Here is a 55159-nt window from a genome sequence, read left to right as displayed (position 1 = left end):
GTCGAACAAGACCGCGATCGACGCGACGAAGTCGGACTGCGCGTTGCGGCATGTGAATCACAGCTGCGCGCCGAATGCGGTGCTGCGGATCCGGCAGGGGCGCGCGGAGTTCTATGCGATGCGGGACATCGCGTCCGGCGAGGAGATCTGCGCGGACTACGGCGAGAGCCATCACGACGGCAAGCTGCGTTGCCGGTGCGGGGCGCCGAATTGCAAGGGGCGGTTGTAAGACCCTCACCCCAGCCCTCTCCCGCGCAGCGGGAGAGGGGGCCACGCCAGCCACTCCGGCCACGCTAGTCACGCCGGTCACTCCGGCCGCGCCGGCCACTCCGGCCGCGTCAGCCACTCCGGTCGTGCCAGCCACGCCAGCCCCAGCCACGCCAGGCGCGCTAGCCACGCCATTGACTCCCTCTCCCGCTGGCGGGAGAGGGCAGGGGTGAGGGTCTTCGGGCTCGTCGAGCCCGCGAAGCTCAGTGCTTCGAATCGTTGGCGGCCAGGTCCGCCATCGCGTCCTTGAGCGCGCGCTGCTGCATCCAGAACAGGCGCAGGTCCTGCACGGTGAACAGCATGTCGTCGATCAGCGCGTTCTGGTCGATGCCGTCGGCTTCCTCGTAGGCGCCTTCGATGTACTCGGCGCGCGGCGTCGAACCTTCTTCCAGCGTCACGGCCTCGATCGCCTCGAGCATCAGCTTGAGGTCCTCGGACGCGTCGCCGTCCGGCAGGCGCCAGTCGCTCTCGGCGTCGTCGACGGCTTGCAGGAAGCCCTGCGCCCACATCGCGCCCGGCTCGGGCAGGCGGTCCAGCAGCTCGGCCGTCAGCGCGCCCTGCGCCAGCAGCTCGGCCTTGGTCTCCTCGTCGAACTCGGAGATCAGCGGCACCAGGTGCATCTGCTCGGGCGCTTCCAGCAGCGGCTCGGGATCGACGCTGTCGCCGATCTCGTTCCAGCGCACATGCAGCGCGTCCATGAAGGCATCGGTCTGGTCGTTCTCTTCCAGGGCGGCGGGCCAGTCCTCGCCGAACAGCGCGTCCATGGCCTGGATCGGGGCCGCGTCCGACGGGCCGACACGCAGCGCGGTGAGGTAGCCGTCCAGCGTGTCCAGCGTGATCGCGGGCGCGTCCTGGTCGGCGGCGCCGGCCAGCAGTGCCAGCAGCTCGCCCAGTCGCTGCGCGTTCTCCACGTCCAGCGTCACGCCCATGTCGTCATCGGCCATCGGGGTGTCAGTCATTCGTTACTCCAGTTCAAGAAGGACAAGGGCCCGAGGGCCCTTGTCGCGGGCCCGAACCGGGCCCAGATCATCACGCCGCCCTGTGACGGGGCGGCGTCGTTCCATTCATTCGCTCAGACGCGCTCGCCCACCCAGGCCTGCACGCTGGCCAGGGCCGCGGGCAGGGCCTTGGCGTCGGTGCCGCCGGCCATCGCCAGGTCCGGCTTGCCGCCGCCCTTGCCGCCGACCTGCTGCGCCACGAAGTTCACCAGCTCGCCGGCCTTGACCTTGCCGATCGAATCGGCGGTCACGCCCGCGGCCAACTGGACCTTGTCGCCGTCCACGGCCGCCAGCACGATGGCCGCCGTCTTCAGCTTGTCCTTGAGCTTGTCCATGGTCTCGCGCAGGGTCTTGGCATCGGCGCCGACCAGCGTGGCGGCCAGCACCTTCAGGCCCTTGACGTCGACCGCCTGCGACAGCAGCTCGTCACCCTGCGCCGACGCCAGTTTGCTCTTGGCGGCGGTCAGTTCCTTCTCCAGCGAGCGGACCTGCTCCAGCACCGCCTGCACGCGCAGCTCGACCTCGGTCGGCGCGGCCTTCAGCGTGCCGGCGACGGCGCTCAGCGTCGTCTCCAGCGACTGCAGGTAGTGCAGGGCGTTGTCGCCGGTCACGGCCTCGACGCGGCGGATGCCGGCGGCGACGCCGCTCTCGGCGACGATCTTGAACAGGCCGATGTCCCCGGTGCGATGCACGTGGGTGCCACCGCACAGTTCCTTCGAGGACCCGATGCTCAGCACGCGCACCGTGTCGCCGTACTTCTCGCCGAACAGCATCATCGCGCCGCTCTTCTGGGCGTCGTCCAGCGCCATCACCTGCGCTTGCGCGTCGGCGTTGGCCAGGATCTCGGCGTTGACGATGGCCTCGACCTTGCGGATCTCCTCGGCCGTCATCGGCGCGGTGTGCGCGAAGTCGAAGCGGGTGCGCTCGGCGTTGACCAGCGAGCCCTTCTGCTGAACGTGGGCGCCCAGCACCTCGCGCAGCGCCTTGTGCATCAGGTGGGTCGCGCTGTGGTTGCGGACCGTCCTGGCGCGACGCTCGGCGTCGACCTTGGCCGTGAACACGTCGCCGACCTTGATCGTGCCCTCGACGACCTGACCGTGGTGGCCGAACACGTCGGCCTGGATCTTCAGGGTGTCGTCGACGACCACGCGGGTCGTCGCATTGCGGAACTCGCCCGCGTCGCCGACCTGGCCGCCGCTCTCGGCATAGAACGGGGTGTTGTCGAGCACGACCACCACGTCATCGCCCGCGTTGGCGCTCGGCACCGCGCTGCCGTCGACGTAGAGCGCGACGACCTTCGCGTCCTCGCGCGCCAGCTGGTCATAGCCGTGGAAAGTGGTGGCCGAGCCGGTGTACTCCAGGCCCTGCGCCATCTTGAACTTGCCGGCCTGACGGCCGCGGTTCTTCTGCTCTTCCAGCAGGCGGTTGAACTCGACCTCGTCGACGGTCACGCCGCGCTCGCGGCAGACGTCGGCGGTCAGGTCGACCGGGAAGCCGTAGGTGTCGTGCAGCTTGAAGGCGGTCTCGCCATCGATCTGCTTCGCGCCGCCGGCCAGCGCCGATTCCAGCAGTTCCATGCCGGTGGCGATGGTCTTGAAGAAGCGCTCCTCTTCCTGCTTCAGGACCTCGGTGACGCGCGCCTCTTCACGGCGCAGCTCCGGATAGGCCTCGCCCATTTCCTTGCTCAGCGCGGCGACCAGCTTGTGGAAGAACGGGGTGCGGGCGCCCAGCTTGTAGCCGTGGCGGATCGCGCGGCGGGCGATGCGGCGCAGCACGTAGCCGCGGCCGGCGTTGCCCGGGATCACGCCGTCGACGACGGTGAAGGAACAGGCGCGGATGTGGTCCGCGATGACCTTCAGCGACGGGGAGTCCTTGTCGCAGTCGCCGGTGCCCGGCGTGGCCGCGTCGACGTCCCGCTTGGCCGCGGCCAGCAGGTTCACGAACAGGTCGATCTCGTAGTTCGAGTGCACATGCTGCAGCACGGCCGCCAGGCGCTCCAGGCCCATGCCGGTGTCGACGCTGGGTTTCGGGAGCTTGTGCATCACGCCGTCTTCAGTCCGGTTGAACTGCATGAAGACGTTGTTCCAGATCTCGATGTAGCGGTCGCCGTCCTCGTTCGGCGAACCGGGAGGGCCGCCGGCCACGTCCGGACCGTGGTCGTAGAAGATCTCGGTGCAGGGGCCGCAGGGGCCCGTGTCGCCCATCATCCAGAAGTTGTCGGACATGTAGCGGCCGCCCTTGTTGTCGCCGATGCGCACGATGCGCTCGGCGGGCACGCCGACCTGCTGGTTCCAGATCTCGTAGGCCTCGTCGTCCTCCGAGTAGACGGTGACCCAGAGCTTGTCCGCCGGCAGCTTGAAGTGCACGGTCAGCAGCTCCCAGGCGAAGCCGATGGCGTCCTTCTTGAAGTAGTCGCCGAAGCTGAAGTTGCCCAGCATCTCGAAGAAGGTGTGATGGCGGGCGGTGTAGCCGACGTTGTCCAGGTCGTTGTGCTTGCCGCCGGCGCGGATGCACTTCTGCGCGGTCGTGGCGCGGGAGTACGAGCGCTTGTCGAAGCCCAGGAACACGTCCTTGAACTGGTTCATGCCCGCGTTTGTGAACAGCAGCGTCGGGTCGTCGCCGGGCACGACCGGGCTCGAGGCGACGATCTGGTGACCCTTGGATTCGAAGAACTTCAGGAAGGTGTTGCGGATCTCAGCGGCTTTCATGCCTGTCCTTTTGTAGCCAAACGCTTGATTTCGCGAAGCTTTCGATTATAGGAGCGCGCCTCCGGACTCCCCGCGCGCGAACCCGGTGTCACACCCGTCACGTGGCATTGACGCCAACGCCAGTAGGATCGCGCGCCGGGTTTCGCCCCGACGAGGCCGCCCGGGCACCCCGGGTGCCCCGGAGGGGAGAACCGAACCGAACCGCCCCGTTTCCGGAGACCGACGATGGACACCAAGACCTCCCCGCTGACGCAGCTCAAGGATCCGAGCCTGCTCAAGACCGACGCGCTGATCAATGGGGAGTGGGTCGGCGGCTCGGCCCGCTTCGACATCGACGACCCCGCCACCGGCGCGGTGCTGACGCATGTGGCCAACCTGGGCGGTTCGGAGGCCGACGCGGCGATCACCGCCGCCCATGCCGCCTGGCCGGCCTGGCGGGCGAAGACCGCCAAGGAGCGCGCGGCCATCCTGATGCGCTGGTATCACCTCATGATCCAGCACGCCGACGACCTGGCCCGCATCCTGACGGCCGAGCAGGGCAAGCCGCTGGCCGAGGCGCGCGGCGAAATCGTCTACGGGGCCAGCTTCGTCGAGTGGTTCGCCGAGGAGGCCAAGCGCGTGCGCGGCGAGACCGTGCCCACGACCGACGCGACCAAGCGCTACCAGGTGATCAAGCAGCCGGTGGGCGTGTGCGCGGCCATCACGCCCTGGAATTTCCCGCTGGCGATGATCACCCGCAAGGTCGCGCCGGCCTTGGCCGCGGGCTGCCCCGTGGTGATCAAGCCGGCCGAGCAGACCCCGCTGACCGCCCTGGCCGCGGCCGAGCTGGCGCAGCGCGCCGGCATGCCGGCGGGTGTGCTGAACGTGATCACGGGGGACTCGGAGCGCTCGATCGCCATCGGGAAGGTGCTGTGCGAGAGCCCGGTGGTGCGCCACCTGTCCTTCACGGGCTCGACCGAGGTCGGCCGTCTCCTGATGGCGCAGAGCGCGCCCACGATCAAGAAGCTGTCGCTGGAGCTGGGCGGCAACGCGCCGTTCCTGGTCTTCGACGACGCGGACCTGGACAGCGCCGTCGAGGGCGCGATCGCCAGCAAGTACCGCAACGCGGGCCAGACCTGCGTGTGCGCGAACCGGCTCTACGTGCAGGCGGGCGTGTACGACGCCTTCGTCGCCAAGCTGGCGGAGAAGGTGGCGACGCTCAAGGTCGGCAACGGCTTCGAGGCCGGCGTGACGCAAGGCCCGCTGATCGACGACGCGGCCCTGGCCAAGGTCGAGCGCCATGTGGCCGACGCGGTGGAGAAGGGGGCCAAGGTGCTGATCGGCGGCGCCAAGCTGCACGACCGCTTCTTCCAGCCGACGGTGCTGTCCGACGCCAGCGCCGAGATGCTGTGCGCCCGCGAGGAGACCTTCGGCCCGGTCGCGCCGGTGTTCCGCTTCACGACCGAGGCCGAGGGCATCGCCATGGCCAACGCCACCGAGTTCGGCCTGGCGAGCTACTTCTTCAGCCGCGACATCGGCCGCATCTACCGCGTGGCGGAAGGGCTGGAGTCGGGCATGGTAGGCATCAACACAGGACTGATCTCGACGGCCGAGGTGCCCTTCGGCGGCGTCAAGCAGTCCGGCCTGGGCCGCGAGGGCGGCCATCAGGGCATCGACGAGTACGTCGAGACCAAGTACCTGTGCATCGGGGACGTCCACCGCTGATCCCCGGCCCCGGGCTCAGCGCGTCGGGGCGGTCGTCAGCGCCGGGCCGACGTAGGTCCAGAAGGAGTTGCTGGCGGTCGTCGTCGGGAAGTACCAGTACCTTCCGTCCGAGCCGGTGGCGCGGAGCTCGTAGACCTCCAGTGGCATGCCCGGCTTGTACGGGTTCAGGTAGCGGAAGCGGTCCCCGATCGCGGCCTTCCGATCGTTGGCGCCCCAGGATTTGAGCGCGGCGATGCGGCCGTTGGCGGCCAGGGCCTCGGTCTTGTCCAGGCCGAGGTAGACCCAGTGGAGGTTGTTGCTCCGGTCGATGGGGAAGTACCAGTAGCGTCCGTCGCCGCCCAGGCCCTGCAGGCTGAAGTACTCGGTCTGGCGGCTGTAGGGATTGCGGTACTCGTAGACCGTTCCCAACGTGCCCTTGCGGTCATTGCTGCCCCAGGTCTGCACGCGGTCGTCGACGATCGTGAGGTCCGGGAAGTGCGACTTGACGCAGGCCGCGTAGTCGCCGGGGGTCAAGGCCGAGTGCGGCGTCTGGTAGCCCACCAGCTTGCAGGCATAGCTGCGCCCCTCCGGATTCGCGGGGACCCAGCTGTAGTCCTGTTCCCAGTAGGTGGGCGTGGCGCCCGCGCCGCCCTCGTCGAACTGCTTCATGCCCTTGCAGCCCAGCACCTCGTCCGCCGGGACCGGCACCTTGAAGTGGGCCGCGAACGAACGGTAGTAGCTGATCCGGTTCAGCGATTGCGCCACCTCCACCGAGCCACCGCATTCGACGCCGCCGTTGATGATCTGCGTGGTCACGCCGAAGCCCGGCTTGAGGCCGTTCTGCAGGTCGCGCGCGTTGGGCTGCCAGGTGCCGTCGACGACGAACAGCATCGGCGGCTTGGGCGGCTGCGGGTACATGTAGAAGAAGACGGCGCTGGCCAGGTTCAGCCAGGTGTCGGCGACGCGCTCCGGCTGGTCCAGCAGCGTGCGCACGGTCCCGAACATCGCCAGCGAGAAGGGCCCGTAGTTGTAGTTGTAGGACAGCTGCTTGGCGCCGCGGCCGAAGTAGCTCTTGTACTCGCCGTTGCCGAAGGTGCCGCAGGGCCAGGTCTTGCCTTGCCAGGTGCCGGGATTGCACTCGCCGTTGTAGCCGCCGCGCATGTCCTCGGTCCAGCCCATCTCGCGCACCCAGCGCAGGCCCTGGCGCCATTCCGGCTCGGGCCGGTAGCTCTCGTGCGCGCCGGTCTCCTGGGCGAAGTGGGCGAACATCGTCGCCAGCGCCTTGCGGCAGATCGCGTCGGCGTCACGGCCGTCGGCATAGTCGCCGCAGACCGCGGGGAACTTCCCGATCGCGCGCAGGAAGCCCCCGTAGGTGTACTCCGGGGCGCGCAGCGGGAACAGGAACTCCCAGTCGGCCTGGGACATCAGGCGCTCGACGCGCTGGACGTTGGCGGGGTTGGCGGCGCGGTTCGGGACGATGGCCTCGACCTGGTCGTTGGGCCGGGTCGCGATGGCCCGCTTGATCGCCGTCATGACCGGGCCGCTGGTGAGGCGGGCCTCGTCGGCGGTCAGCACGGACTGCTTCAGCACGTAGCCGCCGGCGGGGGCGTCGGCGGCGGTGGCAGGCCCCGCGACCGCGAGCAGGCCGCAGAGCGACAGGACCGTCGGCCGCAGCGCGCGCGCGACGGTGGAGGAGGGCGAGCGGGACATGGGGGAGCTCCGGAATGAAAGAAGCCGGCATGCTTCCGTCACGGCCCGGAAACCGCCATGCCGCCGATCTGCAGGAGTGGGCGGGGCGAATCGCATCAAGAGGTGGGTCATTCCCAGTCCTTGGTCAGACTTGTCGGTGGCTCGGTCTCAGGACCCTGGCAAGGCGGCCATCCGCTCGGCCAGGTAGTCCAGGAAGCAGCTGATGCGCGAGGCCAGCGCGGTGTTGCGGTAATAGACCGCGTGCACCGGCTGGCGGGTGTCGACGGTGTGGGAGGCCAGCACCTGCACCAGCGTCCCGTCGGCCCGGTCCTGCGCCGTCATGAAGTCCGACAGCGACACCAGCCCCTGGCCCGCGATCGCGAGCTGCCGCAGGGTCTCGCCGCTGGAGGCGCTCAGCGTCGCGGCGATGGCATAGCCCTCGCCGCCGGACCAGCGCAACGGCCAGGTGTTGAGGCTCTCCGGCGCGGTGAAGCCCAGCAGCTGATGGGCGCTCAACTGCTCGACCCGGGTCGGCCGGCCGTGCGCGGCCAGGTAGGCCGGGCTCGCCAGCACCTTGAGGCGGAAGCTGCCCAGCGGCCGCGCGTGCAGCGAGGAATCGGCCAGCGTGCCGATGCGCAGCGCGACATCGGTGCGCTGTTCCAGCAGGTCGATGATCTGGTCGCTGCTGTTGAGCTCCAGCTCGATCTGCGGGAAGCGCTCGCGGAAACCGCCGATCAGCGGCACCAGCACATGCAGCATGAAGGGGGAGGCGGCATTGATGCGCAGCCGCCCGGCCGGCTGGTCGCGGCGCAGCGCGAGCTGCTCTTCCGCCTCCTCGACCGATGCGAGGACCTTGCGCGCGCGGGACAGGAAGAACTGGCCCTCCTCGGTCAGCTCCAGCCGGCGCGTCGAGCGCCGCATCAGCGTCGTGCCCAGCTTCTGCTCGAGCCGGCTCAGCGCGCGGCTGACGGCGGAGACCGTCTGCCCGAGCTGCTCCGACGCGGCGCTGATGGAGCCCGCGTCCACGATGGCGGCGAGGACGGCGAGCTCGTCGAGGGTGCTCTTCATCGCATGGCTCCGTTTCTGTGCGGGGGGCTGTCTCGGCCCTGTTGCTGGGATCGCCGCATCATATTTGCGTTGAAGGCAAGAATCATTTGGTCAGTCGAGGCTTTTTCCGCAAGTCGCGAATGCGCACACTGGCGCCCATCGCCACCTCACCGCAGGAATCCTCATCATGCCCATCGCCCTGTGGGCGCTGACCGTCAGCGCCTTCGCCATCGGGACCACCGAATTCGTCATCGTGGGCCTGATCCCCACCATGGCCGCCGACCTGGGCGTGAGCCTGCCGTCGGCGGGCCTGCTGGTCTCGCTCTACGCCCTGGGCGTCGCCATCGGCGCGCCGGTGCTCACCGCGCTGTCGGGCCGCTGGCCGCGCAAGCAGCTGCTGCTCGCGCTGATGCTGCTGTTCACCGCCGGCAACCTGCTGGCGTGGCTCGCGCCGGGCTACGGCGCGCTGGTGGTCGCCCGCGTGCTGACCGGGCTGGCGCACGGCGTGTTCTTCTCCATCGGCTCGACCATCGCCACCAGCCTGGTCCCGCGCGAGAAGGCCGCCAGCGCCATCGCCACCATGTTCTCCGGCCTGACCGTCGCCCTGGTGACCGGCGTGCCGCTGGGCACCTTCGTGGGCCAGCACTTCGGCTGGCGCGCCACCTTCCTGGCCGTCGCCGCGCTGGGCCTGGTCGCCTTCGTCGCCAGCCTCGTCTTCGTGCCGCGCAAGCTGGCCCAGCCCGCGCCCGCCAGCCTGCTGCACCAGCTGGAGCCGCTGCGCCAGCCGCGCCTGCTGCTGGTCTACGCGATGACGGCCGTCGGCTACGGCGGTTCCTTCATCGCCTTCACCTACCTCGCGCCCATCCTCCAGCAGATCAGCGGCATCTCCGCCAACGGCGTCAGCCTGGTGCTGCTGGTCTACGGCGTGTCGGTCGCCGTGGGCAATGTCTGGGGCGGCAAGCTCGCGGACCGGCGCGGCCCCGTCGGCGCGCTCAAGCTGATCTTCCTGGGCCTGGCCGCCGTGCTGTTCGTGCTCAGCGTCACCGCGCACTCGCCGATCGCCGCCGTGCTGACGGTGCTGGCCTGGGGCGCCTTCGCCTTCGGCAACGTGCCCGGCCTGCAGGTCTACGTCGTGCAGCAGGCCGAGGCGCATGCGCCCAAGGCGGTCGACGTCGCCTCGGGCCTGAACATCGCCGCCTTCAACGTCGGCATCGCGGCCGGCGCCTGGGGGGGCGGCCTGATCGTCGAGCACCTGGGCCTGATCCACACCCCCTGGATCGGCGCGATCGTCGTGCTGGGCGCCTTCGCGTTGACCGTGCTGGCCGGCCGCCTGGACCGCCGCCATCCGCTGCCCAAGCGCGCGGCCGGCGCGGCGCCGATCGCCGTCGGCCACTGAGCGCCCTCGCTTCCCCCCGTGCGGCGCCACCGCGCGCCGCCTCCCACGTCCTGATGTCTCCCTGGAGTTCCCGATGAACCACACCTCCACCGCCCCCCGCGCCGATGTCGGCATCCCGATGACCGCGCTGGGCCTGGGCACCTTCCGCCTGCAGGGCCGGACCGTGATCGACGCCGTCAGGAGCGGCCTGCGACTGGGCTACCGCCACATCGACACGGCGCAGATCTACGGCAACGAGGCCGAGGTCGGCCAGGCCATCGCCGAGAGCGGCGTGCCGCGTGAACAGATCTTCGTCACGACCAAGATCTGGATCGAGTCGCTGAGCGCCGACCGCCTGATCCCCAGCCTGCGCGAGAGCCTGCGCAAGCTGCGCATGGACGCCGTCGACCTGACGCTGATCCACTGGCCCTCGCCGGGCAACGCGGTGGCGCTGAAGGAGACGCTGGACGCGCTGATCGAGGCCCGGCAACTGGGGCTGACGCGCGCGATCGGTCTGTCGAACTTCACCGTCGCGCAGATGCGGGAAGCGGTGGCGCTGGTCGGTGCCGGCGAGCTGGCGACCAACCAGGTCGAGATCCACCCGTTCCTGCAGAACCGCGCCGTCGTCGAGGCCGCGAGGTCGCTGGGCCTGCACCTGACCGCCTACATGCCGCTGGCCTACGGCAAGGTCATGACCGAGCCGGTGATGCTGGACATCGCCGCCAAGCACGGCACGTCGGCCGCGAACGTGTCGCTGGCCTGGCTGTTGCAGCAGGGCTTCTCCGTGATCCCCTCGTCGACCCGGCCGGCCAACCAGGCGGCCAACCTGGACGCCCCGCGCCTGCGCCTGGACGATGCGGACATGGCCCGCATCGCCACGCTGGACCGCGGCGAGCGCCTGGCCAATCCGGACTTCGCGCCGGCCTGGGACTGAGCGCGCCCACGGACGTCCGCGCCCGAGCGGGCGTCCACCGCGCGCGGTGATGCCGGCGCGGTGATGCGTCGCGCCGACGAGCCTCCGCGGGTGGAGGCTCTTCATCTCCTCATTTGTGGAACGGTCATTCCAATAACGGCTACAGTCGCGGCCATGGCAAGACCCAAGCTGTTCGATCCCGACGAGGCGCTGGACGCCGCAGTGGCCGTGTTCCGCGATCACGGCTATGCCGGCGCGTCCGCGGAGATGCTCACCGAGGCCATGCAGATCGGGAAGCAGAGCCTCTACAACACCTTCGGCGGCAAGTGGCCGCTGTACTGCCGCGCGCTCGAGCGCTACGCGCAGACCGAGACCACCGCGCACATCACGGCGCTTCAGGGCGGCGACAGCGCGATGGCCGGCATCGAACGGATGATGAAGCGCGTCGTGACGCAGGCGCGCCTGCCTTGTCTGGGCGTGAGCTGCGTCGCCGAGTTCGGCAGCGACAGCGAAGGCAGCCCCGAGCTGGCCCGCATCCGCGAGGCGGGCGGTCGCGCCATGCGGGCGCTGCTGGTCGAGAAGATCCGGCAGGCGCAGGTCGACGGCGAGCTGGCCGGGACGCTGGAGGCGCATCACGCGATGGCCTTCCTGATCGCCAACATCGCCGCGCTGCGGCTGGCCGCGCGCGGCGGCGCCGGCGACACCGAACTGCGCGCGATGGCGCGGCTGTCGCTGCAGGCGCTCAAGTAATTCTTCCGCGGGGTGCCTTGGTGGCGCCCCTTCTTTTTCTCTATTGTGGAACGATTGTTCAAGTAAAGGAGCCCACGATGAAAGCCATGGTGATGACCCGGCCCGGCGGACCGGAAGTGATGGACTGGCTGGCACGTCCCGACCCCGTGCCGGGGCCGGGACAGGTGCTGGTCGAGGTGGCGGCCGCCGGTGTCAACTTCATGGACATCGGCGTGCGGCGCGGCGGCTTCTGGTCCGAGTTCGCCTACCCGAAGCCGCTGGGCGTCGAGGGCGCGGGGCGGGTGCTGGCGGTGGGCGAGGGCGTGCGGGACCTCGTGCCGGGCCGGCGCGTGGCCTGGGTGTACGCGCCGGGCAGCTACGCGGACAAGCTGCTGGTCCCGGCGGCCTCCCTGGTGCCACTGCCGGACGCGATCGACGACCGCACCGCGGCGGCCGTGATGATGCAGGGCCTGACCGCCAGCCATTTCGCGACCGAGTTCCATCCGATCCAGCCGGGCGAGATCGCGCTGGTCCATGCGGCGGCCGGCGGGCTGGGGCTGCTGCTCACGCAGATCATCAAGCTGCGCGGCGGGACGGTGATCGGTCGCGTGTCCTCCGCGGACAAGGTCCGGGCCGCCCAGGCCGCGGGCGCGGACCACGTGATCGTCGACCGGGAGGGCCGTTTCGCCGACGAGGTCATCCGACGCTCCGACGGCGGCGTGCACGTGGTCTACGACGGCTCGGGCCCGGCGACCTTCCAGGGTTCGATGGACGCCTTGCGGCCGGCGGGCACCTTCGCCTGGTTCGGCCCCGTGCTGGGCGGCCCGGCGCCGATCGACGTGATGGCGCTGCCGCGCAGCATCAAGCTCGGCTATCCCGTCTTCATGGACCACGTGCGCACCACGCAGCGATTGCGTGAGCGCTCGCGGCAGCTGTTCGACTGGATCGAGGCGGGGCAGCTGCAGGTGCGGGTCGGGGGCGAGTTCCCGCTCGGCGAGGTCGCCCGCGCCCACGAGGCGATGGAGAGCCGGACCACGATCGGCAAGCTCTTGCTGATTCCCTGAACCGGGACGGCCACCGGCTTGCGGCGGGGCGGTCGGGCGGCGACGATCGTGCGGCGTGAAGTTTTTCTCGCTCGACACGAGTGGTGACAGGTCGCGGCGACGCGAATCGGCTTACAAGGCGAAGCCTTCGCATCCCGACCGTCCCATGTTCCTGCTCCGCCCCCGCTCGAAACCCGCCGCCGACTCGCAGGAGCCCGTGATGGATCCGATCGACCCCACCCCTGGCGCCGAGGCCACGCCCCAGACGGACGCCGGGCTGCCCGACGGATCGGCGGTTGCCCCGGCGACGGCCGAGGGCGAAGGCGACGACCGCGCGGGGGCCGCCGGGTCGGCCACGACCGGTCAAGCCACCGAGGCGGGAGAGTTGCCCGCCGAACGCGAGATCGAGCGCCGCAGCACGCCTCGTCGCGGGGTGCCGCTGGGCCCGGCCTTCCGGGCCGCGTTCACCTGGATGGGGAAGTCGCGCGACTTCATCCTGGACGACCTGTCGCTGGGCGGTGTCGGCATGCGGGCGCCGTTGGAGTTCGGCCGGGGCATCCATCCGGGCCAGACCCTGCGCCAGGTGCGCCTGACGCTGGATGTGCACGGGGAACTGGTCGTCGACCTGCACGTGCGGTCGCGCCGGGGCTTCCGGTCCTTCCTGGCGGGCGAGCAAGCCTACCTGGGCTGCCAGTTCGGCACCCTCGGTCCGCGGGAGCAGGCCGAGCTGCAACGCGTGCTCGCGCTGCTGGATCCGGCGCGATACGGGCAATAGGGGAGCAGGGCAGCAGGCCGCGGAACGAGCGGACGCGGCCGGATCGTCGGCGGGCGACGTCGGTCGGATCAGGGTGGGGGCGTGGACGCGACGACCGGGAACCGGTCGGTGGAGCGGGCGAAGGGAGTCGAACCCTCGTCATTGGCTTGGGAAGCCAAGGTAATAGCCGTTATACGACGCCCGCTTCGGACATCCGCCGCGGCCATCTCGGCGCGGGGACGGGCCGCAGTGTAGCGCGGGCGGACGCCGGTTCCGGCGACGTCGCGCACCCTCGCGCGGGCGGCCAGCGACCCTGGCGACCGTCAGGCTGTCAGAAACGTGTTGGAATGCTGAACATTCCCTGAACGCCTGTGCCCCGGACCCGTCGCGCGACCGCCACGACCCCGGACCGGCCGGCGTTTCCGTCGTTCCTGCCGAGCAGGCGATCGGCGGCGCGATCGCCGCGTCTCGCCCCGTCGCCGCCGTCCCGCCGCACCCGCCCATGTCCGCCGCTCCGCCCATCGATGCCTCCGACCTCTCCGCCGAGTCGCTGCCGCCCGGCGTCCATACCGGCTGGGCCCTGCTGGCGCTGGCCATCGGCGGCTTCGCCATCGGCACGACCGAGTTCGCGGCCATGAGTCTGGTTCCGTTCTTCGCGCCCGACCTGGGCATCGACGCCCCCACCGCCGGCCACGTGATCAGCGCCTACGCGCTGGGCGTGGTGGTGGGCGCGCCGCTGCTGGCGGTGCTGGGCGCCCGCGTGCCGCGCCGCACGCTGCTGATCCTGCTGATGCTGGCCTTCGCCGTGGGCAACGTGCTCAGCGCGATCGCGCCCAGCTACCACGCGATGCTGCTGTTCCGCTTCCTGAGCGGCCTGCCGCATGGGGCCTACTTCGGCGTCGGCGCGCTGGTGGCGGCCTCGATGGTCGCGCCGGAGCGGCGCTCCCGCGCGGTCAGCTTCATGATGCTGGGCCTGACGGTGGCCACCATCGTCGGCGTGCCGCTGGCCAACGCGCTGGGGCAGTGGGCCGGGTGGCGCTGGGGCTTCGGCGTCGTCGCCGTGCTGGCGCTGACGACCGCGGCGCTGGTGGCGATGCATGCGCCGCGCGACCGCGTCCAGCCCGGCGCCAGTGCGATGCGCGAGCTCGGCGCGCTGGGCCGGCGCCAGGTCTGGCTGACGCTGGGCATCGCGACCATCGGCTTCGGCGGCATGTTCGCCGTCTACACCTACCTGGGCTCGACGTTGATCGAGGTCACCGGCACCGGCCCCGGCATGCTGCCGGTGGTGCTGAGCGTGTTCGGCATGGGCATGACGGCGGGCACCATCGCCGCCGCCTGGGCGGCGGACCGCGCGTTGATGACCACCGTCGGCGGGCTGCTGCTGTGGAGCGCCGCCTCGCTGGCGCTGTATCCGTTCGCGGCGGGTCACCTGGGCACGCTGATCCCGGTGGTCTTCCTGATCGGCTGCGGCGGCGGGCTGGGCACCGTGCTGCAGACCCGGCTGATGGACGTCGCCGGCGAGGCGCAGACCCTGGCCGCCGCGCTCAACCACTCGGCCTTCAACGCGGCCAACGCGCTGGGGCCCTGGCTGGGCGGGATGGCGATCGCCGCCGGGCTGGGCTGGACCTCGACCGGCTGGGTCGGGGTGGTGCTGGCCTTCGGCGGACTGGCCTTCTGGGGCGTGTCACTGGCGGTGGACCGGCGCGCGCGCGGGACTTCCCTCAACCGGCGATAATCCGCGGCTTTGCGGCGCATCTCCGGGGCCATCCCGGAACCAGCGGGCCGCGCGTGTCCGACGCCGAGGGGCGTCCTCTGGAGAGATTCACATGGCCGACTGGCTGCCGCCGACGCGTTACTGGGTGCTGGCGATCTTCATCGCCTCGGCGCTCTATGCCCACTTCCGGGGCCGCGTCCGATTCAAGCTGTCGCGCGCGCTGACCGACTTCACCGTGCTGATCTCCCCGATCAACGCGGTCATGTACCTGTTCTCGCGCGCCCCGGCGACGCCCTACATCAAGACCGACCAGTTCCAGGAGCTGCAGCTGCTGCGCGACAACTGGCAGGTCATCCGCGACGAGGCCCTGCGTTTGAACGACGAGGGCTACATCAAGGCGGCCTCGGGCTACAACGACATCGGCTTCAACTCGTTCTTCCGCACCGGGTGGAAGCGCTTCTACCTGAAGTGGTACGACCGGGACATGGACTCGGCGCAGCAGCTGTGCCCGCAGACGGTGGCGCTGCTCAAGCGCATCCCGACGGTGAAGGCGGCGATGTTCGCGTCGCTGCCCCCCGGTGCGCGCCTGGTGCGGCACCGAGATCCGTACGCGGGGTCGCTCCGGTATCACCTGGGGCTGACGACGCCCAACGATCCGGGCTGCTACATCGACGTCGACGGCCAGCAGTACCACTGGCGCGACGGCGAGGACGTGATCTTCGACGAGACCTTCATCCATTACGCCGAGAACACCACGCAGCAGCAGCGCGTGATCCTGTTCTGCGACGTGGAGCGGCCGCTGTTCTTCGCGCCGACGCGCTGGCTGAACCGCTGGTTCGGGAAGCTGGTGATGACCGCCGCGGCGACGCAGAACCTGGAGAGCGAGCCCATCGGCGGACTCAACAAGTTCTTCTATCACGCCTACAAGGTGCGGCTGTTCTTCAAGGCGTTCAAGGCGAAGAGCCGCACGGGCTACTACATCACCAAGTGGGTGCTGATCCTGGGCATCCTGGCGGCGATCTTCATCTGACGGGGACGACGCCCGTCACAACGACAACTGGCTCCCTGCGGGAGCCAGTTGTCGTTTGGGGGCTTGTCGCCTTCGCGGCCGAGGGCCCTTGGCCCCACGGCCGCTCGGCGACCCGGCGGCTTGGTGAATCCGACCCAGCGACCGGCTGTCAGGGAGCGAAGCAAGGCGGTGGCCCGGTCCGGGCGGAGCAAGGCGGTGGCCTGGTGCGGGCGGAGCAAACCGGTGGCCCGGTGCGGGCGGAGCGAGCCGATGGCCCGGTGCGGGCGGAGCGAGCCGATGGCTTGGTGGATCAGACCTGGTCGCCGGCTTGAGCCACGGCAGAGATGGCGCCGGTCAGACGGGGGCAGTCTCTTTCTCGAGTTGCGCGGCCAGCGCGCCGGCCTGCGGGCCGAAGGCGTAGGCGTCCATGCCCAGGCAGCCGAAGGTGACGCCCTCGTGCAGGCGCAGCGGGGCGTCCTCGCGGCCACCGGCGCCGGCGGCGACGTACCAGGGCAGCAGGTGCTCGTCGGTCGGATGCATCAGCACCGCGCCCGGGGCCTGACGGCGGTAGTCGGCCAGGGCGTCCCAGTCGCGGGCCGCGGAGCGCTCCGCCATCCAGCCGCGGAAGGCGGCCGATTCGGGCATCTCGGGCGACTTCTCCTCGGGCCGCTGGCCGGCGCCGTTCGGGCGGAACAGCAAGCGCAGGTTGTGGGTGATGCTGCCGGTCGCCAGGATCAGCACCCCCTCGCGCGACAGGGCCGCCATCCGCTCGCCCAGCGCCATCAGCGTGGCCGGCGAGGCCTGCGGGTCGAAGGCCAGCGGCACGACGGGGACGTCGGCCTCGGGATAGATGTAGCGCAGCGCGGTCCAGATGCCGTGATCCAGGCCGCCGTGGTCGATGACCGGCACGCCCAGCGCCGCGCCGACGGCCGCGGCGAGCGCCGGATCGCCGGACGCGTCGTAGCGCAGCTGGTAGAGCGCGGGCGGGAAGCCGCCGAAGTCGTAGATCGCCTCGTGCCGGGCGCCGCCCAGCAGCACCGACTCGCGCGCGGTCGTGTGGGCGGAGACGGCGAGCACCGCCTTCGGCCGGCCCCAGCCGGCGTCCAGCGCGTCGCCCAGGCGCCGCATGAAGCGGCCGGCGTCGCCCGGCTCCAGCGCGATCATCGGGGAGCCGTGCGAGACGAACAGGGGAGGGAGGACGGAGTTCATGACGACCATTGGACGCCGCGCCCCGCGCGCCATCGTCAAAACCGCTTGCACGGACTGTTCAAGCCGACTGCACGACGGCATGACCTCCCGGCAGCCGGGCACGCGCTTCGCTACAGTCCGCGCATGAGCGCGCATTCCACCCCCTCGTCCGCAGGCCCGACGCAAGCGACCACCCCCAGCCGGCCCGCGGCCGACGCGCCCCGCCGGCGCCCGCCCTCGCTGTGGCGCCAGAGCGCGCTCCAGACCTGGCGCGACGCCCGCGCCGGTGAGCTCCATCTGCTGGTCCTGGCCCTGATGCTGGCGGTGGCGGCGGTCTGCGCCGTGGCCTTCCTGTCGGACCGCCTCGACCAGGGGCTGCGCCGCGACGCCGCTCAGCTGCTGGGGGGCGACGCGGTCGTCGCCAGCGACCAGCCCACGCCCGCCGCGGTGAAGGACCTGGCCGCCAGGCTCCACCTGCGCACCGTGGACACGCTCAATTTCCCCAGCATGGCGCGCGCCAACGAGGACCAGGGCGGCGGCAGCCGGCTGGTGGCGGTCAAGGCCGTGGGCGCCAGCTATCCGCTGCGCGGCGCGCTGTCGCTGAAGGACGGCCGTCAGGTGGGCGCGCCGGAGGCGGGCACCGTGTGGGCGGATGCCGGGGTGCTCAGCGCGCTGGGCCTGAAGGTGGGCGATCCGCTGCTGCTGGGCGACAGCACGCTGCGCATCGCCGGCGAGATCGCCAACGAGCCGGACCGCGGCGCGGGCTTCCTGAACTTCGCCCCGCGCGTGATGCTGGCGCAGTCGGACCTGGCCGCGACCGGCCTGGTCCAGCCCGCCAGCCGCATCACCTACCGCTACGCGGTGATCGGCGCCGAACTCGCGGTGAAGCAGTTCAACGCCGAGACCACCCAGCAGATGAAGTCCGGCAACTGGCGCGGCGTGCGTCTGGAATCGCTGGAGACCGGCCGGCCCGAGATGCGCCAGACGCTGGACCGCGCGACCAAGTTCCTGAACCTGGTGGCCCTGCTGGCCGCCTTGCTGGCGGCGATCGCCGTCGCGCTGGCCGCTCGCGAGTTCGCCAATCGCCATCTGGACGACTGCGCCATGCTGCGCGTGCTCGGCCAGCCGCAGCGCCGGCTGGCCTGGGTGTTCACGCTGGAGTTCGCCGGTGTCGGCTTCATCGCCAGCGCCATCGGCGTGCTGCTGGGCTTCCTGCTGCATTACGGCTTCATCGCGCTGCTGGCGGGGCTGATCTCGGTGGACCTGCCGGCGGCCGGCATCTGGCCGGTGCTGCTGGGCCTGGGCATGGGCATGAGCCTGCTGCTGGGCTTCGGCCTGCCCCCCGTGCTGCAGCTGGCCTCGGTGCCGCCGCTGCGCGTGATCCGGCGCGAGCTGGGCCGGCCCAAGCTGGGCTCGCTGGCGGTGCTGGTCGCCGGCGTCGCCGGCTTCGCCGCGGTGCTGACCGCGCTATCGGCCGACTGGCGCCTGGGCCTGATCGCCACGGGCGGTTTCGCCGTGGCGCTGGGCCTCTTCGCGCTGCTGGCCTACGGCGCGGTGATCGCGCTGCGCAAGCTGGTCCCGCAGGCCGGCGCGCCGCGCTGGCTGCTGCTGGCCACGCGACAGGTCGCGGCCCGGCCCGCGTTCGCGGTGCTGCAGGTGGGTTCGCTGTCGCTGGGCCTGCTGGCCCTGGCGCTGCTGGTGCTGCTGCGCACCGACCTGATCACCAGCTGGCGCGCCGCCACGCCGGCCAACGCCCCCGACCGCTTCGTCATCAACATCCAGCCGGACCAGGCCCAGGGCTTTCGCGCGGACCTCGACCAGGCGGGCGTCAAGGACTACGACTGGTACCCGATGATCCGCGGCCGCCTGGTCGCGATCAACGGCACCGCGGTGCGCGCCAGCCAGTTCACCGAGGAACGCGCCCAGCGTCTGGTCGAACGCGAGTTCAACCTCAGCCACAGCGGCACGCTGCCCTCGCACAACCAGCTTTCCGGTGGCGCCTGGACGCCCGAGGAGAAGGACGGCGTCAGCGTCGAGCAGGGCCTGGCCGACCAACTGGGCCTGAAGCTCGGCGACCGCATCAAGTTCGACATCGCCGGCATGCTGATCGAGTCGAGGATCACCTCGCTGCGCAAGGTGGACTGGGGCTCGATGCGGGTCAACTTCTTCGTGCTCTATCCGCGCGCCGACATGCCGGAACTGCCGGTGAGCTACATCTCCGCCTACCGATCGCCAGCGGGGCAGGGCGCGCCGGCCGCGCTGGATCGCAAGCTGGTCAACGAGTTCCCCAACCTGACCATGATCGACGTCTCCGCCGAGCTGGCGCAGGTGCAGGGCGTGCTCGAGCAGGTGATCATGGCCGTGCAGCTGCTGTTCGCGGTCGCGCTCGCGCTGGGCGTGGTCGTGCTGCTGGTGGCCGCGGTCGGCTCACGCGACGCGCGTACCCGCGAGTTCGCGCTGATGCGGGCCTTCGGCGCGTCGAGCAAGCTGATGGCCTCGGTGCAGCGGGCGGAGCTGCTGGGGCTGGGGGCGCTCGCGGGCCTGCTGGCCGGTGGCGCGGCGCAGGCGCTGGGCTGGGCGCTGACGCATTACGCCTTCGAGTTCGAATGGCAGTTCAAGCCCTGGGTGCTGATCGGCACCACGATCGGCGGCGCCGTGCTGGCGCAGCTCGCCGGCTGGTGGGCGCTGCGCGGGGTGCTGCAGCGTCCCGTGGTGCAGACGCTGCGCGAGGCCGACACGAACTGAGGTCGCCCCCATGGCCGCGCTGAGAGGCCGTGTTTGACGGCTCGCGGCTGCGTCGCGGCATCGGGCCGTGGGCCCGGGCCTCGTGGTCGCGGGGACAAGACCTGACCCTCGCGACCCGGGGCGGCGAGGGCCCGGCCACTCAGCCCGTCAGAACGTTTCCCAGTCGCCGTCGTCCGCCTTGGGGGCGGGCGCGGGCGATGGGGCGGGCGTCGGCCTTGGCGCGGGCGACGTGGCGGACACGGACACGGGGGCCGACGAGGCTCCCGCGGCGGCGGTCACGGGCTTGGCCGCGGGACGCGGGCCGGCCTTCATCGTGTAGGCCTTGGGCTTGTCCTCGGACTTCGCGGCCGAGGCCGAGGCGCCTGCGCCCGAGCCGGCCGTGGTGCTCGCCGACTTGGCCGCGGCGCTGGTCTTGGCGGCCGCATGCCGGACCGTCGACGCCGCCGAGGCGGACGCGCTGTCGTTGCCCAGCCGGAACACCGACACGATCTCGGTCAGCCGATGGGCCTGGTCCTTGAGGCTCTCCGCCGCGGCGGCCGATTCCTCGACGAGCGCGGCGTTCTGCTGCGTCATGCGGTCCAGCTGCGTCACCGCGTCGTTGACCTGCGCGATGCCGCCGCTCTGTTCGGTGGACGCGGCGGTGATCTCGCCGATGATGTCCGTCACCCGCTGCACGCTGTGCACGATGTCGTTCATCGACGCGCCCGCCGCCTCGACCAGGCGCGAGCCGGTCTCCACGCGATCGACGCTGGCGCCGATCAGCGCCTTGATCTCCTTCGCCGCCTCGGCGCTGCGCTGCGCCAGGGTGCGGACCTCGCCGGCCACGACCGCGAAGCCGCGCCCCTGCTCGCCGGCCCGCGCGGCTTCCACCGCCGCGTTCAGCGCCAGGATGTTGGTCTGGAAGGCGATGCCGTCGATGACACCGATGATGTCGTTGATCTTCTTGGAGCTGGCGTTGATCTCGTCCATGGTCGAGACCACCTGGCTCACCACCTCGCCGCCCTTGGCCGCCGCGCTCGACGCGCTGGACGCGAGCTGGTTGGCGGTCTGCGCGGCGTCGGCCGTCTGACGCACGGTGGCGGTCAGCTCCTCCATCGAGGAGGCCGCCTGCTGCAGGTTGGACGCGGTCTGCTCGGTGCGCTGCGACAGGTCCTGCGCGCCGATGGCGATCTCGCTGGAGGCGGTCGAGATCGAGTTGCTGGCCGATCGCACGTCCAGCAGGATGCGCTGGATCTTCTCCGCGAAGACATTGAAGGAGGCCGCGATGCGGCCGACCTCGTCGCGCCCGCCGGCCGGGAGACGCTGCGTCAGGTCGCCGTCGCCGGCGCTGATGTCGTCCAGCGCGGCGCGCACCTGGTCCACGCCCCGCAGCATCGCGGTGATGGTGCCGGTCATCGCCAGCGCGGCGATGGCCATCATGATCAGCGCGGTGATCACGGCGGTGCGCAGCAGCGCGCTCAGCGAGGCCAGCGCCTCGTCCTTGCGCGCCGCGACGAAGAGCTGCCAGTCGGTGTCGGGCACCGGCGTGCCGCTGATCAGGAACTTGTTGTCGCCGACTTTGGCCTCGACCCAGCCCGCCTTCGGATCGAGCGCGTCCTTGAGGGCGGCCGCGGTCAGCTGCTCGGACACGGCGCTGGCGTCCTTGAGCGCGAGCGAGGCGTCCGGATGCGCGACCACCTTGCCGTCCTTGGACAGCAGGAAGGCGAAGCCGTTGGGCGTGGGCTTGATCGCCTTGACCGTGGCGACCACGTCGTCCAGGAACACGTCGGAGGCGATCACCGCCTTGGTCCCGCCGCCGCTCTTGTCGGCCGTCGCGAAGGTCACGACCAGTCGGCCCTTGGACGCGTCCATGTAGGGCGCCGTCAGCACCACGCCGGAGGCCTGCGCCGCGCCGGTGTACCAGGGGCGGCTGGTGGGGTCGTAATCGGCGGGGAGGTTCTGCGGGACGTTGAAGACGATCTTCTTGTCGGCGAAGCCGACGTAGGCCGCCTCCAGCCGCCCGGATTTCTGCGCCTGCTGGAGCAGGGGCACCGGATCCGCCGCGCTCACCGCGGGCTGCAGCGCCAGCACGATGTCGCGCTGCGTGCGGACCCACTGGTGGATCGCGTCGGCGCGCGCCGCGGCCAATTCGTCCAGCGCGTCCGAGACCTGCTGCTCGGTATGACCGCGCACGGTCAGGTAGTTGGCCACCGTGATCGCCAGCAGCGTCAACGCGACGATGCCGACACCCAGCGAGATCAATCGTGTCTTGATCGAGTCGAACATGAACCGGACCTCCGAAGTGGCTTGCTCCGGGCAAGGGGCGTCCGCTCATGAACGGGGACGCTCCGCTCGCCGACTCCCTTTGGGACTCCGACTACTGCTACTGCTACTGCTGCTGCCCAAGTGAAAACGCCCGGCGATGCCGGGCGTTTCATTCGATCAGGCGGCGGTCATCGCATCCATCAGACCCATGTCCGCGCTGGACATGAGGCCCTCGATGTCGATGAGGATCAGCATGCGCTCGGCGACGGCGCCGATGCCCATGATGAAGCTGGTGTTGACCGTGCTGGAGCTCAGCTCCGGCGCCGGACGGATCACGTCGCGGTTGAGCTCGAGCACGTCGGACACCGAGTCCACCACCGCGCCGACGACGCGGTTCTTGACGTTCAGCACGATCACGACGGTGAAGCTGTTGTACTCGGCCGTGGCGCAGCCCAGCTTCAGACGCAGGTCGACGATGGGGACGATCACGCCGCGCAGGTTGACGACGCCCTTGATGAAGTCGGGCGCGTTGGCGATGCGGGTGGGCTGCTCGTAGGAACGGATCTCCTGGACCTTCAGGATGTCGATGCCGTATTCCTCCTGGCCCAGGCGGAAGGTCAGGTATTCGCCGCTCGCGGGCGCGGCGCTGGCGGCGCCTTGGGGGACCAGGGCACCGGAGCCTGCTTGCACGACTTGCGTGCCGGGTTGTTGGACGATTTCCATGTGTGACCTCTTGAGCGGCGGATTAGAAGGTTTCCCAGTCGCCGTCGGCGGCGGTGGTTGCCGGAACCGCCGGCGCGGGAGTGAAGGGGGCGGGCGCCGCCTTGGGCGCGACCGTGGATTTTGCGGCGAAGCCGGTCGTCGCGGCCGACTTGACGGCGCTCTTGGCGCCCGTCTTCGTGACCGGCTTGACGGACTTGGCCGCGGCCTTCACCGGCTTGGGGGCCGGCGCGGCGACGGCGGCCGGCTTGGGCGTCGACACCGGCGCGGTCGTCGGCTTCACGGCGGCGAGTTGCGGCTCGGTCTTCGCGGCCGGCTTGGCGGCGCCCGTGGACGCGAACAGCGCCGAGCTCGTCGCGGCGTTGCCGCCCACGCGGAAGCGGTCGACCACCGAGCCCAGGCGCTCGGCCTGGTCCTTCAGGCTCTCGGCGGCGGCGGCGGATTGCTCCACCAGCGCGGCGTTCTGCTGGGTCATCTGGTCCAGGTTGCTGACGCCCTGGTTGACCTGGCTGATGCCGTCGCTCTGCTCGCTGGAGGCGGCGGTGATCTCGCCGATGATGTCGGTCACGCGCTGCACGCTGGCGACGATGTCGCTCATGGTCGTGCCCGCTTCCTGCACCAGGCGCGAGCCGGTCTCGACCCGCTCGACGCTGGCGCCGATCAGGGTCTTGATCTCGCGCGCGGCCTCGGCGCTGCGCTGGGCCAGCGAGCGCACCTCGCCCGCCACCACCGCGAAGCCGCGGCCCTGTTCACCGGCGCGCGCGGCCTCGACCGCGGCGTTCAGCGCCAGGATGTTGGTCTGGAAGGCGATGCCATCGATCGTGCCGATGATGTCGCTGATGCGCTTGGAGCTGGTGTTGATCTCGTCCATCGTCGAGACCACCTGGCTCACCACGTCGCCGCCCTTGGCCGCCGCGCCGGAGGCGGAGGAGGCCAGCTGGTTGGCGGTGCGGGCGCTGTCGGCGGTCTGCTTGACGGTACCGGTCAGTTGCACCAGCGAGGAGGCGGCCTCCTGCAGGTTCGACGCGGTCTGCTCGGTCCGGCTGGACAGGTCCTGGTTGCCGGAGGCGATCTCCACCGACGCGGTGCGGATCGAATCGGCGGCGGTGCGCAGCTGGCCGACCATGGCCTGCAGCGCCTCCTGCATGCGATGCAGCGAGCGCATCAGCTTGGACGCCTCGTCCACGCCCTCGACCGGCTTCATCGCGCGCGACAGGTCGCCCTCGGCGATCGCGGCGGCCAGGGCCTCGGCCTCGGCCAGCGGGGCGCAGATGGTCTGCATGTTCAGCAGGGTCAGCGGCACCACGATCACGGCGGCGAAGACCAGGACCAGCACGAAGGTGGTCAGCACGCCGCCTTGCGTGCTCTCGATGCCCTTGCGCATGTCCTCGGACTGCGCTTCCAGGCGCTTGCTCAGTTCGTCGAGCTGCTTCTCGGCCTCGACCACCTGGTCCTTGGCGGGTTGCAGCAGGCGGTCGGCCACGGCGGCGTGGTCGTAGGCGCCGGACTCCAGCTGGGTGACGACGTTCGCGGCCTTGGCGGCGTAGGTCTCCAGCGCGGCCTGCAGCTTCTTGATCGCGTCCTGGTCGTCGGCCGAGCTCAGCTTGGCCAGTTCGCCCAGTTCGTCGGAAGCCTTCTTGCGGGCGGCGTCCCACTTGGCGTGGCGCTCCTTCACCACCTCGGGCTTCTCGTAGTTGATGATCATGTCCTTCTCATGGACACGCAGTTTTCCCATCGTGTTCGTGAGATCGCTGATCAGGTTGCCGCGCGCGGTGGACTTCTCCAGGAACTCCTGGGTCTGGCCCCGCATCGACTGCATGCCGAACAGGCCGACGCTGCCGACGATCAGCAGCAGGATCAGCACGATGGCGATGGCGCCGATCATGCGGGTGCGGATGCTGAACTGACGCATCAGTGCACTGAAATTCATGTTGACCTCTCATGCCCGGGGCGCCGGCCTCCTCGGCCGGCGCGCCCTCAGATTCGACGGATGCTCAATGCCGCGAGCGGCGCACCAGACTGCCCACGTCCAGGATCAGCGCGACGCGGCCGTCGCCCATGATCGTGGCGCCCGACACGTCGGTGACCTTGCGGTAGTTCGCCTCGAGGTTCTTCACCACGACCTGCTGCTGCCCCAGCAGCTCGTCGACCAGCAGGGCGACGCGGCCGCCCTCCGCCTCGACGACGACCATGATCGAGCTGACATGCTCGAAGTCGAAGCGAGGCACGTTGAAGACCTGCTCAAGCTCCACGACGGGCATGTACTCGTCGCGGACCTCGACCACGCGGCCGGAGCCGCCCACGGTCTTGATGGTGTCGGACTGGACCTGGAAGGACTCGACCACCGAGGACAGCGGCAGGATGTAGACCTCTTCGCCCACGCCCACGCTCATGCCGTCCATGATGGCCAGCGTCAGCGGCAGGCGGACCGAGACCTTCATCCCGTAGCCCTCGGCGGAGTCGATCTCCACCGTGCCGCCCAGCGAGGTGATGTTCTTCTTGACCACGTCCATGCCCACGCCGCGGCCGGACACGTCGGTGACCTGGTCGGCCGTCGAGAAGCCCGGCGCGAAGATCAGGCCCCAGACTTCCTGGTCGGTCATCGTGTCGGGGGCGTCGATGCCCTTTTCACGCGCCTTCTTGATCAGCTTCTCGCGGTTCAGGCCGCGGCCGTCGTCGCGGACCTCGATGACGATGGAGCCGCCCTGGTGGGAGGCGACCAGCGTGATCGTGCCCTGCTCGGGCTTGCCCTTGGCGATGCGGTCGGCCGGCAGCTCGATGCCGTGGTCGCAGCTGTTGCGCACCAGGTGGGTCAGCGGGTCGGTGATCTTCTCGACCAGGCCCTTGTCCAGCTCGGTGGCTTCACCCTGGGTGACCAGCTCGACCTTCTTGCCGAGCTTGGCCGCCAGGTCGCGCAGCATGCGCGGGAAGCGGTTGAACACGACCGACATCGGAATCATGCGGATCGACATGACCGATTCCTGCAGGTCGCGCGTGTTGCGCTCCAGGTCGGCCAGGCCGGAGGCCAGCTGTTGATACAGGCCCGGATCCAGGTTGCGGCTGTTCTGCGCCAGCATGGCCTGGGTGATGACGAGCTCGCCCACCAGGTTGATCAGCTGGTCGACCTTCTCGACGGAGACGCGCAGCGTGGACTGGTCCGGGCTGGCGCCACCGGCGCGCGGCGCGACGTCGGTGCGGGCCGGGGTGGCCGGCTTGGCGGCGGGCACCGGCACGCTGGCCTTGGGCGCCTCGTCCTTCTTGGCCTCGGTGGCGTCGGCGGCGGGCACGCCCGGGGCGTCGTCGAAGAAGCCGTAGCCGGGGTCCTCGTCCTTCTTGGCCTCGGCCGGCGGCGCGCCGGGCGCGCCCTCATGGAAGCCGTAACCGTCGCCCAGCGGCAGGATCTTCACTTCCTCGCGCGAGACGTGGAAGGTGAACAGGTCCAGCAGGTCGTTGTCGCTGCTGCTGGTCAGGACCTTGAAGCGGCGCATGCCGTCGGCCGAGTTGCCGCCGTCCAGCGGCTCGATCGTGCCCAGGTCGGTGATTTCCTTGAACAGCTCGACCAGGTTGTCGGCCTGCGCGGGGTTGCTCAGCGGTCCGACCAGCAGTTCCAGCTGGCGCACCGTCGACTTCAGCGGCGCCGGGGCCGGCGTGGCCGCGGCGGGCGCCGGCGCGGGCGCGGCCTGGGGCGCCGGGGCGGGCGCGGGGCGGGTGCCGTCCAGCGTGCCCCCGTCGACCAGGGTGCGGATGCTGCTCAGCAGGTCGCTGGTGTCCACGGCGTCGGCGCCCGAGCCCTGATGGCGGGCCAGTTGCGCCTTCAGCGCGTCGCCCGACTGCAGCAGCACGTCCACCATCTGCGAGGTGGGGGCCAGCTCGTGGCGGCGCAGCTTGTCCAGCAGCGTCTCCATCTGGTGGGTCAGCTCGGCCACGTCGTTGAAGCCGAAGGTCGCCGCGCCGCCCTTGATCGAGTGCGCGCACCGGAAGATGGCATTCATCTGCTCATCGTCCGGATTGGCGACATCCAGGTTGAGGAGCAACTGCTCCATGTTGTCCAGGTTCTCGCCGGCCTCCTCGAAGAAGACTTGGTAGAACTGGCTCAGGTCAATGCCGGCGCCCAGGTTGGCGCCTTCGGAGGTCATGTCTCCCATCGATGCTCTCCCGCGCGAACTCAGCGGATCACCTTGCCGATCACTTCGATCAGCTTGGCCGGGTCGAACGGCTTGACCAGCCAGCCGGTGGCGCCCGCGGCGCGGCCGGCCTGCTTCATCTGATCGCTGGACTCGGTGGTCAGGATCAGGATGGGCGTGGTCTTGAACTTGGGGTTGTCACGCAGCTTCTTGGTCAGGCTGATGCCATCCATCCGCGGCATGTTCTGGTCGGTCAGCACCAGGTCGAAATCGCGTTGCGACGACTTTTCCCAGGCGTCCTGCCCGTCCACCGCCTCCACGACGTTGAAACCCGCATTCTTGAGGGTGAACGAGACCATCTGGCGCATGGAGGCCGAATCGTCTACGGCGAGGATCGAGGGCATTTTGAGTTCTCCGGATGACTAGCGTGTTTTCGGGTGGACCCGACAATTCTTGATGAGAGTGAGGTCGCTGCGATGACGCCGAAAGGTGTTTCCGTGACGTAAGCGTCAGAAGCGGCGTCGAGGAACGGAACAATCAGAACAACTCGATCGATCCCGCGTCCATCTCGTCCTGCGTGACGGGGTTCGGTCTCAGGGGGGCGGTCTCGACGACGGCCATGCCGTCCTCGTCGTCCCCGAAGGTGTCTCGGGCCAGTTGGTCGGAGCAGTTGCGCAGCCGTTGGCTCGTGTGCGCGATCAGCTGCGTGGACATGTCCTGGAACTGCAGCGCGGTGATCGCACCGGCCAGATGCAGCATCAGCTGCTGCAGCGCATCCTGGTCCTTGGCGTCCGGCAGGCGCTCGCGCATCTGGTCCACCAGACCGGACGCGCCGAAGAAATGCGTCGACAGCGCCTCGCAGGCGTCGTCGAGCAGCCGCTGCAGGCGCTCCAGGTCATTGTTGACCGTCATCAAATGGTCCTGCAGCTCGGCCGCGGCCAGCAGCGGCATCAGCCCGCCATCCGGCTCCACCGCTGTCTCATCGATTTGCATCTTGGCTCCAACTAGGGGCGTCCTGGTGCGTGATCACGTCTGCCCAACTCAGACGTGCGCCCGGACTTTTGCGGCTGACAAGAATCTTCGGCCTTTGCGTCGAATCTGTCGACCGGACTAACTGGTCAAAGTTGGTCCAATAACGTAGATCGACTAGGGGACACAAATTCTCGATAAGGGTAAACCCAAGACTCTACGGTTTCCAGCCTACAGAAAGCTGTGGGGTCACCTGCGTAGATGAGGGATGCGCGACAAACTTGGCATACTCGCGGCCATGCCGACTGTCCCCCTCGCCGAGCGCCGCCTGCGTTTGCTGCATATCGAAGATTCCGACCTGGATCACCAACTGATCCTGGCCCAACTGCAACGCGCCGGACTGCGCTTCGAGATCACCCGGCTGGACACGCTGCCCGACATCGAATCGGCGCTGGACCGGCCCTGGGACGCCATCATCTCGGACTACAACCTGCCCGGTTTCTCGGGCCTGGTGGTGCTGGACATCATCAAGCAGCGGCAGCTGGTGCTCCCCTTCGTCCTGGTCTCGGGCGAGATCGGCGAGGACACGGCGGTGGCCGCGATGCGCACCGGTGCGTCGGATTACCTGCTCAAGAACAACCTGGCGCGCCTCGCGCCCGCGCTGCTGCACGCGATCGAATCCTGCGAGGCGCAGCGCGCCCGGCAGGAGGCGGACCGGGAACTGCTCAAGTCCAAGCAGCAGCTGCATGAACTGGCCGGCCACCTGCAGACCAGCGTGGAGATGGAACGCGCGGCCATCGCCCGCGAGATCCACGACGACGTCGGCGGCTCGCTGACGGCGCTGAAGTTCGATCTGGCCTGGATCGCGCGGCACAGCAAGGACGAGGACGTGCAGCAGCGCGTGCAGTCCGCGCTGGAGACCGTCACCAGCGCCATCGAATCGAGCCAGCGGATCATGCACAACCTGCGTCCGGCCATCCTGGAACAGGGATTGCTGGCAGCGGTGCAGTGGCTGGCGGCGCGCTTCGAGCGCCGGACCGGCATCGCGACCGCGGTGCGGCATGTGGGCGAGCAGTTCCAGCTCCCGCCCGGCGTGCCGCTGGTGGCCTACCGCTGCGCGCAGGAGGCGCTGACCAATGTGTCCAAGCATGCCGAGGCGAGCAAGGTCGAGGTGGAGCTGAGCATGGAGGGCGGGGTGCTGACGCTGGAGATCAAGGACAACGGCCGCGGCGTGGCGCCGGGCGATCTGAGCAAGGCGCGCAGCTTCGGCATCCGCGGCCTGCGCGAGCGCGCGGCCACGGTGGGCGGCTGGGTCGACCTGAGCACGGGCCCGCAGGGGACCGCGCTGATCCTGTCGGTGCCGCTGCGGGGGGTGATCGCCGCGCTGGACTTCGACGACGAGGACGACGGGCCGTCCCCGGCCTCCCAGGGCGCCGCCTCCGACGCGGCCGGCTCGCCGGCGGTCGCCGCGCACGACCCCTCCTCGTGGGGCGACCTATGATCAAAGTCATCCTGTGCGACGACCACGCGCTGATCCGCCGTGGCATCCGGGACACGCTCTCCGACGCGCCCGACATCGAGGTGGTCGGCGAGGCCGGCGACTACGGCGAGCTGCGCAGCCTGATGCGCACGCTGCCCGCCGACAAGCAATGCGACGTGCTGGTGCTGGACATCAACATGCCGGGCCGCAGCGGCCTGGACGTGCTGCACGTGCTCAAGGACGAGGGGGCCACCACGCGGGTGCTGATCGTCTCCATGTATCCCGAGGACCAGTACGCCATTCGCGCGCTGCGGGCGGGCGCCTTCGGCTACGTGAACAAGGGCGGCGATCCGCAGCTGCTGGTGCAGGCGGTGCGCACGGTGGCGCAAGGCCGCAAGTACGTGACGCCCGAGATCGCCCAGATGCTGGTCGAGAGCCTGACCGCGCCGGCCCCCGAGCAGGCGCACCAGAAGCTGTCCGACCGGGAGTTGCAGACGCTGGTCATGATCGCCTCGGGCAAGCGCCTGTCCGACATCGCCGAGGAGCTGATGCTCAGCCCCAAGACCGTCAGCGTCTACCGCGCGCGGGTGCTGGAGAAGCTGGCGCTGTCCAACAACTCCGAGCTCACCGTCTACGCCATCCGCAACGGATTGGTCGAGAGCTGACCCTCATGACCCTCGGCCCCCGCCTCGCGCCAAGGGGCCGCCGCTCCCCGCGCCGGGGCGGAAGGCGCCTGGGCGGCCCGGAGGGAGGGTCGCCGACCCCCTGGCGCGCGCGTGCCCGGCGTGTCGAAGTCGCGGTCCGCCATTCGTCGTCACCGGGGGGCATTCACGACCACCATCCGCCATTCGTCGCAAGTCAGGATTGACGCGCGCCGGGCGCCGCGCAGAATGCGCCCCGATCCGACCGAGACCCCGCCGACCCGGCGGGGCCGCAACGCAAGGGGGCTGTCATCGATACCGCATTGTTGAAAGAGCTGCGCATCCAGGGCACGGAACGTGACGACCACGGCGGCGGACCGCCCCGATGGGTCTGGATCCTGGTGGCGGTGATCGTCGTGCTGGCCCTGCTGGCCGGCGGCGGCTGGTGGTGGTGGCGACAGTCCCAGGTGCCCGAGGTCGAGACCGCGAACGCGCAGGCGCGCGGCGGCGCGGGCGGCGGCAACGCGGTGCTGCAGGCCACCGGCTACGTGACGGCGCGCCGCTCGGCCACCGTCTCCACGCAGATCACCGGCACGCTGACCGAGGTGCTGTTCGAGGAGGGCGACCGTATCGCCAAGGGGCAGGTGCTGGCGCGTCTCGAGGACGCGGCGCTGCGCGCCTCGCTGGCGATGGCGCAGGCCAACGTCAAGAGCGCCCAGGCCAACGTGGTGGCGACGCAGGCCCAGCTCGCGCAGGCCCAGTCCGACCTCAGGCGTCAGGACGAGCTGTCCGCCAGCGGCATGACGACCAAGCAGGCCGCCGAGCAGGCGCGCACCGCCGTCAACGCCTACACCGCCCAGGTGGAGGCCCGCCGCCGCGAGGCCGACGCCGCGATGGCGCAGGCGGCCCAGGCGCAGGTCAACTTCGACTACACGATCGTGAAGGCGCCGTTCGCCGGCGTGATCACCGCCAAGGCGGCGCAGGTGGGCGAGATCGTCTCCCCGCTGTCCGCCGGCGGCGGCTTCACCCGCACCGGCGTGGGCACCATCGTCGACATGGACTCGCTGGAGATCGACGTCGACGTGAACGAGGCCTACATCGGCCAGGTCAAGGGCGACATGCCGGCCGAGGCCGTGCTGGACGCCTATCCCGACTGGCGCATCCCCGCGCACGTGATCGCGGTCGTGCCCTCGGCCGACCGCGGCAAGGCCACGGTCAAGGTGCGGGTCGCGCTGGAGCAGAAGGACCAGCGCGTCGTGCCCGACATGGGCGTGCGGGTGTCCTTCCTGGCGCCGAAGCAGACCGGCCAGGTCGCGCCGCCGCCGGGCGTGCTGGTGCCCAAGTCCGCGGTCGTGACGCGGGATGGCGCCGAGGTGGTGTTCGTCGTCGTCGGCCAGAACGCCGCGGCGCGCAAGGTGAAGCAGGGGACGCCGGTGGGCGCCCAGGCGGTGGTGCTGGACGGGCTCAAGCCCGGCGAGCCCATCGTCGTGAATCCCCCCGAGGACCTGAAGGACGGCGGTCAGATCCGTCTGGTCGCCTCGGGCAAGTAGACCGGGGGCCCCGCGCCGCGACGAGTCGGAGCGGGCGCTCATCCGGAAGTGCTGTCGAACCTGTCGATTGGGAGACCCGCCGCGCGTCGTGAGGACGTGGGGCGGGCGGGCCGCGCGCCCGCGCGGGCATGAGGCGTTTGAACCGTTGATGCGAGGAGTCACCGTGAGCAAGTTGATCGAGATCCGTGACCTGTCCAAGGTCTACACGCGAGGCAAGCAGAAGGTGGAGGTGCTGCACCACATCGATCTGGACGTGGAGCAGGGCGCCTTCCTGGCGCTGATGGGGCCCTCGGGGTCCGGCAAGACGACGCTGCTGAACCTGATCGGCGGCCTGGACCAGCCCACCGGCGGCAGCATCGCCATCGGCGGCGAGCGCATCGACCAGCTGGGCACCGCCGCGCTGGCCAAGTGGCGGGCCTCGCGGGTCGGCTTCGTGTTCCAGTTCTACAACCTGATGCCCATGCTCTCGGCGCAGCGCAACGTCGAGCTGCCCCTGCTGCTGACCAAGCTCTCCGCCGCCGAGCGCCGCAAGCGCGCGGCGATCGCGCTGCAGCTGGTGGGCCTGTCGGACCGCGCGAGCCACAAGCCGACGGAGCTCTCCGGCGGCCAGCAGCAGCGGGTGTCGATCGCGCGGGCCATCGTGTCCGACCCGACCCTGCTGGTCTGCGACGAGCCCACCGGTGACCTGGACCGCCAGTCGGCCGAGGACGTGCTGGGCCTGCTGCAGGCGCTGAACCGCGACCATGGGAAGACCATCGTCATGGTCACCCACGACCCCAAGGCGGCGGAGCGCGCCGGCCAGACGCTGCATCTGGACAAGGGCACGCTGGTCGAGCAGACCGCGCGCGTCACGGCCTGACCCCCGACGAGGCATGCCATGAAATACCTTCATCTCATCTGGGCGGCGCTGTTCCGGCGCAAGCTCAGGACGGTGCTGACGCTGGTGTCCATCATCACGGCCTTCCTGCTGTTCGGCCTGCTGGACGCGGTGCGGACCTCCTTCGACCAGGCCGGCCAGAGCGCCAACGGCGCGTCGCGGCTGCAGTCGGGCTCGCGCCTGTCCTTCATCCAGACCTTGCCGATGGCGCTGCAGCAGCGCATCCAGGCGGTCGACGGCGTGAAGCTGGTGACCTACGCCAACTGGTTCGGCGGCGCGTACCAGGACCCGCACAACCAGGTCTTCAGCTTCGCGGTCGCGCCCAACTACCTGGACATGTATCCGGAGATGGTCGTCACTGACCAGGCCCGCCAGGCCTTCGCCAGCACGCGCATCGGCGCGCTGGTGGGCGAGGGGCTGGCCCGCAAGTTCAACTGGAAGGTCGGGGACAAGATCCCGCTGCAGTCGACCATCTTCCCGGACGCCAGCGGCAGCAAGAACTGGCAGTTCGAGATCGTCGGCCTGATTCATGCGGCCGACAAGAAGACGGGCGGCTGGTACGACCAGATGTTCCTGCTGAACTGGAAGTACTTCGACGACACCACGCCCTACAACCGCGGCGCGGTCGGCTGGTACGTGACGCGGGTGAACGACGCCAACCAGGCGGACCGCGTGGCCAAGGCGATCGACGCGATCTCGGCCAACTCGGACCATGAGACTCGCACCCAGACCGAGCAGGCCGCGATGGCCTCGTGGATGAAGCAGGTGGCGGACATCGGGCTGATCGTCAGCTCGATCATGGGCGCGGTGTTCTTCACGCTGCTGCTGCTGTCGGGCAACACGATGATGCAGGCGGTGCGGGAGCGCACCGGCGAGATCGCGGTGCTCAAGACGATCGGCTTCTCGGAGCTCAGCGTGCTGATGATGGTGCTGGCGGAGTCGGTGCTGCTGCTGGTGATCGGCGGCGTGGTCGGTCTGGGGCTGGCGAGCGTCATCGGACCGGCGGTCAGCGCCGGCAGCGGCGGCGCCCTGAACCTGCCGGCCGCGGGCCCGGGCAGCTGGGCCACGGGCGTGGGGCTGATGGTGCTGTTCGGCGTGATCGTCGGCGCGCTGCCCGCAATCAACGCCATGCGCCTGAACATCACCGATGCACTGGCGGGGAGGGCCTGAACATGAAGTTCCTGAAACGACTGGGATTGCTGGTGCTGCTGGTGGTCGTGCTGGTGGCCTGGGTGATGCTGCCGTGGGCCGGCGCGCTGGGCCTGGCGGTGCTGCTGGCGCTGTGGATGCTGCTGACGCGGCGCGGGGCGCAGGCGCGCTCGGTGACCAGCGTCGGCGTGAGCACGCTGCCGCAGCGGCTGGGCTCGTCGGCGGTGATCGTCGTGGGCATCGCCGGCGTGGTCGGCGTGCTGGTGGCGCTGCTGGCGATGGCCGAGGGCTACGCGGAGACGCTGCGCAAGTCCGGCAGCGAGGACACGGCCATCGTGCTGCGCGGCGCGTCGGCGGCGGAGGTCGCGTCGGTGATGTCGCGTGACGACATCACGCAGATCGCGCAGGCGCCGGGTGTCGCGAAGTCCGCCAAGGGCGAGCCGCTGGTCTCGGCCGAGACGGTGGTCGCGGCCAACCTGCCGGTGAAGGGGACGACGACGGACGAGGAAGGCAGCGTGCAGGTGCGCGGCGTGGGCGACGAGGCCTTCGCGGTGCGGCCGCAGGTGAAGATCGTCGCGGGGCGCAAGTTCCAGCCCGGGCTCAAGGAGCTGATCGTGGGGCAGGGCGCGGCGCGTCAGTTCGAGGGCCTGGTGCCGGGCAAGCAGATCCGACTGGGCAGCCAGATGTGGACGGTGACCGGGATCTTCGCCTCGGGCGACTCGATGGAATCGGAGGTCTGGGCCGACGCGCCCGTGGTCGCCGAGACCTACCGCCGTGGCGCGAGCCGCAACTCGGTGACGGTGAAGCTGACGGACGCGAACGCGTTCAAGGGCTTCAAGGCCGCGCTGGAGGCGAATCCGCAGCTCAAGGTCGACGCGACGACGACGCTGGCCTTCTTTGCCAAGCAGTCGGAGCAGATGACCAAGATCCTGCGGGTGATCGGCATCGTGGTGGGGACGATCATGGCGATCGGCGCGGTGTTCGGGGCGCTGAACACCATGTTCGCCGCGGTCGCGACGCGGGCCCGCGAGATCGCGACGCTGCGCGCGATCGGCTTCCCGGGCCTGCCGGTGGTGGTCGCGGTGATGCTGGAGACCATGCTGCTGGCCGCGCTGGGCGGGATCATCGGCGGCGCGATCGCCTACCTGCTGTTCAACGGGCACGCGGCGTCGACGATGGCCGCCGGTTCCGTGGGCAAGCTGAGCTTCGAGTTGCGGGTGTCGGGACAGCTGCTGTGGGAGGGGCTCAAGTGGGCCCTGGCCATCGGCTTCATCGGCGGGCTGTTTCCGGCGGTGCGGGCGGCGAGCGTGCCCGTCACGACGGCGCTGCGAGAACTTTGAGGAGAGCCACCGTCCAATGCCGCGACGCATTGGGCGGTGGTGAATCACCGGCTGTTCGCGCTGTACAGCTTCAGGCGAGGGCCTCGAAGCCGGCGCATTTCCTGCCGGGTTCGTTTGGCAAGCTCCATGTTGGCCGCGACGACCTCCTTGGAGAACGAGCGTTCCACGCTGTAGTCCGCCTTGTTGCGCAAGGCCCGCATTTCCCTGAGGGCGTTGGCGATGGGGGTCGCGCCAATGCCCTCGAAGTACTTCCGGGTGAGGCCATGCGCATCGCTTTGTCTGGAGTGGACGGAGGCGATCGAGCGAGCGAAGAGAAAGACACCGTAGTAGGCGCGCGAGATCGAGGTGCGCAGTCTGGCCTGATCTTGATGTCCGCTCAGTTCTTCCGCCAGATCGACGAAGCTGTTGGGGTTGAACTTGGCCATGTGATCACCGCCTTGCCAGTCCGGGAAAGTCGCGATGATCGTCGATCACCCACACATGGTCATGAAGGGCCTTCAGCTCCGGCAACTGATCCTCGCGGGCCCAGATCAAGGCCAGTTCCCTCGACTCCAGCCTGCTCCGCTGCTTGCAGCCGTAGATGGTGAACCGCAGTTGGTAGCGGCCAGTTTCCGGATCACAGTCCACACTGGCCGTGACCGTCTTGCCGGGAGCGCATTCGTTCACCAGCTTCAGGTAGTCGCCGACGTCGGCCTCGTACAGGCGAGGGTGCTTGTCGAGAAACCAGCCGACGATGCCGGCGAACTCCCGTGTGCCTTGGGGCGCCTCGAGGTTGTAGGGCCAGTCGTTGGGGCTGCAGGCGTAGTCCCGGAGCGGCCATCTGGACCAGTCGCTCTGGTCAATCCAGCAGCCGGCGGGCACCTTGCTGTTCACCATCGTGTGAGGCTCGGGTGTCGTCATTCGAAGCATGTGTCTTCCTTTCCTTGCTTGCTCGGATGCATCCCGCATCCGTGGTCTGAGAAGGCGCTCATTCTCAGAACGGGGCTCCCGGTCGTCATGACTCGAATACGCAGAAAACGGGGGAGAAAAATGCAAACAAGAACGCCCCCGGAGGTGGGGGCGTCGAGGGGCTGAAGGGGCGCTAATTGAACGCCGACAGCAATCGCTCCAGCGCGATCTCGAAGGGCTGATGCATGAGCGGCAGGGTCGCGACCAAGCCCACCAGGCCGATGCTCACCGTCAGCGGGAAGCCGACCGAGAACACGTTCAGCTGCGGCGCCACGCGCGAGATGATGCCCAGCACCAGGTTCACGAACATCAGCATCGTGATCAGCGGCAGCGCGATCCACAGGCCCATGCGGAACACCTCAGCGCCCCACACCTGCGGCTGCGCCACGCGCAGGAACCGGAAGGGCTCGTCGCCGACGGGGAAGGCCTGGAAGCTCGCCACCAGCGAGTTGATCAGCATCAGGTGGCCGTTGATCGCCACGAACAGGAAGGCCACCATCGTGCCGAGGAAGCGCGACGACGAGGTGCCCTGCGCGCCCGTCGACGGGTCGAAGAAGCCGGCGAAGTTCAAGCCCATCTGCAGGCCGATCAGCTCGCCCGCGAACTCGAGCGACGCGAACACCAGCCGCACCGCGAAGCCCATGGACAGGCCGATCAGCAGCTGCTGCGCGACCGCCGTCAGGATCTGCGGGGCCGAGTCCAGCGGGACGGCCGGCATCGCCGGCAAGGAGGGCTGCGCGGCCACCGCGATGAACAGCGCCAGACCGATCCGCACCCGCGCCGGCACGTTGCGCTGACTGAAGACCGGCATGCCCGAGAACAGCGCCAGCGTGCGCAGGAAGGGCCACAGGATCGGACTGATCCAGGCCAGCAGTTGCGCCTCGTTGAAGGTCAGCATCGGGCGGAGATCGGGCGGGAACGGGCGTCGGCGCGGCGGCCGGGCCTCATCCCAGTGCCTGCGGAATGCTCTGCAGGGTGCGCTGGATGTACTCGACCAGCGTGGAGATCATCCAGGGGCCGGCCACCGCCAGCACCAGCACCGCCGCGACGATCTTGGGCACGAAGGACAGCGTCGATTCGTTGATCTGCGTCGCCGCCTGGAACACCGAGACCAGCACGCCGACCGCCAGCACGGTCAGCAGCAGGGGGGCCGCCACCAGCAGCAGCACGTACAGGCCCTGCTGGCCGATCGTGAAGACCTGTTGAGCATCCATCGTCTTGTCCTTTCTGTCGCCCGGCGCCGCGGCGCTACTGCGCGAACGAGGCCGCCAGCGACCCCAGCAGCAGGTTCCAGCCGTCCGCCAGCACGAACAGCATCAGCTTGAACGGGAGCGACACCAGCACCGGAGACAGCATCATCATGCCCAGGCTCATCAGCACGCTGGAGACGATCATGTCGATCACCAGGAAGGGGATGAAGATCAGGAAGGCGATCTGGAACGCCGACTTGAGCTCGCTGGTCACGAAGGCCGGGACCAGCACGCGGAAGGGGACGTTCTCCGGCGCGACATTGGGCTCGAGCTTGGCCAGCCTGGCGAAGAGCGCGACGTCGGATTGGCGCGTCTGCTTGAGCATGAAGGCGCGCATCGGCACCTGCGCCTTCTCCAGCGCGCCCTCGAAGCCGATCTGGCCCGCCTGATAGGGCTGCCAGGCCTCGGTGTAGACCCGGTCCAGGGTCGGGCTCATGACGAAGAAGGTCAGGAACAGAGACAGGCCCACGATGACCTGGTTGGGCGGGGCCGCCTGCGTGCCCAGCGCCTGGCGCAGCAGCGACAGCACGATCACGATGCGGGTGAAGCCCGTCATCATCAGCAGCACCGCGGGCAGGAAGCCCAGCGCCGTGAAGAACAGCAGCGTCTGGATGGGGACCGAGTAGCTGTTGCCGCCCGCGCCCTGGCTGATGATCAGGGGGACGTTGGCGCCATTGCCGCTCTGCTGCGCCCAGGCCGCGGCGCCCAGGCCGCCCAGGGCCACGGCGGCGAGCAGGCCCGCGGCGCGGCGCGGCCAGCGGCGCGTCGCGCGCGGGGTCGCGTCGGTGAGGGGTCCGGCGATCGGATCGCCGGGGAGGGATGTCGGGGTCGATGCCAGCATGCGCCGCTCCCGGTCAGGCCGCGGAACCGTTGCCGGGGCCATCGGCGTGCCTGCCGCCGAGGCTGCGCTTGAGCAGCGCCGAGAACGAAGGCTGCGCGGCCTGCAACGCCGCGCCGGCATCGGCCTGCGGCGGCATCACGTGCAGCGTGCGGATCTGCTGGCCGGTGATGCCCAGCACCAGCCACTGCCGGTCCGCGTCCTGGCCCACCTCGACGATCACGATGCGCTGGCTGGGCGAGATCACCAGCTGCGCGACGGTGCGCAGTTGCCCGCCCAGCGCGCCGCCGCCCAGCGGCGTGCGCTTGAGCAGCCACAGCACGATCGGGATCAAGGCCAGGATGGCCAGGAACCAGAGCAGGGGAACGAGGCTGTTGTTCATGCCGGAGTTCATGGGCGGCGATTATGACCGGCGCGAGGGGCGCCTGAACGCGAGCAGACGGAGCGCGGGCCAGGCGCCAGGCGCGGCCGGACTCCCTGTCCGGCGAGCGCGGCAACGACGCCAGCGTGCCGTGTGCGAAGTCGGTCTGGCGTCCTTCGGGGTCAGGCCTTGCTGAGGCGGCGCATCCGTTCGGAGGGGGTCACGATGTCCGTGAGGCGGATACCGAACTTGTCGTTCACGACCACCACCTCGCCCTGGGCGATCAGGTAGCCGTTGACCAGCACGTCCATCGGCTCGCCGGCCAGCGCGTCGAGCTCGACCACCGAGCCCTGCGCCAGCTGCAGGATGTTCTTGATCGGGATCCGCGTGCGACCCAGTTCAACCGTGAGCTGGACGGGGATGTCCAGGATCATGTTGATGTCGCTGCCCGGCAGGTTGCCCGGCGTCGGCGAGAAATTGGTGAAGGACGCGGGCGCGACCTGCTCGGCCGCCGGCTGCACTTCGGCGGCGACTTCGCCGCCCCCGCCGCCACCGGCCTCGGCCAGCGCCGCCGCCCATTCGGCGGCCATCGCGTCCTGTTCGTCCATCGGGGTGTTGTCAGCCATTCCGGGCTCCCAGCCAGCCGGCGTCCGGGCCGGTCAGCATCTTCTCAATCTTGATCGAATACTTGCCGTTCGAGGTGCCGTAATGGCAATCGAACACCGGCACCCCATCCACCTTGGCCTGGATGATCTGCGCCAGGTCCAGCTCGATGAAGTCGCCCGGCTTGAAGGCCAGCAGCTGCTCGACGGTCGCGGGGGCGTTGGCCAGCTCGGCCACCAGCTCGACCTCGGCCGACTGGATCTGGTGCTTGAGCAGGTTGACCCAGCGGCGATCGGGCTCCGCGGAGTCGCCCTGCGTGGTGCTGTACAGCACGTCGCGAATCGGCTCCAGCGTCGAATAGGGGACGCAGAAGTACACCGTGCCGCTGGTCTCGCCGATCTCCAGCGTGAACGAGGTGGACACGACGATCTCGCTGGGCGTGGCGATGTTGGCGAACTGCGGCTGCATCTCCGAGCGCTGGTACTCCAGCTCCAGCGGGTAGATGCCCTTCCAGGCCTTGGAGTACTCCTGGATGATGACCTCGACCAGGCGCAGGATCACGCGCTGCTCGGTGGCCGAGAAATCGCGGCCCTCGATGCGGGTGTGGAACTTGCCGATCCCGCCGAACAGCGAGTCGATGACCGCGAACACCAGCGTCGGGTCGCACACGATCAGGCCCGAGCCGCGCAGCGGCTTCACCGACACGATGTTGAAGTTGGTCGGGACCACGATCTCCCGCAGGAAGGCGCTGTACTTCTGCACCTTGATGCCGCCGATGGCGACTTCCGGGCTCTTGCGGATGAAGTTGAACAGGCCGATGCGGATGTTGCGCGCGAACCGCTCGTTGATGATCTCCATCGTGGGCATGCGCCCACGGACGATCCGTTCCTGGCTGGCGAGGTTGTACTCGCGGATGCCACCGGTCTGGACCTCCTCGGCCTCGAGCTTCTGACTCTCGCCGGTGATGCCCTGGAGCAGGGCATCGACTTCGTCTTGCGACAGGATTTGCTGATTCATCGCCTGGTCCCTTCGGGGTCCGTGGTCACTGCACGATGAAGGTGGAGAAGAGCACCTGCGTCACCGGGCTCTCGACCGGGCGCTTCTTTTTCTTCTTCTTTTTCGGCGCGTCGGCGTCCTCGTCCTCTTCGTCGTCGAGCTCGATGCCCATCGGACGCACGGACTCGCGGCGGATCTCTCGCGCCAGCTTTTCCTTGCCTTCGACGGTCAGCAGCTCGGCCGAGGTCTTGTGCGACAGCACGATCAGCACGTTGTTGCGGATCGCCGGCATGTAGGCCTTGAGCTGGTCGGCGAAGTGCGGGTCCGCGACTTCCAGCGTGATGCCGATCTGCGCGAAGCGGTCGACTTCCTTGTCGGCCAGGTTCACGGTGAAGGGGTCCAGCGGGACGAAGGTCGGCGGCGTGCCGGGCTTGGCGTGGGCCGCGGCGGCGGGTTTCTCCTCGGCCGCGCCTTCCTCGTCGTCGCCATGCGACTTCTTCTTCATCAGCAGCAGCGCGGCGACGCCGGCCAGCACCACCACCAGGACGATGGCGATGATGATGATCAGCTTCTTCTTGCCACCACCCTTGACGGCGGCGTCGTTGCCAGCGGCGGCTGTGGCCATTGGGCGCTCCTGTGAGATGCGGTCGTTGTCGATGGATCGGTGTCGAACGGGCACGAAGTCCCGGCGACTTGGCTCCCATTGTGAAGCGGCGCCCGCGCGCTCAAGCCGCGAAAAGGCGGTGGAATCCGGTCAGACTCGTCGCGGTTCGCCCGCGCCGGGCCGGGGCGCGCCAGCGGCGACGGCCTCCGGGAGCAGGAGGCCGCGCGCGACGCGCCGGCATCGCGGGGGAAGCCGGGGATCGACCGGCGATCAGGCGTACAGGTCGACCAGGCCGCGCGCCGGGGTGCGGCGCTCGGCGCGGCCGGTGGCGGCGATGCCCCCGTCGTCCTGTCCCTGGCCGCCGCGATGGCCGTTGCCCCCCGACGAGCCGTCAGCCGATCCGTCGCGCTGATTCTGGCCGCCGCTGGACTGCTGTTGGGCGAACACCCCGCCACCGCTCAGGGTCAGGCCCTGGGCCTGCAGCGCCGCCGCGAGATCCGGCAGGCTGCGTTCCAGGACCTCGCGGGTGGCGGCCTGCTGCGCATGGAAGTTCACCTGCGCCTGCTGGCCGTCCAGCTGGATGTTGATGGACACGGGGCCCATGTCGGTCGGGTTGAGCTGCAGCCGCGCCTCGTGGATGCCGTCCTTGAGCAGCAGGCTCACGCTGGCGGACAGCTCGGGCGCGAAGTCCGGGCTGTGCAGCGGCTGGTTCAGCGGCACGCTGGGCGGCTCGGCGCGGCCGGTGGCCGACGATCCGGTCGTGCCCGTGGCGCCGGGCTGCTGCGCGGCGGCCAGCATCGCGTCGAAGCCGTGCGGCGCACCGGGCGCGGCGCTCTTGCCGTCGCCCAGCGCGATCTCGTGCGCGCCCTGGCCGCTGACGGCCTGCAGCGCTTCGTCCTTGGCCCCGGCGTCCTTGCCCGCGCCGCCAGCCGCCTGGGCCAGTTCGCGCTGGAGCTGCTGGCGCTCGCGCATCGCGTCGCCGGTGGTGGGCTGATGCTTGCCGTGGGCCTGCGGGCCGCCGGGCAGGGCGTCGCCGGCGTCGGCCTCCGTGCTGTCGCCGCGGCCCTTGGCCTTGGCTTCGGTCGGCGCCTCGCCGCGCAGCATCGCCAGGATCTGCTCGCCAGGCGTCGCGGCCGCTTCCTTCGCGTCCTTCGATTCCTTGGCGACCTTCTGGTCCTTGCCTTCGCCGTCGGCGGCCTGCACGTGCTCGGCGCCCTCGGCGTCGGCCGCGGTCGCGGCCTCGGCGGTGTCCTTGGCGTCGGTCGCGTCGGTGCGCTCGGCCTGGTCCACGTTGGCGGAATGAGCCTGGGCACGGGTGCCCTCGGCCTTGTTGGCGCCATTGCGGGCCGCGGCGTTGCGCGCGGCCAGCTTGTTCTCGTCCTGCGCAGCGGTGCTCTCGGGCTCATGCTGCGGCTCGGGCGCCTTGGGGGCGTTGTCGCGCGCGTTCTGGGCCTGCTGCTGCGCCTGCTGGTTCTGGAGCTGCTGGTTCTGCAGTTGCTGCGCCTGCTGCTGCGATTGGAGCTGCTGTGCCTGCAGTTGCTGGTTCTGCTGCTGACTCTGCAGCTGCTGCGTCTTGAGCTGCTGGCTGCTCTGGTTCAGCCACTGCGCGAAGGCGGGCACGCCGTCCTTGCGGGCGGCGTTGGCGCTGGCGGCATTCGCCGCGGCGCTGGCGCCGTTCAGACTGGACGAGCCGAACAGCGGATTCTGGTTCTGGATCTGGTTCATGGCCGGGGAGGGTGCCAAGGCCGGGTCGCGCTCAGGCGACCAGGCGGGTCATCGGGTTGCCGCCGCGGGCCGCGGCACGCGCGGCTTGCTCGTCGGTGGCACGCTGTTCCTGGCGCATCTGGCTGCGCATCGCCTCGGCGCGGCGGCGCTCGATCAGCTTGCGCACCGAGGCCACGCGCAGTTCGCGCTCGCGCAGCACGTCGCGGGCGGCGGACAGGCGCTGGTCGGCGTAATCGGCGATGCCGGCCTGCTGGCCGATCGCCTGGTCCAGACGCTGGCCGAAGTTCTGGTAGCAGCCCAGCATGCTGACGGTGGTCTGGCGGGTGAATTCCTGCGTCCAGCGCGAGGTGTAGTCCGTGCGGTACTGCGAGAGCTGATCGTGCTGGCTGCGTGCCGAGCTGGCCCGGGACTGCGCTTCCTGCAGGAATCGCAAGGCTTCATCGCGCTCGGCCTCCGCGCGCTCGAGGAGAACGTTCAGGGCCTGCAGGTTGGAACTACTCATGTCGATGACCTCTCTTCACGGATGTCGGCAGCTATCACGCAAAGTTGAGTGTGGCGGCCAACTGATTGAGGCAATCCGTCAAAGAAGCGGGGGAATGCATGTCTTGTTGGAGCAATCGGTCCATGTCGGCATGCAAGCGGACCGCGCTGTCCAACTCCAGATCGTGCCCGGGCTGATAGGCCCCGAGCTGGATCAGATCCCGCGCCTTGTTGTATTTCGCGAGCAATTGCCGGAATCGGCGCGCCAGTTCGATGTGGCGCTTGTCGGCCACGCTGGTCATGACGCGCGAGATCGACCGCTCGACGTCGATCGCGGGGTAGTGCCCACTCTCCGCCAGCTCCCGGCTCAACACAATGTGGCCGTCCAGAATCCCTCGTGCCGCGTCGGCAATGGGGTCCTGCTGGTCGTCGCCCTCGGACAGCACGGTGTAGAAGGCGGTGATCGAGCCTTCGCCCGCCAGGCCGTTGCCGCTGCGCTCCACGAGTTGCGGAAGCTTCGCGAAACACGAGGGTGGATAGCCCTTGGTGGCGGGCGGTTCGCCGATGGCGAGGGCAATTTCGCGCTGCGCCATCGCGTAACGGGTCAGCGAATCCATCAGCAGCAGCACGTGCTGGCCGCGGTCGCGGAAATGCTCGGCGATGGCCGTGGCGTAGGTGGCGCCCTGCATGCGCAGCAGCGGCGGGGCATCGGCCGGCGCGGCGACGACCACGCTGCGGCGCAGGCCCTCCTCGCCGAGGATGTCCTCGATGAATTCCTTGACTTCGCGGCCCCGCTCGCCGATCAGGCCGACGACGATCACGTCCGCCTGCGTGTAGCGGGCCATCATGCCCAGCAGCACCGACTTGCCGACGCCGGTGCCGGCGAACAGGCCCAGGCGCTGGCCGCGGCCCACCGTCAGCAGCGAGTTGATCGCCCGCACGCCGGTGTCCAGCGGACGCCGCACGGGATCGCGGTCCATCGCGTTGATCGGGCGGCGAACCATGGGTTCGTCGCGCACGTCCTCGAGCGGGCCGGCGCGGTCGATCGGATGGCCCTGCGGATCGACGACCCGGCCCAGCAGGCCGTCGCCCATGGGCAGGTGCAGGCCGCGGTCCTCGTCGCGGCGCCAGGGGTGGCGCTCCTCGCCGAGCACGGGGCCGCGCAGCGCGGCGGGGCGGGGCAGCACCATCGCGCCGCTGGCCAGGCCCTGGATCTCATCGGTCGGCATCAGGTAGGCGCGGTCGCCGGAGAAGCCGACCACCTCCGCCTGCACCGGCCGCTGACCGCGGCGCGGATTCGCGGCGGTCGAGGGCATGTGGATCTCGCAGACCGAGCCCACCGGCACCTTCACGCCGGTGGCCTCCAGCACCAGGCCGGCGACGCGCACCAGCTTGCCCTGCGGCTCCAGCGCCGGCGCGTTGCCGGCGAAGGCCTGCAGGTCGCCCAGGTACTGCTGCCAGCGGTCGGTGCGGTCGCTCATCGGGGGATCTCCCCGTCGTACTGGCTGGGCTGGGCGTCGAGCCGGAAGTCCAGGCGCGAGTCGTCCGCCTCGTCGGTGGCGCGGCGGTCCTGCCAGACGGAGGTCTGGCCCAGCGCGCCGACGGCGGCCTGCCAGCGGGCGGGTAGCGAGGCGTCGACGCTGCAGATGTCGGCGTCGACCTTGACGCCACCGCGGGCGATGGCGGGATCGGGGATGACCTGCGCCTCGCGGGCGCGCAGTTCCTGGCCGGCGCCGTCCAGCACCAGCGGCAGGTCGTCGGGGTGCACGCGCACGCGCACGTGGCGGGCGTTGATCAGCAGCGCCTCCACGGCGTCATGGGCGACGCGCGCGATCAGCTCGGGCGCGGTGGCCAGCTCGTTGCGCACGACCTGGCGGGCCAGCTCGACCGCGGTGCGCGCCAGCGCGGCGGCCATGTCCTGCTCGATGGCCTGCAGGTCCCCGTCGAAGCTGGCGACCAACTGGCCGACCTGCGCGCTGATCTGCTTGGCGAAGCTCTGCTTGAAGGCCTCCAGCGCGGCCATGCCGTCGCGGTAGCCGTCCTGGTAGCCGGCCTGGCGGGCCTGCTGCATGAGCTCCTCGACGCTGGGGCCGGGCGGGGGCGGCGGGGCCGGCGGCTCGACCGGGGCGGGCGCGGAGACCGAGGGCTTGCGCGGCGGCGCGCCGCCGTCGAGCGATCCGGGGTTCCAGGCGGCGAAGCCGGACAGTTCCTCGCGGGGAATGATGCGGCTGTAGGTGCCGCCGCCGCGGGGATCGCCGTCGGGGCGAGGAGGCGGCGGGACTTGGCGGGGCGGGCGGGTGGCCATGGGCGGGTGGGTCCTCGGGCGTTCTGGTGCGGGGGATCCCGAGGATTACAGGAACTGGTCGTCGCCGCCACCGGCCAGCACGATCTGGCCCTCGTCGACCAGACGGCGGACCACCTTGAGGATTTCCTTCTGCTCGGCCTCGACCTCGGACAGGCGCACCGGGCCGCGCGATTCCAGGTCCTCGCGCAGCGTCTCGGCGGCGCGGCTGGACATGTTGCGGAAGATCTTCTCGCGCAGCTCGGGGCCGGCGCCCTTGAGCGCGACGATGAGCGATTCGGACTGGACTTCCTTGAGCACCGCCTGGATGCCGCGGTCGTCGATCTTCTCCACGTCGTCGAACGTGAACATGTTGTCCATGATCTTCTGCGCCAGGTCGGAGTCGGCCTCGCGGATGTAGTCCAGCACCGAGGCCTCGACGCTGGTGCCCATCATGTTGATGATCTCGGCCGCGGTCTTGACGCCGCCCAGGTTGGACTTCTTCATGCGCTCGCCGCCGGCCAGGATCTGGCCCATGACCTCGTTCAGGTCCTTGAGCGCCATCGGCTGGATGCCGTCCAGCGTGGCGATGCGGATCAGCACCTCGTTGCGCTGGCGCTCGCTGAAGACGCGCAGCACCGAGCTGCTCTGGTCGAAGTCCAGGTGCGACAGGATCGCGGCGACGATCTGCGGGTGCTCGTTGCGCAGCAGCTCGGCCACGGAGCCCGGGTCCATCCACTTGAGCGACTCGATCGAGGACACGTCCGACCCCTGCAGGATGCGGTCCAGCAGCAGGTTGGCCTTGTCGTCGCCCAGCGCCTTGCGCAGCACGGCGCGGACGTACTCGTCGGTGTCGTTGACCAGGGTGCTCTGGGTCTCGGCGACGCGGTCGAACTTGTCGAGCACCTTCTCGACGCGCTCGCGCGGCACGACCTTCATCTTGGCGATGGTCTCGCCCAGCTTCTGCACTTCCTTGGGCGCGAGGTGCTTGAAGACCTCGCTGGCCTCTTCCTCGCCCAGCGACATGAGCAGGATGGCCGCGTCTTCTACGCCTTTGTCGTCCATGGTGGTGTCTCGTCCTCGATCCTGGATGCGTGATGCTCGGTGGCGGGGTCAGGCCGGGCTCAGCGACGGCCGCCCGCGGGCGCCGCCTCGAGTTCCTCGCCGTTGACCCAGGCGCGCATGATGTTGGCCACGGCGACCGGGTTCTCCTTGGCCAGCTGGCGGGCGCGCTCGAGCTTGTCGTTGGAGATCGGGGCCTCCAGGGCCGGCAGGCCGCCGGCCTGTCCCGGGCCGCCCAGGGCCAGTTGCTCGTTCTCGACCACGCTGAGCTGGTTCTGGGCAGTGTCGTCCTTCTGCTCGGGCGGCGGCGGGAAGGCCGCCTTGAGAGCAGGGCGAACCATGCCGAACACGGCGATCAGGGCCACCAGCACCAGGGCGGCGGGCACGGCCATGTCGCGGGCCAGGTCGCGCAGCCAGGGCTGCTGCCACAGCGGCAGGTCGGCGTTGTCCACCTTGGGCGCGACGAAGGGCGCGTTGATGACCTTGACCGAGTCGCCGCGGTCCTGCGAGTAGCCCAGCGCCTCCTTGACCAGCGCGTCCAGCTTCTGGAGCTCGTCGGCCGACAGCGGCTGGCTGGTGGTCTTGCCGTTCTTGTCCGTCACCGTCTTCTGGTTCACGACCACGGCGGCGTTCAGGCGGCGGACCTGGCCGATGGCGCTGCGGGTCACGCGGACGGTGCGGTCCAGCTCGAACTGCGTGTCGTTGTTGCGGCGCATGTTCTGCGTGCCGCCCGAGCCGCCGGCCGGCTGCATCTGCTGGGCCTGGCCGTTGATCGGGGCCGCGGCCTGGGGCGGGACCTGGTTGGAGGTCGCGCCGGGGACGCCGGTGGGCACCGCGGCGCTGCCGCCGGTCTGCTCCTCGGAGGTCAGGCGGCGCACGGCGCTCTGGGTGTTGGGGCCCTGGTTGGGCTTGTATTCCTCGGCGGTGGACTCGACCTGGTTGAAGTCGACGTCGGCGGTCACCGTGGAGCGCAGGTTGTCGCGGCCGACGACCGGCTCGAGCAGCTCGGCGATGCGCTTGTTCAGGTTGGCCTCGACCTGCTGCTTGTACTGCAGCTGCTGGCTGTCCAGGCCGGAGGCGTTGCCGTCGGGGTTCTGGGAGAGCAGGGCGCCGGTGCTGTCCAGCACGCTGACGGCCTTGGGGTTGAGCTCGGGCACCGAGGAGGACACCAGATGCACGATGCCGGCGATCTGGGCACGGTCCAGGGTGCGGCCGCCGCGCAGGGTCAGCATGACCGAGGCGCTGGGCTTCTGCTGCTCGCGGAAGAAGCCGTTCTGCTGGGGCATGGCCAGGTGCACGCGCGCGTCGGCGACGTCGGACATGGCGGTGATGGTGCGGGTGAGCTCGCCCTCGAGCGCGCGCTGGAAGTTCAGGCGCTCGTTGAACTGGGTCTGGCCGATGGACTGCTTGTCCATCAGCTCGAAGCCGACGATGCCGCCCTTGGGCAGGCCGGCCGAGGCCAGCTTCATGCGCAGGTCGTAGACCTGGTTGGCGGGCACCATGATCGTGCCGCCGGCCTCGTTGCGGTAGGGCACATTCATCTGCGCCAGCTGCGCGATGACGGCGCCGCCGTCCTTGTCGGACAGGCCGGAGAACAGGGGCCGGTAGTCGCCCTTGCCGGTCATCATGGCCATGGCCACCACGACGGCGATCAGCGCGGCCACGCCGCCGCCCAGCATCAGCTTGCTCTTGGTGGGCATGGCGGCCAGACGGGCGGGGAGGCTCGTCGGGGCGGCTTGCTGCACCTCGGGAAGTCCGGCGGCGGGGCTGCTCAGGGCGTTGTCCATGGGGCGGTCGGTCGGGTTACGGCTGGGGGCGGGCGAGGGGCCGGAGCAGACGCTTCGGCACAGTCGAAATTATTTCGATCGGCGCCCTCAAGAATGCCGAGAACAAGCCGACCAAGCCCCCCCAGTTCCGATCAACGGGTCTTGGCGCCCTGGCTACGATGCGTGCCGTGGACCTGAAACTCAAACCCTTCGACTTCGCCAGCGCGGTGGCCCGTGCCGGTCTGACCCCCCAGGGTCAGCCGGTGGCCAAGCCCGCGCCGGGCGCGAGCTTCGCGGATGCGATGAGCTCGGCGCTGAAGTCCGTGAGTACGCAGCAGAACGAGGCATCCCGCCTCCAGCGCGAGGTCCAGCTCGACAACCCGACGGTGAGCCTGGAAGAGACCATGGTGGCCATGCAGAAGGCCCAGATCGGTTTCCAGGCCACGCTGCAGGTGCGCAACCGGCTGGTGTCGGCCTACTCCGAGATCATGAACATGCAGGTGTGATCGGCCAGGCGGCAGAACCTGCGGTCACCCGTTGACTTGCCCATACCAAGGCCGCGATGTTTCGCGGCCTTTTGTTTTCCGGAACGGCAGGGTGCCCAGGGCTGCCATGAGCAGCAGGCAGGATCCCGCCAGAAACCAGCCGTGCCAGTGGTCGCCCGTGAACTGCGCGACGCGTCCGGCGAACCATCGGCTCGTCGGACCGACCTGGGCGACGCTGACGTTCATCGACATATGAATGAAGGCATTCAGCCAGATATTCTGGTGGATCCAGTAAATCCAGCCCAGGATGGCTCCCCCGAGAAAATAGAAGAGAAAGTGCTGCGTCGAGATCAAGGCGGACTTTCCATGGAATAGCGCGAAGACCACTGCTTGGGCGAACAGGGCCAGGAGGCACCAGTGGATTCTCTGGTCGGCAATGCGCAAGAGCTCCCCAAGAAGAATTCGTCGATAGAGAAACTCCTCGGCGAATGCCAGCCAACCCACGCTCCACAGCGATGCCGGCAACAGCTGCCAGCGAAGCTCCGCTGTGCTGTCGGTGTAGGGAGAGCTCAGGGCGGCCAAGGTCGTGACGGCGGGCACCAGGAGCAGCGCGCTGGCGAGCAGGAGGCGGTCGCCGGCGTGCCGCCGCGGCGAGACGAAGTGGCCGGGCTGCGGCCATGTCATGTACCGATGGATTCCACAGATGATCCACCACACGCCGGTCAGCATCAGCGGCAACAGGCCCGCGGCCAACACGGTTCGCTGCAGGTAGGAGATCGGAGCGCCCATCCGCCCGACCCAGTACATCGCCGGCGCGACCGCCAGCAGGACGATGATTTGCGTGATGACGAGCAGGAAGACGGCATAAAGCACGCGCATGGTGCCTCCAATTGGACGGGCAAGCCGGGCTGGCCAGCCCGTCCTCCGCGGGACGCTGGGCAGAGATCAGTTGTATTCCGCCATGCAGCCGAGGATCAGATCCACATCCACCATCGAGCGATCCTGATTGGTCGTGCCGTCCATATAGCAGTCAAACCACGACCGGGATCCCGTGTAGCTGTAGTCGTCCCCCATGCCCGTGGCGCCGACCTCGCCGCCGTGAACCCTGTCGATTTCCACCTGGGTGAGTTCAATCATGATGTCCATCCATCTGCGCCGGAATATGCCGGCGATTCAATTATGGAAAGGGGAATGGCGTTGGGCCACCGAGGTTTCACTTCGGTAATTTCAGTCGTGCAATGACTTGTTTTTGGTATTCGCCTTGGCTGGATGACTAATATGGATTGGTTTCGTTCCAAGATGAGATCGTCAAATGAACAAAGGCCACCCGAGGGTGGCCTTTGTTCAGGGGTCGACAAGGCGATTCAGACGGTCCGCCGCATCAGGCGCTCGCGCTTCTGCGCCTGGTCGATGAAGACCTGCAACGCCCGCGCGGCGGTCGGCGCCAGCGAGACGAAGGCGCAGCCCACATGGTGCGGCGCGCCGTCCTCGCCCTCGGTGAGGTGCTGGACGCGCAGCAAGGTGCTGAAGCTCACTTCCCGCTCCAGCTCCAGCGTCCCGCTGAGCTCCTCCAGCGCTCGCGGCGCCGGCACGACGTTGGCCGGCCATTGCAGCGCGACCCCGCCGGCGCTCACGTTCACCACGCGGATGCGCGGCAGGTCGGCCCCGTTGAGCTTCAGCGCCGGATAGAGCTGTCCGGCCGAGGCCACGCGGTAGGCCTGGCGCCGCTGGAAGCGGTAGATGCGCAGCGGGACGGGGGCGCGCAGCACCTCGCCCTCGCCGCGGATCGCCACCAGGCCCGACACGTCGAACTGCAGCTTGATCTTGTCCAGGAAGGCGGTCGCGACCAGTTCGTCGCTGGACAGGATCGGGGGCAGGGTGTCGCGCGCCTGCGGCGCCTCCATCGTCAGCATGCCCTGCGGGGTGTCCAGCGAGCGCAGCACCGTGTGGATGGCCGCGCCGTCGGGCGTCGTCAGCTGGATGCGGGCCTGCGAGCGCAGCAGCTCGCGCAGCCAGTTCATGATCTCGCCGGGCGCGTCGAGCCGGAAGTCGGCATCGACCGCGGGGGAGGCGACAGGGGCCATGGGGGGGATCTTCAGATCGCTCAAGGCGCAGCTTCCGGCAAAGAGTCGTACGGACGCGGGACTGGCGAAATTCTCGCGCAGTCTCCGTCGCCGGGGAAAGGCAAACGCCGCGCCAACCCATCGATGCAGGGGGTCGGTCGCGGCGTCGGCCGGATCGGTCCTCGGTGTCGCGCGTCGTTCGGGGCCGCCTCGCAGGGGGCGCCGTCCCGTGCCGCGCGGCACCGGTCCGCGTGCAAGTCCCGGTCAGTGGACCGTCTTGGACTTGCCCTTCATCAGATGATCCAGATCCTCCAGCCACGGCTCGGCCAGGTGGCGGATCTCGGCGTCGTTCAGCAGGATGCGCTGCATGATGCGCGTCTTGAGCTGCGTCTCGTCCGGACCCAGCTGCTGCTGCGAGGCGGCGTGCTTGAGTTGCGAGATCAGCAGCACGCAGGCGCCCTCGAGCTTCACCACCTCGTCCCAGTTGCCCGAGCGGGCGGCGCTCAGCATGTCGGCGCTGGCCTGTTCGATGGCTTCGTAGTAGCTCAACAGTTGGGTGTTCATGATGCGGTCCGTGGTCGTCGGGGCAGCGTGGGCGGCGGCGGTCAGGGGCTTGGCGGTGTGCTTGGGCATGGAACAGCTCGAAGTCAGGGGCGGGGCGGTCGGTCCGGTGTCCGGATCAGGCCGCGACGCGTTGTTCGGCGGCAGCGGGGGAGATGGATCCCCAGGCTTCCCGAATCGGGGTCAGGAGACGCACGCACTCCTCCACGGCGGCGACGTCGGTGTGCAGATTGGCGTAGGTCAGCCGCATGCACATGTAGGCATACAGGTCGCGCAGGTCCAGGGCCAGGTTGCCGCTCTCCAGATCGAGGGCCGCCTTCAGGCCTTCGTCCAGGATGCGGACCGCGCGGCTCAGGCTGCGGTTCTTGATCTCGACATTCCCGGCGCGGATCGCGCCGACGGCTTGCGTCATCGCGTCGAACGCGCCGTCCAGCAGCAGGGCGACCAGGCGGTGCGGCGTCGCCATCAGGACATCGGTCTCCACGCCAACGCGGTTGTACATGTTGCTGGCGCGCTGGCCGTGGGAGGCGAAGGGAGAGGAGTTGCCGTACATGATCTGCTTTGCTGCTGCGGGATTGCTGTAGTGCTTGAATCAGTTTTCGGCCCTCGCCGGCTCAACTTGAGCCCTCCATCCGTTGAATATGTCTCTGAATTCTGGGCGATTCCAGAAAAGAGAAAGCCTCCGTGAGGAGGCTCGTCGACGCGCTTTTCGAAGCGCCGGAGAAGGGGGGTGACGACCGGCTACTTCATGGCGTGCCCACGCCGTCGTCACCGGGCGCTCACGCGCCCGCGCCGCGTCAGCCGCTGCTGAGCATGCTGGTGATCTTGTTGACGTAGCTCTGCATGTCGTTGAGCTTGGCCATCTGCGTGTCCAGCGCCGTGTACTGCGCGCGCACGCGCTTCTCGTACGCGTCGGCGCGGTCGTTGAGCTCGTCCACGCGCTTGTTGTTCGCCGTCACCCGCGACTGCAGGCCGGTGGTCCGGGTCGTGATCTGACCGTCGAAGCCGGTGACCTGGTCGGCGAAGGCGCGCCAGCGCGAGGCCAGCCCGTTGTTGTTCGGGTCGTTGCTGTCCACGCCCATGAACAGGTTCTTCAGGTCGCTCATGCTGCCCAGCGCGCTGGTGAGCTTGCTGTCGTCGACCGTGATGGTGCCGGCGGTACCGATGCTCAGGCCCAGGTCCGACAGGCGCTGGAACGCGCCGCCCAGCGTGCTGCCCGACGAGGTGATGTTGCGCAGCTGGCTCTGCAGGCCCACCGCGGTGCTGTCGCCCTGCAGCGGACCGGAGGTCTTGCTGGAGTCGTCGTACTTCGTGTCGTCGCGCATCAGGCTCATCAGCGAGTTGTACGAGGTGACGAAGTCGTTGATCGCCTTCTTGACGCTGTCCTTGTCCTGGCCCACCGAGACGGTGGACTGGCCGGTCTTGAGCAGGTTGATGGTCAGGCCGTCGACCGCGCCCTCGATGTTGTTCGAGGCGGAGCTGATGTCCAGCCCGTTGATCGACAGCTTGGCGTTGGCCGCCGCGGTGTTCTGCGTCATCGAGCCGATCGAGGCGGTCGGGTCGTAGGCGAGGGCGGACAGGCCGTTGGCGTCCGAATTGTTGCCGTCGTCATCCGCGGTCGTGATGCGGAAGCCGTTGGCCTCGCCGGTGTCCTTGGAGCGGACCACCAGGCGCGAGCCGTTGGCGTCGGTCACGACCGACGCCAGCACGCCGGCGCCCGAGGCGTTGATCTTGTCGCGGACGCTGCTGAGCGTGTCGGTGGCCGAGATGCTGATGCTCACGGGCGACGCGCCGTCCTTGCTGGTGAAGGTCGAGTTGTTGGTCCCGCTCCACTGGCCCAGCTCGATGGTCATCGACCCCGAGCCCACCGTCGCGTTGTTGGCGAAGGCCTTGCTGGACAGGCTCTGCGAGGACGCCAGGCTGGTGACGTTCAGTGCGTAGGTGCCGGCGCCGCTGCCGGTGCCGGCGACGACGCTGGCCATGGTCGAGTCGGAGGTCGTGGCCGTCAGCGCCTGCCAGGTGGTGGGGTTGCTGAGCTTGGCCGCCGCGTCGCGCATCGCGCTGAAGGCGCTGCTGATCTTGCCGTAGGCGGAGATCTGCGTCTGGATGGTGGTCGTGCGGTCCTGCAGGTCCGAGATCGGCTGCTTCTCGATCGCGACCAGCTTCGAGACGATGCTCTCGACGTCCAGGCCGCTGCCCAGACCGGTGGAAGTGATGGATGCCATCTTGCGGAACTCCTGTGACCTTGACCGGGCTTTGGTGGAAGCCCATGCGGGACAGGGCCCCGCGAGAGGCCCTGTCCTGCATATCGGCGCCTGGCGTTCCGACTTTAGGACGGAGGCCTGGACGATCTATTGGGTTTTTCTATCAGCCCTTGAGCAGCGAAAGCACCTGCTGCGGCAGCTGGTTGGCCTGCGCCACCATCGCGTTGCCGGCCTGCTGCAGGATCTGCGCGCGGCTCAGGTTCGAGGTCTCGACCGCGAAGTCGGCGTCCATGATCCGGCTGCGGGCGGCGGTCTGGTTCTCGTACGCGACCTGCAGGTTGGAGACCACGGCGTCGAAGCGGTTCTGCGTCGCGCCCAGCGTCGCGCGCTGGCTGTTGACCGAGTCCAGCGCGGTGTCGATGTAGGACACCACCTGGGCGATCGCCGCGGCGTCGGCCGTGTGGTCGATCACCGAACGATTCGCACCCGTGTTGTCGGAACCCGAGACCTTGGTGATCGAGTCATCCGACGACATGTTGGGCGTCGTGACGGTGATCTCGTCGTTGGAGGTGGTGTTCGGACCGACCTGGAAGGTCTGCGGGTTGCCTGCGTCCGCGCCCAGGATGTACTTGCCGTTGAACGTGGTGCCGGCGGTGACGCGCTGGATTTCCTTGGCCAGCTCGCCGAACTCCTTGTCCAGCGAATCCTTGTCGCTGTCCGCGTTGGTCGCGTTGCGGGCCTGGATGGCCAGTTCACGCATCCGCTGCAGCGAGTCGGCCACCTTGCCCAGTGCGCCTTCCGCGGTCTGCGCCAGGGAGATGCCGTCATTCGCGTTGCGCATCGCCACGGACATGCCGCGAGCTTGCGCGTTCATCCGCTCGGCGATCGCCAGGCCGGCCGCATCGTCCTTCGCGGAGTTCACCCGCAGGCCCGACGACAGGCGCTGCATCGACGTCGCCAGCGAGGACTGGGACGAGTTCAGATTGCGTTGCGCGTTGAGCGAAGCAAGGTTGGTGTTGATGGTCTGTGGCATTGATGCGCTCCTGCGGAGATCCTGTCCTGGCTGCGATCCCGGTTGAGGGTGGTCGTTCCCGACCTCGCCTGCGAACCCCTTGCCGCGCTGTCGCGGTCGTTGTCGGGACCCGCCGGTTGGACCGGTGATCGAGCCGTCAGTTCATGCTCGATGGCTCCATTGTGCGAAGGGAGCGCCAGCGCCAAAGGGCCGATTAAGGCCGCAAACACCTGCCAAAAGAAAACCATAAAAGAAGGCCCCGCCTCGTTCCCGGGGGAGCGAGGCGGGGCCTTTGGAGGCCCGGCCCGGAGGGCCGTGCTTGAGGAGTCAAGCGGAGCGCGGGGCGCCGGAGGATGCCGGCCTGGCGGCGCCCGGGGCGGTGGCGATCAGCCGCCGCGCAGCAGCGACAGGACCTGCTGCGGCAGCTGGTTGGCCTGGGCCACCATCGTGTTGCCGGCCTGCTGCAGGATCTGGGCGCGCGAGAGGTTCGCGGTTTCCGCCGCGAAGTCGGCGTCCATGATGCGGCTGCGGGCGGCGGTCTGGTTCTCCACCGAGACCTGCAGGTTCGAGATGATCGCGTCGAAGCGGTTCTGCGAGGCGCCCAGCACCGAGCGCTGGCTCGACACCGTGGTGATCGCGGCGTCGATGTTGTCGATCACCGTCTTCAGGCTGTTCGCGTCCGACGTATCGTCGATCACGCCGCTGGTGACGTTGTTGATCGACGTGTCGTTGGTCATGTTGCTGGTGATCACGTCGACCGAGTCGTTGGTCGTCGTGTTCGCGCCGATCTGGAAGGTCTGCGTGCCGGCGTCGTTGCCCAGGATGGCCTTGCCGTTGAAGGTCGTGCCGCCGATGACGCGGCCGATTTCCGCGCCCAGCTGGGCGTATTCCTTGCCGATCGAGACCAGGTCGGAGGTGGTGTTCGTGGCGTTGCGGGCCTGCACCGCCAGTTCACGCATGCGCT

General features: G+C 69.3%; 51 protein-coding genes and 1 tRNA gene (2 of these 52 running past the window's edge). 17 read left to right on the top strand and 35 right to left on the bottom strand.

Annotated features, from left to right (window positions below; all coding sequences use genetic code 11):
* Positions 1-229, top strand: the end of a protein-coding gene (locus MCHT01_RS21060) for an SET domain-containing protein (RefSeq protein ID WP_245643491.1). Its footprint begins 452 nt before the window's first position; only the last 229 of its 681 coding nucleotides appear in the window; its start codon lies off the left edge, out of view; it ends in the stop codon at positions 227-229.
* 241 nt (positions 230-470) lie between these two features.
* On the opposite strand, the gene MCHT01_RS21055 is transcribed toward MCHT01_RS21060, so the two are convergent.
* Positions 471-1226, bottom strand: coding sequence for a UPF0149 family protein (locus MCHT01_RS21055; RefSeq protein WP_148661647.1), 756 nt, complete (start codon positions 1224-1226; stop codon positions 471-473).
* A gap of 113 nt (positions 1227-1339) precedes the next feature.
* Complete coding sequence (alaS, locus tag MCHT01_RS21050; RefSeq protein ID WP_067068321.1) at positions 1340-3973, bottom strand: alanine--tRNA ligase; 2634 nt, start codon at positions 3971-3973, stop codon at positions 1340-1342.
* 225 nt (positions 3974-4198) lie between these two features.
* Here alaS and MCHT01_RS21045 point away from each other — a divergent pair, with 225 nt between their 5' ends.
* A complete protein-coding gene (locus MCHT01_RS21045) occupies positions 4199-5677 on the top strand; it encodes an NAD-dependent succinate-semialdehyde dehydrogenase (RefSeq protein ID WP_067068318.1) in 1479 nt (492 codons plus the stop codon).
* Between the two features lie 15 nt (positions 5678-5692).
* Here the strand turns inward: MCHT01_RS21045 and MCHT01_RS21040 are convergent, their stop codons facing one another.
* Both MCHT01_RS21040 and MCHT01_RS21035 read right to left on the bottom strand, forming a co-directional pair.
* Positions 5693-7366 carry a chitinase gene (locus tag MCHT01_RS21040; protein WP_084453140.1) on the bottom strand — a complete coding sequence of 558 codons (1674 nt, stop codon included), beginning with the start codon at positions 7364-7366 and terminating at the stop codon, positions 5693-5695.
* A gap of 147 nt (positions 7367-7513) precedes the next feature.
* Positions 7514-8413, bottom strand: a complete 900-nt coding sequence (locus MCHT01_RS21035; RefSeq protein ID WP_067068317.1) for a LysR substrate-binding domain-containing protein — start codon at positions 8411-8413, stop codon at positions 7514-7516.
* Positions 8414-8579: 166 nt separating this feature from the next.
* Here MCHT01_RS21035 and MCHT01_RS21030 point away from each other — a divergent pair, with 166 nt between their 5' ends.
* From MCHT01_RS21030 to MCHT01_RS21010, 5 genes are all read left to right on the top strand, one after another.
* Positions 8580-9788 carry an MFS transporter gene (locus tag MCHT01_RS21030; RefSeq protein ID WP_067068315.1) on the top strand — a complete coding sequence of 403 codons (1209 nt, stop codon included), beginning with the start codon at positions 8580-8582 and terminating at the stop codon, positions 9786-9788.
* Between the two features lie 73 nt (positions 9789-9861).
* Positions 9862-10701, top strand: coding sequence for a 2,5-didehydrogluconate reductase DkgB (dkgB, locus tag MCHT01_RS21025; protein WP_174549072.1), 840 nt, complete (start codon positions 9862-9864; stop codon positions 10699-10701).
* Positions 10702-10854: 153 nt separating this feature from the next.
* Positions 10855-11430 carry a TetR/AcrR family transcriptional regulator gene (locus MCHT01_RS21020; RefSeq protein ID WP_067068313.1) on the top strand — a complete coding sequence of 192 codons (576 nt, stop codon included), beginning with the start codon at positions 10855-10857 and terminating at the stop codon, positions 11428-11430.
* 77 nt (positions 11431-11507) lie between these two features.
* The gene (locus MCHT01_RS21015; protein ID WP_067068310.1) at positions 11508-12473 is read left to right on the top strand and encodes a quinone oxidoreductase family protein; all 966 of its coding nucleotides are present in this window, start codon (positions 11508-11510) and stop codon (positions 12471-12473) included.
* A gap of 199 nt (positions 12474-12672) precedes the next feature.
* Positions 12673-13227, top strand: a complete 555-nt coding sequence (locus tag MCHT01_RS21010; RefSeq protein ID WP_169806181.1) for a PilZ domain-containing protein — start codon at positions 12673-12675, stop codon at positions 13225-13227.
* Positions 13228-13336: 109 nt separating this feature from the next.
* Here the strand turns inward: MCHT01_RS21010 and MCHT01_RS21005 are convergent.
* Positions 13337-13411, bottom strand: a tRNA-Gly gene (locus MCHT01_RS21005).
* Between the two features lie 297 nt (positions 13412-13708).
* Between MCHT01_RS21005 and MCHT01_RS21000 the strand changes: the two genes are divergently transcribed.
* Both MCHT01_RS21000 and MCHT01_RS20995 read left to right on the top strand, forming a co-directional pair.
* The gene (locus MCHT01_RS21000; protein ID WP_067068304.1) at positions 13709-14941 is read left to right on the top strand and encodes an MFS transporter; all 1233 of its coding nucleotides are present in this window, start codon (positions 13709-13711) and stop codon (positions 14939-14941) included.
* Between the two features lie 91 nt (positions 14942-15032).
* Positions 15033-15950 carry an aspartyl/asparaginyl beta-hydroxylase domain-containing protein gene (locus MCHT01_RS20995; protein ID WP_067068302.1) on the top strand — a complete coding sequence of 306 codons (918 nt, stop codon included), beginning with the start codon at positions 15033-15035 and terminating at the stop codon, positions 15948-15950.
* Between the two features lie 333 nt (positions 15951-16283).
* On the opposite strand, the gene MCHT01_RS20990 is transcribed toward MCHT01_RS20995, so the two are convergent.
* Positions 16284-17138 carry a dioxygenase family protein gene (locus MCHT01_RS20990; protein WP_067068360.1) on the bottom strand — a complete coding sequence of 285 codons (855 nt, stop codon included), beginning with the start codon at positions 17136-17138 and terminating at the stop codon, positions 16284-16286.
* A 123-nt stretch (positions 17139-17261) separates the two neighbouring features.
* On the opposite strand from MCHT01_RS20990, the gene MCHT01_RS20985 reads away from it, so the two are divergent.
* A complete protein-coding gene (locus MCHT01_RS20985; RefSeq protein WP_084453137.1) occupies positions 17262-19862 on the top strand; it encodes an ABC transporter permease in 2601 nt (866 codons plus the stop codon).
* Between the two features lie 147 nt (positions 19863-20009).
* Here MCHT01_RS20985 and MCHT01_RS27870 read toward each other — a convergent pair whose 3' ends face one another.
* From MCHT01_RS27870 to MCHT01_RS20955, 6 genes are all read right to left on the bottom strand, one after another.
* Complete coding sequence (locus tag MCHT01_RS27870; RefSeq protein WP_084453134.1) at positions 20010-22127, bottom strand: methyl-accepting chemotaxis protein; 2118 nt, start codon at positions 22125-22127, stop codon at positions 20010-20012.
* A gap of 156 nt (positions 22128-22283) precedes the next feature.
* Positions 22284-22829 (bottom strand): chemotaxis protein CheW, encoded by a 546-nt coding sequence (locus MCHT01_RS20975; RefSeq protein WP_067068299.1) that lies wholly within the window; start codon positions 22827-22829, stop codon positions 22284-22286.
* 22 nt (positions 22830-22851) lie between these two features.
* Positions 22852-24756, bottom strand: coding sequence for a methyl-accepting chemotaxis protein (locus MCHT01_RS20970; protein ID WP_084453132.1), 1905 nt, complete (start codon positions 24754-24756; stop codon positions 22852-22854).
* A gap of 64 nt (positions 24757-24820) precedes the next feature.
* The gene (locus tag MCHT01_RS20965) at positions 24821-26971 is read right to left on the bottom strand and encodes a chemotaxis protein CheA (RefSeq protein ID WP_067068297.1); all 2151 of its coding nucleotides are present in this window, start codon (positions 26969-26971) and stop codon (positions 24821-24823) included.
* A 20-nt stretch (positions 26972-26991) separates the two neighbouring features.
* Complete coding sequence (locus MCHT01_RS20960; protein ID WP_067068294.1) at positions 26992-27354, bottom strand: response regulator; 363 nt, start codon at positions 27352-27354, stop codon at positions 26992-26994.
* Positions 27355-27487: 133 nt separating this feature from the next.
* Positions 27488-27943, bottom strand: coding sequence for a hypothetical protein (locus tag MCHT01_RS20955; RefSeq protein WP_067068291.1), 456 nt, complete (start codon positions 27941-27943; stop codon positions 27488-27490).
* Between the two features lie 274 nt (positions 27944-28217).
* Between MCHT01_RS20955 and MCHT01_RS20950 the strand changes: the two genes are divergently transcribed.
* From MCHT01_RS20950 to MCHT01_RS20925, 6 genes are all read left to right on the top strand, one after another.
* Positions 28218-29420, top strand: a complete 1203-nt coding sequence (locus tag MCHT01_RS20950) for a hybrid sensor histidine kinase/response regulator (protein WP_067068289.1) — start codon at positions 28218-28220, stop codon at positions 29418-29420.
* A complete protein-coding gene (locus MCHT01_RS20945) occupies positions 29417-30064 on the top strand; it encodes a response regulator (protein WP_067068286.1) in 648 nt (215 codons plus the stop codon). Before MCHT01_RS20950 ends, MCHT01_RS20945 begins: the two co-directional genes overlap by 4 nt.
* Positions 30065-30363: 299 nt before the next feature.
* Positions 30364-31590 (top strand): efflux RND transporter periplasmic adaptor subunit, encoded by a 1227-nt coding sequence (locus MCHT01_RS20940; protein ID WP_218017924.1) that lies wholly within the window; start codon positions 30364-30366, stop codon positions 31588-31590.
* A 148-nt stretch (positions 31591-31738) separates the two neighbouring features.
* Positions 31739-32449, top strand: a complete 711-nt coding sequence (locus MCHT01_RS20935; protein WP_218017923.1) for an ABC transporter ATP-binding protein — start codon at positions 31739-31741, stop codon at positions 32447-32449.
* Between the two features lie 18 nt (positions 32450-32467).
* Positions 32468-33637: an ABC transporter permease gene (locus tag MCHT01_RS20930; protein ID WP_067068279.1), complete on the top strand. Its 1170-nt coding sequence runs from the start codon at positions 32468-32470 to the stop codon at positions 33635-33637.
* A gap of 2 nt (positions 33638-33639) precedes the next feature.
* Positions 33640-34956, top strand: a complete 1317-nt coding sequence (locus MCHT01_RS20925) for an ABC transporter permease (protein WP_067068276.1) — start codon at positions 33640-33642, stop codon at positions 34954-34956.
* 44 nt (positions 34957-35000) lie between these two features.
* Here the strand turns inward: MCHT01_RS20925 and MCHT01_RS20920 are convergent, their stop codons facing one another.
* The 15 genes from MCHT01_RS20920 to fliF form a co-directional block, all read right to left on the bottom strand.
* The gene (locus MCHT01_RS20920) at positions 35001-35381 is read right to left on the bottom strand and encodes a hypothetical protein (RefSeq protein WP_067068273.1); all 381 of its coding nucleotides are present in this window, start codon (positions 35379-35381) and stop codon (positions 35001-35003) included.
* A 4-nt stretch (positions 35382-35385) separates the two neighbouring features.
* Positions 35386-35832, bottom strand: coding sequence for a hypothetical protein (locus MCHT01_RS20915; RefSeq protein ID WP_067068268.1), 447 nt, complete (start codon positions 35830-35832; stop codon positions 35386-35388).
* A gap of 205 nt (positions 35833-36037) precedes the next feature.
* Positions 36038-36802, bottom strand: a complete 765-nt coding sequence (fliR, locus tag MCHT01_RS20910; RefSeq protein WP_067068266.1) for a flagellar biosynthetic protein FliR — start codon at positions 36800-36802, stop codon at positions 36038-36040.
* Positions 36803-36848: 46 nt separating this feature from the next.
* Positions 36849-37118, bottom strand: a complete 270-nt coding sequence (gene fliQ / locus MCHT01_RS20905) for a flagellar biosynthesis protein FliQ (RefSeq protein WP_067068264.1) — start codon at positions 37116-37118, stop codon at positions 36849-36851.
* Positions 37119-37152: 34 nt separating this feature from the next.
* Positions 37153-37995: a flagellar type III secretion system pore protein FliP gene (gene fliP / locus MCHT01_RS20900; protein ID WP_084453130.1), complete on the bottom strand. Its 843-nt coding sequence runs from the start codon at positions 37993-37995 to the stop codon at positions 37153-37155.
* Between the two features lie 13 nt (positions 37996-38008).
* Positions 38009-38386, bottom strand: a complete 378-nt coding sequence (locus MCHT01_RS20895) for a FliO/MopB family protein (protein WP_245643489.1) — start codon at positions 38384-38386, stop codon at positions 38009-38011.
* A gap of 149 nt (positions 38387-38535) precedes the next feature.
* Entirely contained in the window at positions 38536-38979 is a 444-nt protein-coding gene (gene fliN, locus MCHT01_RS20890) for a flagellar motor switch protein FliN (protein WP_067068262.1), read from the bottom strand.
* Positions 38972-39973: a flagellar motor switch protein FliM gene (gene fliM, locus MCHT01_RS20885; RefSeq protein WP_067068260.1), complete on the bottom strand. Its 1002-nt coding sequence runs from the start codon at positions 39971-39973 to the stop codon at positions 38972-38974. Before fliM ends, fliN begins: the two co-directional genes overlap by 8 nt.
* A 25-nt stretch (positions 39974-39998) precedes the next feature.
* Complete coding sequence (locus MCHT01_RS20880; protein ID WP_067068257.1) at positions 39999-40577, bottom strand: flagellar basal body-associated FliL family protein; 579 nt, start codon at positions 40575-40577, stop codon at positions 39999-40001.
* A gap of 249 nt (positions 40578-40826) precedes the next feature.
* A complete protein-coding gene (locus MCHT01_RS20875; RefSeq protein ID WP_067068256.1) occupies positions 40827-42281 on the bottom strand; it encodes a flagellar hook-length control protein FliK in 1455 nt (484 codons plus the stop codon).
* Positions 42282-42312: 31 nt separating this feature from the next.
* Positions 42313-42783, bottom strand: coding sequence for a flagellar export protein FliJ (fliJ, locus tag MCHT01_RS20870; protein WP_067068253.1), 471 nt, complete (start codon positions 42781-42783; stop codon positions 42313-42315).
* A gap of 34 nt (positions 42784-42817) precedes the next feature.
* Entirely contained in the window at positions 42818-44242 is a 1425-nt protein-coding gene (fliI, locus tag MCHT01_RS20865; protein ID WP_067068250.1) for a flagellar protein export ATPase FliI, read from the bottom strand.
* The gene (locus MCHT01_RS20860) at positions 44239-45066 is read right to left on the bottom strand and encodes a FliH/SctL family protein (RefSeq protein ID WP_084453128.1); all 828 of its coding nucleotides are present in this window, start codon (positions 45064-45066) and stop codon (positions 44239-44241) included. The genes fliI and MCHT01_RS20860 overlap by 4 nt, the downstream gene beginning before the upstream one ends.
* Before the next feature lie 45 nt (positions 45067-45111).
* Positions 45112-46107: a flagellar motor switch protein FliG gene (gene fliG / locus MCHT01_RS20855; RefSeq protein ID WP_067068248.1), complete on the bottom strand. Its 996-nt coding sequence runs from the start codon at positions 46105-46107 to the stop codon at positions 45112-45114.
* Positions 46108-46166: 59 nt separating this feature from the next.
* Positions 46167-47891, bottom strand: a complete 1725-nt coding sequence (fliF, locus tag MCHT01_RS20850) for a flagellar basal-body MS-ring/collar protein FliF (protein WP_084453126.1) — start codon at positions 47889-47891, stop codon at positions 46167-46169.
* A 167-nt stretch (positions 47892-48058) separates the two neighbouring features.
* On the opposite strand from fliF, the gene fliE reads away from it, so the two are divergent.
* Positions 48059-48376, top strand: coding sequence for a flagellar hook-basal body complex protein FliE (gene fliE / locus MCHT01_RS20845; RefSeq protein WP_273490848.1), 318 nt, complete (start codon positions 48059-48061; stop codon positions 48374-48376).
* A gap of 24 nt (positions 48377-48400) precedes the next feature.
* Here the strand turns inward: fliE and MCHT01_RS20840 are convergent, their stop codons facing one another.
* The 8 genes from MCHT01_RS20840 to MCHT01_RS20805 form a co-directional block, all read right to left on the bottom strand.
* Positions 48401-49234, bottom strand: a complete 834-nt coding sequence (locus MCHT01_RS20840; protein ID WP_067068246.1) for a CPBP family intramembrane glutamic endopeptidase — start codon at positions 49232-49234, stop codon at positions 48401-48403.
* Between the two features lie 66 nt (positions 49235-49300).
* On the bottom strand, positions 49301-49492 hold the full coding sequence (locus MCHT01_RS20835; protein ID WP_148661646.1) for a hypothetical protein: 192 nt from the start codon (positions 49490-49492) through the stop codon (positions 49301-49303).
* A gap of 227 nt (positions 49493-49719) precedes the next feature.
* On the bottom strand, positions 49720-50439 hold the full coding sequence (locus MCHT01_RS20830; RefSeq protein ID WP_067068240.1) for a flagellar brake protein: 720 nt from the start codon (positions 50437-50439) through the stop codon (positions 49720-49722).
* Positions 50440-50682: 243 nt separating this feature from the next.
* On the bottom strand, positions 50683-50982 hold the full coding sequence (locus MCHT01_RS20825; RefSeq protein ID WP_067068343.1) for a flagellar protein FliT: 300 nt from the start codon (positions 50980-50982) through the stop codon (positions 50683-50685).
* Positions 50983-51097: 115 nt separating this feature from the next.
* Entirely contained in the window at positions 51098-51532 is a 435-nt protein-coding gene (fliS, locus tag MCHT01_RS20820; protein ID WP_067068238.1) for a flagellar export chaperone FliS, read from the bottom strand.
* 244 nt (positions 51533-51776) lie between these two features.
* On the bottom strand, positions 51777-53204 hold the full coding sequence (fliD, locus tag MCHT01_RS20815) for a flagellar filament capping protein FliD (protein WP_067068236.1): 1428 nt from the start codon (positions 53202-53204) through the stop codon (positions 51777-51779).
* A gap of 142 nt (positions 53205-53346) precedes the next feature.
* A complete protein-coding gene (locus MCHT01_RS20810) occupies positions 53347-54216 on the bottom strand; it encodes a flagellin N-terminal helical domain-containing protein (protein WP_067068233.1) in 870 nt (289 codons plus the stop codon).
* Between the two features lie 365 nt (positions 54217-54581).
* Positions 54582-55159, bottom strand: partial view of a flagellin N-terminal helical domain-containing protein gene (locus MCHT01_RS20805; RefSeq protein WP_067068231.1) — the 3' portion only. Its footprint extends 268 nt past the window's final position; 578 of the gene's 846 nt are visible here — the last part of the coding sequence; the start codon falls outside the window, past its right edge — the gene reads right to left on this strand; the stop codon is at positions 54582-54584.

The organism is Mitsuaria chitosanitabida ATCC BAA-476 = NBRC 102408 (assembly GCF_001598255.1).
In the GTDB taxonomy this organism is placed as follows: Bacteria; Pseudomonadota; Gammaproteobacteria; order Burkholderiales; family Burkholderiaceae_C; genus Roseateles; species Roseateles chitosanitabidus.
Note: the sequence above shows the minus strand (reverse complement) of the source record. Positions and strands in the feature narration are given on the sequence as shown.

What these genes read in the sequence shown, in the direction of transcription:
- MCHT01_RS20960 (WP_067068294.1), bottom strand. Translation starts at nt 27,354, where the DNA reads ATGCCCTCGATCCTCGCCGTAGACGATTCGGCCTCCATGCGCCAGATG.
- MCHT01_RS20840 (WP_067068246.1), bottom strand. Translation starts at nt 49,234, where the DNA reads ATGCGCGTGCTTTATGCCGTCTTCCTGCTCGTCATCACGCAAATCATC.
- MCHT01_RS20955 (WP_067068291.1), bottom strand. Translation starts at nt 27,943, where the DNA reads ATGCAAATCGATGAGACAGCGGTGGAGCCGGATGGCGGGCTGATGCCG.
- MCHT01_RS20895 (WP_245643489.1), bottom strand. Translation starts at nt 38,386, where the DNA reads ATGAACTCCGGCATGAACAACAGCCTCGTTCCCCTGCTCTGGTTCCTG.
- alaS (WP_067068321.1), bottom strand. Translation starts at nt 3,973, where the DNA reads ATGAAAGCCGCTGAGATCCGCAACACCTTCCTGAAGTTCTTCGAATCC.
- fliQ (WP_067068264.1), bottom strand. Translation starts at nt 37,118, where the DNA reads ATGGATGCTCAACAGGTCTTCACGATCGGCCAGCAGGGCCTGTACGTG.
- fliI (WP_067068250.1), bottom strand. Translation starts at nt 44,242, where the DNA reads ATGAGCGACCGCACCGACCGCTGGCAGCAGTACCTGGGCGACCTGCAG.
- MCHT01_RS20965 (WP_067068297.1), bottom strand. Translation starts at nt 26,971, where the DNA reads ATGGGAGACATGACCTCCGAAGGCGCCAACCTGGGCGCCGGCATTGAC.
- MCHT01_RS21055 (WP_148661647.1), bottom strand. Translation starts at nt 1,226, where the DNA reads ATGACTGACACCCCGATGGCCGATGACGACATGGGCGTGACGCTGGAC.
- MCHT01_RS21040 (WP_084453140.1), bottom strand. Translation starts at nt 7,366, where the DNA reads ATGTCCCGCTCGCCCTCCTCCACCGTCGCGCGCGCGCTGCGGCCGACG.
- MCHT01_RS20915 (WP_067068268.1), bottom strand. Translation starts at nt 35,832, where the DNA reads ATGGTGAACAGCAAGGTGCCCGCCGGCTGCTGGATTGACCAGAGCGAC.
- MCHT01_RS20925 (WP_067068276.1), top strand. Translation starts at nt 33,640, where the DNA reads ATGAAGTTCCTGAAACGACTGGGATTGCTGGTGCTGCTGGTGGTCGTG.
- MCHT01_RS20995 (WP_067068302.1), top strand. Translation starts at nt 15,033, where the DNA reads ATGGCCGACTGGCTGCCGCCGACGCGTTACTGGGTGCTGGCGATCTTC.
- MCHT01_RS20830 (WP_067068240.1), bottom strand. Translation starts at nt 50,439, where the DNA reads ATGGCCCCTGTCGCCTCCCCCGCGGTCGATGCCGACTTCCGGCTCGAC.
- fliJ (WP_067068253.1), bottom strand. Translation starts at nt 42,783, where the DNA reads ATGAGTAGTTCCAACCTGCAGGCCCTGAACGTTCTCCTCGAGCGCGCG.
- MCHT01_RS20825 (WP_067068343.1), bottom strand. Translation starts at nt 50,982, where the DNA reads ATGAACACCCAACTGTTGAGCTACTACGAAGCCATCGAACAGGCCAGC.
- MCHT01_RS20935 (WP_218017923.1), top strand. Translation starts at nt 31,739, where the DNA reads ATGCGAGGAGTCACCGTGAGCAAGTTGATCGAGATCCGTGACCTGTCC.
- fliD (WP_067068236.1), bottom strand. Translation starts at nt 53,204, where the DNA reads ATGGCATCCATCACTTCCACCGGTCTGGGCAGCGGCCTGGACGTCGAG.
- MCHT01_RS20990 (WP_067068360.1), bottom strand. Translation starts at nt 17,138, where the DNA reads ATGAACTCCGTCCTCCCTCCCCTGTTCGTCTCGCACGGCTCCCCGATG.
- MCHT01_RS20860 (WP_084453128.1), bottom strand. Translation starts at nt 45,066, where the DNA reads ATGGCCACCCGCCCGCCCCGCCAAGTCCCGCCGCCTCCTCGCCCCGAC.
- MCHT01_RS20970 (WP_084453132.1), bottom strand. Translation starts at nt 24,756, where the DNA reads ATGAATTTCAGTGCACTGATGCGTCAGTTCAGCATCCGCACCCGCATG.
- fliN (WP_067068262.1), bottom strand. Translation starts at nt 38,979, where the DNA reads ATGGCTGACAACACCCCGATGGACGAACAGGACGCGATGGCCGCCGAA.
- MCHT01_RS21045 (WP_067068318.1), top strand. Translation starts at nt 4,199, where the DNA reads ATGGACACCAAGACCTCCCCGCTGACGCAGCTCAAGGATCCGAGCCTG.
- fliM (WP_067068260.1), bottom strand. Translation starts at nt 39,973, where the DNA reads ATGAATCAGCAAATCCTGTCGCAAGACGAAGTCGATGCCCTGCTCCAG.
- MCHT01_RS20875 (WP_067068256.1), bottom strand. Translation starts at nt 42,281, where the DNA reads ATGAACCAGATCCAGAACCAGAATCCGCTGTTCGGCTCGTCCAGTCTG.
- MCHT01_RS21030 (WP_067068315.1), top strand. Translation starts at nt 8,580, where the DNA reads ATGCCCATCGCCCTGTGGGCGCTGACCGTCAGCGCCTTCGCCATCGGG.
- MCHT01_RS20975 (WP_067068299.1), bottom strand. Translation starts at nt 22,829, where the DNA reads ATGGAAATCGTCCAACAACCCGGCACGCAAGTCGTGCAAGCAGGCTCC.
- MCHT01_RS20950 (WP_067068289.1), top strand. Translation starts at nt 28,218, where the DNA reads ATGCCGACTGTCCCCCTCGCCGAGCGCCGCCTGCGTTTGCTGCATATC.
- MCHT01_RS27870 (WP_084453134.1), bottom strand. Translation starts at nt 22,127, where the DNA reads ATGTTCGACTCGATCAAGACACGATTGATCTCGCTGGGTGTCGGCATC.
- MCHT01_RS20835 (WP_148661646.1), bottom strand. Translation starts at nt 49,492, where the DNA reads ATGATTGAACTCACCCAGGTGGAAATCGACAGGGTTCACGGCGGCGAG.
- MCHT01_RS20920 (WP_067068273.1), bottom strand. Translation starts at nt 35,381, where the DNA reads ATGGCCAAGTTCAACCCCAACAGCTTCGTCGATCTGGCGGAAGAACTG.
- fliR (WP_067068266.1), bottom strand. Translation starts at nt 36,802, where the DNA reads ATGCTGACCTTCAACGAGGCGCAACTGCTGGCCTGGATCAGTCCGATC.
- MCHT01_RS20810 (WP_067068233.1), bottom strand. Translation starts at nt 54,216, where the DNA reads ATGCCACAGACCATCAACACCAACCTTGCTTCGCTCAACGCGCAACGC.
- MCHT01_RS21015 (WP_067068310.1), top strand. Translation starts at nt 11,508, where the DNA reads ATGAAAGCCATGGTGATGACCCGGCCCGGCGGACCGGAAGTGATGGAC.
- fliS (WP_067068238.1), bottom strand. Translation starts at nt 51,532, where the DNA reads ATGTACGGCAACTCCTCTCCCTTCGCCTCCCACGGCCAGCGCGCCAGC.
- fliG (WP_067068248.1), bottom strand. Translation starts at nt 46,107, where the DNA reads ATGGACGACAAAGGCGTAGAAGACGCGGCCATCCTGCTCATGTCGCTG.
- MCHT01_RS21010 (WP_169806181.1), top strand. Translation starts at nt 12,673, where the DNA reads ATGGATCCGATCGACCCCACCCCTGGCGCCGAGGCCACGCCCCAGACG.
- MCHT01_RS20880 (WP_067068257.1), bottom strand. Translation starts at nt 40,577, where the DNA reads ATGGCCACAGCCGCCGCTGGCAACGACGCCGCCGTCAAGGGTGGTGGC.
- MCHT01_RS21000 (WP_067068304.1), top strand. Translation starts at nt 13,709, where the DNA reads ATGTCCGCCGCTCCGCCCATCGATGCCTCCGACCTCTCCGCCGAGTCG.
- MCHT01_RS21020 (WP_067068313.1), top strand. Translation starts at nt 10,855, where the DNA reads ATGGCAAGACCCAAGCTGTTCGATCCCGACGAGGCGCTGGACGCCGCA.
- MCHT01_RS20945 (WP_067068286.1), top strand. Translation starts at nt 29,417, where the DNA reads ATGATCAAAGTCATCCTGTGCGACGACCACGCGCTGATCCGCCGTGGC.
- MCHT01_RS20985 (WP_084453137.1), top strand. Translation starts at nt 17,262, where the DNA reads ATGAGCGCGCATTCCACCCCCTCGTCCGCAGGCCCGACGCAAGCGACC.
- MCHT01_RS21035 (WP_067068317.1), bottom strand. Translation starts at nt 8,413, where the DNA reads ATGAAGAGCACCCTCGACGAGCTCGCCGTCCTCGCCGCCATCGTGGAC.
- fliP (WP_084453130.1), bottom strand. Translation starts at nt 37,995, where the DNA reads ATGCTGGCATCGACCCCGACATCCCTCCCCGGCGATCCGATCGCCGGA.
- MCHT01_RS20930 (WP_067068279.1), top strand. Translation starts at nt 32,468, where the DNA reads ATGAAATACCTTCATCTCATCTGGGCGGCGCTGTTCCGGCGCAAGCTC.
- dkgB (WP_174549072.1), top strand. Translation starts at nt 9,862, where the DNA reads ATGAACCACACCTCCACCGCCCCCCGCGCCGATGTCGGCATCCCGATG.
- fliF (WP_084453126.1), bottom strand. Translation starts at nt 47,891, where the DNA reads ATGGACAACGCCCTGAGCAGCCCCGCCGCCGGACTTCCCGAGGTGCAG.